58 protein-coding genes and 1 tRNA gene are annotated in these 57,671 nt (G+C 35.6%); 3 read left to right on the plus strand and 56 right to left on the minus strand.

What is annotated here, in order from left to right; translation table 11 throughout:
• Nucleotides 1-554: 554 nt before the first annotated feature.
• The 18 genes from lysS to spoIIE form a co-directional block, all read right to left on the minus strand.
• Entirely contained in the window at nt 555-2,045 is a 1,491-nt protein-coding gene (gene lysS / locus ACTQ5K_RS16950; protein WP_031537161.1) for a lysine--tRNA ligase, read from the minus strand.
• A 190-nt stretch (nt 2,046-2,235) separates the two neighbouring features.
• On the minus strand, nt 2,236-3,237 hold the full coding sequence (gene dusB / locus ACTQ5K_RS16955) for a tRNA dihydrouridine synthase DusB (RefSeq protein ID WP_031537160.1): 1,002 nt from the start codon (nt 3,235-3,237) through the stop codon (nt 2,236-2,238).
• A gap of 26 nt (nt 3,238-3,263) precedes the next feature.
• Complete coding sequence (locus ACTQ5K_RS16960; protein ID WP_031537159.1) at nt 3,264-3,479, minus strand: helix-turn-helix domain-containing protein; 216 nt, start codon at nt 3,477-3,479, stop codon at nt 3,264-3,266.
• A complete protein-coding gene (gene folK / locus ACTQ5K_RS16965) occupies nt 3,428-3,955 on the minus strand; it encodes a 2-amino-4-hydroxy-6-hydroxymethyldihydropteridine diphosphokinase (RefSeq protein ID WP_031537158.1) in 528 nt (175 codons plus the stop codon). Before folK ends, ACTQ5K_RS16960 begins: the two co-directional genes overlap by 52 nt.
• Complete coding sequence (folB, locus tag ACTQ5K_RS16970; protein ID WP_031537157.1) at nt 3,952-4,317, minus strand: dihydroneopterin aldolase; 366 nt, start codon at nt 4,315-4,317, stop codon at nt 3,952-3,954. The genes folK and folB overlap by 4 nt, the downstream gene beginning before the upstream one ends.
• Nucleotides 4,310-5,143: a dihydropteroate synthase gene (gene folP / locus ACTQ5K_RS16975; RefSeq protein WP_031537155.1), complete on the minus strand. Its 834-nt coding sequence runs from the start codon at nt 5,141-5,143 to the stop codon at nt 4,310-4,312. The genes folB and folP overlap by 8 nt, the downstream gene beginning before the upstream one ends.
• Nucleotides 5,140-6,012 carry an aminodeoxychorismate lyase gene (gene pabC, locus ACTQ5K_RS16980; protein WP_031537154.1) on the minus strand — a complete coding sequence of 291 codons (873 nt, stop codon included), beginning with the start codon at nt 6,010-6,012 and terminating at the stop codon, nt 5,140-5,142. Before pabC ends, folP begins: the two co-directional genes overlap by 4 nt.
• A 1-nt stretch (nt 6,013) precedes the next feature.
• Nucleotides 6,014-6,598: an aminodeoxychorismate/anthranilate synthase component II gene (pabA, locus tag ACTQ5K_RS16985; RefSeq protein ID WP_031537153.1), complete on the minus strand. Its 585-nt coding sequence runs from the start codon at nt 6,596-6,598 to the stop codon at nt 6,014-6,016.
• Entirely contained in the window at nt 6,595-8,007 is a 1,413-nt protein-coding gene (locus ACTQ5K_RS16990) for an anthranilate synthase component I family protein (RefSeq protein WP_035416381.1), read from the minus strand. The genes pabA and ACTQ5K_RS16990 overlap by 4 nt, the downstream gene beginning before the upstream one ends.
• A 167-nt stretch (nt 8,008-8,174) precedes the next feature.
• Nucleotides 8,175-9,110 carry a cysteine synthase A gene (gene cysK, locus ACTQ5K_RS16995; RefSeq protein ID WP_031537151.1) on the minus strand — a complete coding sequence of 312 codons (936 nt, stop codon included), beginning with the start codon at nt 9,108-9,110 and terminating at the stop codon, nt 8,175-8,177.
• A 327-nt stretch (nt 9,111-9,437) separates the two neighbouring features.
• The gene (hslO, locus tag ACTQ5K_RS17000; protein WP_048718397.1) at nt 9,438-10,316 is read right to left on the minus strand and encodes an Hsp33 family molecular chaperone HslO; all 879 of its coding nucleotides are present in this window, start codon (nt 10,314-10,316) and stop codon (nt 9,438-9,440) included.
• A 78-nt stretch (nt 10,317-10,394) separates the two neighbouring features.
• Nucleotides 10,395-11,171, minus strand: a complete 777-nt coding sequence (locus ACTQ5K_RS17005) for a type III pantothenate kinase (RefSeq protein WP_031537148.1) — start codon at nt 11,169-11,171, stop codon at nt 10,395-10,397.
• A 300-nt stretch (nt 11,172-11,471) separates the two neighbouring features.
• The gene (ftsH, locus tag ACTQ5K_RS17010; RefSeq protein WP_048719108.1) at nt 11,472-13,382 is read right to left on the minus strand and encodes an ATP-dependent zinc metalloprotease FtsH; all 1,911 of its coding nucleotides are present in this window, start codon (nt 13,380-13,382) and stop codon (nt 11,472-11,474) included.
• Between the two features lie 106 nt (nt 13,383-13,488).
• Complete coding sequence (gene hpt / locus ACTQ5K_RS17015; RefSeq protein WP_048719106.1) at nt 13,489-14,037, minus strand: hypoxanthine phosphoribosyltransferase; 549 nt, start codon at nt 14,035-14,037, stop codon at nt 13,489-13,491.
• Nucleotides 14,038-14,059: 22 nt separating this feature from the next.
• Nucleotides 14,060-15,442 carry a tRNA lysidine(34) synthetase TilS gene (gene tilS / locus ACTQ5K_RS17020; RefSeq protein ID WP_048719103.1) on the minus strand — a complete coding sequence of 461 codons (1,383 nt, stop codon included), beginning with the start codon at nt 15,440-15,442 and terminating at the stop codon, nt 14,060-14,062.
• 148 nt (nt 15,443-15,590) lie between these two features.
• Nucleotides 15,591-16,592, minus strand: coding sequence for a protein kinase domain-containing protein (locus ACTQ5K_RS17025; RefSeq protein WP_031537144.1), 1,002 nt, complete (start codon nt 16,590-16,592; stop codon nt 15,591-15,593).
• The gene (locus ACTQ5K_RS17030) at nt 16,561-17,295 is read right to left on the minus strand and encodes a vWA domain-containing protein (RefSeq protein ID WP_031537143.1); all 735 of its coding nucleotides are present in this window, start codon (nt 17,293-17,295) and stop codon (nt 16,561-16,563) included. The genes ACTQ5K_RS17025 and ACTQ5K_RS17030 overlap by 32 nt, the downstream gene beginning before the upstream one ends.
• A gap of 130 nt (nt 17,296-17,425) precedes the next feature.
• Nucleotides 17,426-19,903 carry a stage II sporulation protein E gene (gene spoIIE, locus ACTQ5K_RS17035; RefSeq protein ID WP_031537142.1) on the minus strand — a complete coding sequence of 826 codons (2,478 nt, stop codon included), beginning with the start codon at nt 19,901-19,903 and terminating at the stop codon, nt 17,426-17,428.
• Nucleotides 19,904-20,384: 481 nt separating this feature from the next.
• Between spoIIE and ACTQ5K_RS17040 the strand changes: the two genes are divergently transcribed.
• Nucleotides 20,385-20,458 (plus strand) — tRNA-Met (locus ACTQ5K_RS17040).
• Between the two features lie 239 nt (nt 20,459-20,697).
• Here the strand turns inward: ACTQ5K_RS17040 and ACTQ5K_RS17045 are convergent.
• From ACTQ5K_RS17045 to metG, 28 genes are all read right to left on the minus strand, one after another.
• The gene (locus tag ACTQ5K_RS17045) at nt 20,698-21,171 is read right to left on the minus strand and encodes a S1 domain-containing RNA-binding protein (protein WP_031537141.1); all 474 of its coding nucleotides are present in this window, start codon (nt 21,169-21,171) and stop codon (nt 20,698-20,700) included.
• A gap of 94 nt (nt 21,172-21,265) precedes the next feature.
• Nucleotides 21,266-21,661: an FtsB family cell division protein gene (locus tag ACTQ5K_RS17050; RefSeq protein ID WP_031537140.1), complete on the minus strand. Its 396-nt coding sequence runs from the start codon at nt 21,659-21,661 to the stop codon at nt 21,266-21,268.
• A 17-nt stretch (nt 21,662-21,678) separates the two neighbouring features.
• On the minus strand, nt 21,679-22,302 hold the full coding sequence (yabQ, locus tag ACTQ5K_RS17055; protein ID WP_031537139.1) for a spore cortex biosynthesis protein YabQ: 624 nt from the start codon (nt 22,300-22,302) through the stop codon (nt 21,679-21,681).
• Complete coding sequence (gene yabP, locus ACTQ5K_RS17060; protein ID WP_031537138.1) at nt 22,299-22,601, minus strand: sporulation protein YabP; 303 nt, start codon at nt 22,599-22,601, stop codon at nt 22,299-22,301. The genes yabQ and yabP overlap by 4 nt, the downstream gene beginning before the upstream one ends.
• Nucleotides 22,602-22,743: 142 nt before the next feature.
• Nucleotides 22,744-23,001 (minus strand): RNA-binding S4 domain-containing protein, encoded by a 258-nt coding sequence (locus ACTQ5K_RS17065; protein ID WP_031537137.1) that lies wholly within the window; start codon nt 22,999-23,001, stop codon nt 22,744-22,746.
• 15 nt (nt 23,002-23,016) lie between these two features.
• Complete coding sequence (gene mazG, locus ACTQ5K_RS17070) at nt 23,017-24,480, minus strand: nucleoside triphosphate pyrophosphohydrolase (protein WP_031537136.1); 1,464 nt, start codon at nt 24,478-24,480, stop codon at nt 23,017-23,019.
• Nucleotides 24,477-26,087, minus strand: coding sequence for a putative polysaccharide biosynthesis protein (locus tag ACTQ5K_RS17075; RefSeq protein ID WP_081836616.1), 1,611 nt, complete (start codon nt 26,085-26,087; stop codon nt 24,477-24,479). The genes mazG and ACTQ5K_RS17075 overlap by 4 nt, the downstream gene beginning before the upstream one ends.
• A 177-nt stretch (nt 26,088-26,264) precedes the next feature.
• A complete protein-coding gene (locus ACTQ5K_RS17080; RefSeq protein ID WP_031537134.1) occupies nt 26,265-27,362 on the minus strand; it encodes a DUF1648 domain-containing protein in 1,098 nt (365 codons plus the stop codon).
• Nucleotides 27,363-27,364: 2 nt separating this feature from the next.
• Complete coding sequence (locus tag ACTQ5K_RS17085; protein ID WP_031537133.1) at nt 27,365-27,745, minus strand: GntR family transcriptional regulator; 381 nt, start codon at nt 27,743-27,745, stop codon at nt 27,365-27,367.
• Between the two features lie 200 nt (nt 27,746-27,945).
• On the minus strand, nt 27,946-28,482 hold the full coding sequence (spoVT, locus tag ACTQ5K_RS17090) for a stage V sporulation protein T (RefSeq protein ID WP_031537132.1): 537 nt from the start codon (nt 28,480-28,482) through the stop codon (nt 27,946-27,948).
• A gap of 476 nt (nt 28,483-28,958) precedes the next feature.
• Entirely contained in the window at nt 28,959-32,498 is a 3,540-nt protein-coding gene (gene mfd / locus ACTQ5K_RS17095; protein WP_048719099.1) for a transcription-repair coupling factor, read from the minus strand.
• A gap of 519 nt (nt 32,499-33,017) precedes the next feature.
• Nucleotides 33,018-33,248, minus strand: coding sequence for an anti-sigma-F factor Fin family protein (locus ACTQ5K_RS17100; protein WP_031537130.1), 231 nt, complete (start codon nt 33,246-33,248; stop codon nt 33,018-33,020).
• Between the two features lie 92 nt (nt 33,249-33,340).
• Nucleotides 33,341-33,904 (minus strand): aminoacyl-tRNA hydrolase, encoded by a 564-nt coding sequence (pth, locus tag ACTQ5K_RS17105; protein WP_031537129.1) that lies wholly within the window; start codon nt 33,902-33,904, stop codon nt 33,341-33,343.
• Nucleotides 33,905-34,056: 152 nt separating this feature from the next.
• The gene (locus tag ACTQ5K_RS17110) at nt 34,057-34,698 is read right to left on the minus strand and encodes a 50S ribosomal protein L25/general stress protein Ctc (protein WP_031537128.1); all 642 of its coding nucleotides are present in this window, start codon (nt 34,696-34,698) and stop codon (nt 34,057-34,059) included.
• 171 nt (nt 34,699-34,869) lie between these two features.
• Complete coding sequence (locus ACTQ5K_RS17115) at nt 34,870-35,826, minus strand: ribose-phosphate diphosphokinase (RefSeq protein ID WP_031537127.1); 957 nt, start codon at nt 35,824-35,826, stop codon at nt 34,870-34,872.
• Between the two features lie 85 nt (nt 35,827-35,911).
• Nucleotides 35,912-37,270, minus strand: coding sequence for a bifunctional UDP-N-acetylglucosamine diphosphorylase/glucosamine-1-phosphate N-acetyltransferase GlmU (glmU, locus tag ACTQ5K_RS17120; RefSeq protein WP_031537126.1), 1,359 nt, complete (start codon nt 37,268-37,270; stop codon nt 35,912-35,914).
• 533 nt (nt 37,271-37,803) lie between these two features.
• Nucleotides 37,804-38,094, minus strand: a complete 291-nt coding sequence (gene spoVG, locus ACTQ5K_RS17125) for a septation regulator SpoVG (RefSeq protein WP_026574035.1) — start codon at nt 38,092-38,094, stop codon at nt 37,804-37,806.
• A 182-nt stretch (nt 38,095-38,276) separates the two neighbouring features.
• Nucleotides 38,277-38,651 carry a RidA family protein gene (locus ACTQ5K_RS17130; RefSeq protein WP_031537125.1) on the minus strand — a complete coding sequence of 125 codons (375 nt, stop codon included), beginning with the start codon at nt 38,649-38,651 and terminating at the stop codon, nt 38,277-38,279.
• Between the two features lie 20 nt (nt 38,652-38,671).
• The gene (gene purR, locus ACTQ5K_RS17135) at nt 38,672-39,493 is read right to left on the minus strand and encodes a pur operon repressor (RefSeq protein WP_031537124.1); all 822 of its coding nucleotides are present in this window, start codon (nt 39,491-39,493) and stop codon (nt 38,672-38,674) included.
• A gap of 55 nt (nt 39,494-39,548) precedes the next feature.
• On the minus strand, nt 39,549-40,418 hold the full coding sequence (ispE, locus tag ACTQ5K_RS17140) for a 4-(cytidine 5'-diphospho)-2-C-methyl-D-erythritol kinase (RefSeq protein ID WP_048719110.1): 870 nt from the start codon (nt 40,416-40,418) through the stop codon (nt 39,549-39,551).
• Nucleotides 40,419-40,821: 403 nt separating this feature from the next.
• Complete coding sequence (locus ACTQ5K_RS17145) at nt 40,822-41,004, minus strand: small, acid-soluble spore protein, alpha/beta type (RefSeq protein WP_031537122.1); 183 nt, start codon at nt 41,002-41,004, stop codon at nt 40,822-40,824.
• Nucleotides 41,005-41,212: 208 nt separating this feature from the next.
• Nucleotides 41,213-41,476: a biofilm formation stimulator Veg gene (gene veg / locus ACTQ5K_RS17150; RefSeq protein ID WP_031537121.1), complete on the minus strand. Its 264-nt coding sequence runs from the start codon at nt 41,474-41,476 to the stop codon at nt 41,213-41,215.
• Nucleotides 41,477-41,781: 305 nt separating this feature from the next.
• Nucleotides 41,782-42,666 carry a sporulation peptidase YabG gene (yabG, locus tag ACTQ5K_RS17155; RefSeq protein ID WP_109768914.1) on the minus strand — a complete coding sequence of 295 codons (885 nt, stop codon included), beginning with the start codon at nt 42,664-42,666 and terminating at the stop codon, nt 41,782-41,784.
• A gap of 228 nt (nt 42,667-42,894) precedes the next feature.
• Nucleotides 42,895-43,776 carry a 16S rRNA (adenine(1518)-N(6)/adenine(1519)-N(6))-dimethyltransferase RsmA gene (gene rsmA, locus ACTQ5K_RS17160; protein ID WP_251629300.1) on the minus strand — a complete coding sequence of 294 codons (882 nt, stop codon included), beginning with the start codon at nt 43,774-43,776 and terminating at the stop codon, nt 42,895-42,897.
• Complete coding sequence (rnmV, locus tag ACTQ5K_RS17165) at nt 43,769-44,329, minus strand: ribonuclease M5 (RefSeq protein ID WP_235251654.1); 561 nt, start codon at nt 44,327-44,329, stop codon at nt 43,769-43,771. Before rnmV ends, rsmA begins: the two co-directional genes overlap by 8 nt.
• Nucleotides 44,330-44,603: 274 nt before the next feature.
• The gene (locus ACTQ5K_RS17170; RefSeq protein ID WP_031537117.1) at nt 44,604-45,785 is read right to left on the minus strand and encodes a G5 and 3D domain-containing protein; all 1,182 of its coding nucleotides are present in this window, start codon (nt 45,783-45,785) and stop codon (nt 44,604-44,606) included.
• Nucleotides 45,786-46,022: 237 nt separating this feature from the next.
• A complete protein-coding gene (locus ACTQ5K_RS17175; protein ID WP_031537116.1) occupies nt 46,023-46,790 on the minus strand; it encodes a TatD family hydrolase in 768 nt (255 codons plus the stop codon).
• A gap of 184 nt (nt 46,791-46,974) precedes the next feature.
• Nucleotides 46,975-48,963, minus strand: coding sequence for a methionine--tRNA ligase (gene metG / locus ACTQ5K_RS17180; RefSeq protein ID WP_031537115.1), 1,989 nt, complete (start codon nt 48,961-48,963; stop codon nt 46,975-46,977).
• Between the two features lie 475 nt (nt 48,964-49,438).
• Here metG and ACTQ5K_RS17185 point away from each other — a divergent pair, with 475 nt between their 5' ends.
• Complete coding sequence (locus tag ACTQ5K_RS17185; RefSeq protein WP_031537114.1) at nt 49,439-49,723, plus strand: AbrB/MazE/SpoVT family DNA-binding domain-containing protein; 285 nt, start codon at nt 49,439-49,441, stop codon at nt 49,721-49,723.
• Nucleotides 49,724-49,906: 183 nt separating this feature from the next.
• On the opposite strand, the gene rsmI is transcribed toward ACTQ5K_RS17185, so the two are convergent.
• The 10 genes from rsmI to ACTQ5K_RS17235 form a co-directional block, all read right to left on the minus strand.
• Nucleotides 49,907-50,773: a 16S rRNA (cytidine(1402)-2'-O)-methyltransferase gene (rsmI, locus tag ACTQ5K_RS17190; RefSeq protein WP_031537112.1), complete on the minus strand. Its 867-nt coding sequence runs from the start codon at nt 50,771-50,773 to the stop codon at nt 49,907-49,909.
• Entirely contained in the window at nt 50,751-51,038 is a 288-nt protein-coding gene (locus ACTQ5K_RS17195) for a GIY-YIG nuclease family protein (RefSeq protein WP_031537111.1), read from the minus strand. The genes rsmI and ACTQ5K_RS17195 overlap by 23 nt, the downstream gene beginning before the upstream one ends.
• A complete protein-coding gene (locus ACTQ5K_RS17200) occupies nt 51,028-51,771 on the minus strand; it encodes a tRNA1(Val) (adenine(37)-N6)-methyltransferase (RefSeq protein WP_031537110.1) in 744 nt (247 codons plus the stop codon). Before ACTQ5K_RS17200 ends, ACTQ5K_RS17195 begins: the two co-directional genes overlap by 11 nt.
• Nucleotides 51,772-51,899: 128 nt before the next feature.
• On the minus strand, nt 51,900-52,277 hold the full coding sequence (gene yabA, locus ACTQ5K_RS17205; RefSeq protein WP_031537109.1) for a DNA replication initiation control protein YabA: 378 nt from the start codon (nt 52,275-52,277) through the stop codon (nt 51,900-51,902).
• Between the two features lie 12 nt (nt 52,278-52,289).
• Nucleotides 52,290-53,117: a PSP1 domain-containing protein gene (locus tag ACTQ5K_RS17210; RefSeq protein WP_031537108.1), complete on the minus strand. Its 828-nt coding sequence runs from the start codon at nt 53,115-53,117 to the stop codon at nt 52,290-52,292.
• On the minus strand, nt 53,110-54,117 hold the full coding sequence (holB, locus tag ACTQ5K_RS17215) for a DNA polymerase III subunit delta' (protein ID WP_441994100.1): 1,008 nt from the start codon (nt 54,115-54,117) through the stop codon (nt 53,110-53,112). The genes ACTQ5K_RS17210 and holB overlap by 8 nt, the downstream gene beginning before the upstream one ends.
• A gap of 13 nt (nt 54,118-54,130) precedes the next feature.
• Nucleotides 54,131-54,568, minus strand: coding sequence for a YaaR family protein (locus ACTQ5K_RS17220; protein WP_048719094.1), 438 nt, complete (start codon nt 54,566-54,568; stop codon nt 54,131-54,133).
• 106 nt (nt 54,569-54,674) lie between these two features.
• Nucleotides 54,675-55,004 (minus strand): cyclic-di-AMP receptor, encoded by a 330-nt coding sequence (locus tag ACTQ5K_RS17225; RefSeq protein ID WP_031537105.1) that lies wholly within the window; start codon nt 55,002-55,004, stop codon nt 54,675-54,677.
• A gap of 173 nt (nt 55,005-55,177) precedes the next feature.
• The gene (gene tmk / locus ACTQ5K_RS17230; RefSeq protein WP_031540304.1) at nt 55,178-55,807 is read right to left on the minus strand and encodes a dTMP kinase; all 630 of its coding nucleotides are present in this window, start codon (nt 55,805-55,807) and stop codon (nt 55,178-55,180) included.
• Nucleotides 55,808-55,828: 21 nt separating this feature from the next.
• Nucleotides 55,829-57,268, minus strand: coding sequence for an aminotransferase class I/II-fold pyridoxal phosphate-dependent enzyme (locus ACTQ5K_RS17235; RefSeq protein WP_031540303.1), 1,440 nt, complete (start codon nt 57,266-57,268; stop codon nt 55,829-55,831).
• Nucleotides 57,269-57,445: 177 nt separating this feature from the next.
• Between ACTQ5K_RS17235 and ACTQ5K_RS17240 the strand changes: the two genes are divergently transcribed.
• Nucleotides 57,446-57,655, plus strand: coding sequence for a sigma factor G inhibitor Gin (locus ACTQ5K_RS17240; RefSeq protein ID WP_031540302.1), 210 nt, complete (start codon nt 57,446-57,448; stop codon nt 57,653-57,655).
• Nucleotides 57,656-57,671: the final 16 nt, after the last annotated feature.

Genomic DNA, 57,671 nt, shown 5'->3' on the forward strand with positions numbered 1-57,671 from the left:
TTGATTAGCTCATTGCTAAACTCTAGCTTTTTATTACTTGTTGTCATTCTATAACATTCGTTATAAAACGATTATTGTTGACGTTTGTTTGTTCAGTTTTCAAAGAGCAATTTGTTTCACGTCGTCATCGGCGACTTTTTAATATTATCAGAAGTCATTCTCGAAGTCAACATTTTTTTAAATTTCTTTTTTCTTTCATCATTGCTTGTTTCAGCAACGAATATTAATATACCACCGTTTCATACTCTATGCAACTACTTTTTAAAAGAAAAAATATTCTTATTATTTGATTACACGTTAATTCTTATAAATCTTTTAAAATAACAGTAAATACTCTACAAATACCGCTCTTAACCCCCCCCTTCGCTTTTACTATCTTCTATAGTGTATTGTCTACTTTAATTTGACTCCTTACCTCTTCCCTAACCCGCACTACCCCTACCACTTCTATTACATGACATTGTGCGAATCAATAGATATTAGAAGTCGAACATAACAACTATTTAAAGAAAATAAAAAACGTGGTACCTTTCTGCAGGTACCACGTCTCTGTATTAACGATGTCTCATTAACGGGAATAATAACACGTCTCTTATAGAAGGAGAATTAGTTAACAGCATAACAAGACGGTCAATGCCGATTCCTAACCCACCTGTAGGAGGCATTCCATATTCTAAAGCCTCTACAAAATCCTCATCCATTAAGTGTGCTTCATCATTTCCTTGCTCACGCTCTTTTAATTGTGCTTCAAATCTTTCTCTTTGATCAATTGGATCATTTAATTCAGTGAAGGCATTCGCATGCTCTCTTCCTACGATGAATAATTCAAATCGATCTGTAAAACGAGGGTCTTCCTCATTCTTCTTCGCTAATGGCGAAATTTCTAACGGATGTCCGTAAATGAATGTAGGCTGAATTAATTTTTCTTCTACTCTTTGCTCGAAGAACTCATTAACAATATGGCCATATGTCATATTATCATTAATCTCTATATTATTCTCTTTAGCTAATTTTCTTGCCTCTTCTACACTCATCTCCGGCCAGAAATCTACACCTGTGTATTGCTTAATTGCATCTACCATATGAAGTCTTGTCCATTCTGGCTTCAAATCGACTTGATAATCTCCATATGCTACTGTAGTAGAACCATGGATTTCTTGTGCAATATGAGCTACTAAATTTTCTGTAAGACTCATAATATCACGATAATCAGCATATGCTTCATAAAGCTCAATCATTGTAAATTCTGGATTATGTCTTGTTGATACACCTTCATTACGGAATACACGACCAATTTCATATACTTTTTCTAACCCACCAACTATTAATCTTTTAAGGTGAAGTTCAATAGCTATACGCATATATAAAGGCATATCTAACGCATTATGATGTGTTATAAAAGGACGTGCAGATGCTCCTCCTGCAATGGAATGCATCATCGGTGTTTCTACTTCTAAATAACCGTGGCTGTCTAAATAACGGCGCATAGATTGAATAATTTTACTGCGAAGAATAAATGTATGCTTACTTTCTTCACTTGAAATTAAATCTAAATAACGTTGACGATAACGTTGTTCAATATCTTTTAAACCATGGAATTTATCCGGTAACGGGCGCAACGCTTTTGTAAGTAGCGTGAAATCTTTTACTTTAACGGAAAGCTCCCCTACATTTGTTTTAAATAAAACACCCTCAACACCAACGATATCTCCTAAGTCTACAGCGTTGAAAATAGCATATTGCTCTTCTCCTACATTGTCTTTACGAACATATAGTTGAATTTGTCCTTCAAGATCTTGAATATGAGCAAACCCTGCTTTTCCTTTTCCTCTTTTCGTCATTACTCTACCAGCAATTGTTACAGTAATATTTTTTTCCTCTAGCTCTTCTTTCTCTAGAGATTCATATTGTTTTTTTAACCCTTCAGATAAATGAGTTCTATCAAAACGTTTACCAAACGGATCTATTCCTTGTTCGCGTAACTCATTCATTTTGTTACGTCTCACTAGTAATTGGTCATTTAAGTTTAATTCATCATGACTCATGCTTAATCATCTCCACTATCTTTTTATGTATGATCACCTAAAAAAGGAATCGTTCAATTTTATACATACTTTATTATTCTACACAATGTCACGTTTACAGACACTAAAAAAGAAAAAAAACTGTCAGATTTTTATCCAACAGCTTTATTTTTGCACATATTACAGGAAATTTAAACAGTTACCTTAAAAATTAACCTACTTGGATTTCGGTTTGTTCTTTCGCTTCCACTTCTAATACTAGTGCATTTAATAATGTTACTAACTGCTCTCTTGTTTCACATTGATTAACCGCAGTCCTTGCTTTTGCATTTCCTTTTATACCTTTTAAGTACCACGCAGCATGTTTTCGCATTTCTCTAACTGCTACATACTCACCTTTTAGGCTAATTAAACGATCCAGATGAAGAATACACACATCTATCTTCTCGCGAACAGATGGATCACCCACTAATTTTCCAGTTTCTAAATACTTAACTGTACTATAAATCATCCACGGATTCCCTAGTGCTGCTCTCCCAATCATTACCCCATCACAGCCCGTCTCATCTAACATTTTTTTCGCATCTAGGGGTGTTTTCACATCGCCATTTCCCAATAAAGGAATATTAATCGATTGTTTTACTTCACGGATAATATCCCAATTTGCTGTTCCTTCATATAATTGAACACGCGTGCGACCATGCAATGCAACGGCTGCTCCGCCTGCCTTTTCAACCGCCTGAGCATTTCTAACCGCATATATATGGTCTTCATCCCATCCCATACGCATTTTGACCGTTACTGGTTTATCTACATTTTCTACAACCGCAGAAACCATATCATAGATTTTATCTGGATCCAACAACCATCTAGCACCCGCATCACATTTTGTAATCTTCGGCACAGGACAGCCCATATTAATATCGATAATATCCGCATTGGTATTTTTATCAACAAATTGTGCCGCTTCCACTAGCGTTTCTTTTTCTCCACCAAAAATTTGTAAGCTTAATGGGTTTTCCCGCTCGTCTATATAAAGCATATCCATCGTTTTCTTATTCTTTAAAACAATCCCTTTATCACTTATCATCTCCGCACAAACAAGACCAGCTCCAAATTCTTTCACTGTTAAACGAAATGCAGAATTTGAAATTCCTGCCATTGGTGCAAGTACAACACGGTTGCTTATTTCAACATTTCCTATTTTAAACAAACTTTTACCTCCTTGATGGGCAGTGCTTATTTACTTTGATGTGGATCTAATTCTTCTCTTGTTATCTTTAGCACACCTACAATAGAATCAATCATCTCTTCCGAAGGCATACGATTACCTCGTTCAATCTCCCCTAAAATAGAAACAGAAACAAGTAGCTCTTTTGCTAGACTTTCCTGTGTATATCCTTTTAGCTTTCGAAAAGCTCGAATACGTCTTCCCCATTTTTCTGTTGTTTCCATACCCTTACTCCTTCTCTATCTGGCAAAAGCTTCAAACTTTCTTTTAAACGCATTGATTTATTCGGTAACTTTATGTCTGGAGCAATTTCTATTAGCGGAACTAAAACAAATGCTCGCTCTTCTATTCTCGGATGTGGAATTATTAGCTTATCTGATACTATATTTTCGTGATTATACAATAAAATGTCAAGGTCTATTGTTCTAGGACCCCATCGAATTATCCTTTTTCTCCCAAGTTCGTTTTCGATACTTTGGCATTTCTCTAATACCGAAGAAGGATTTAATGATGTTTCAATCTGTACAACAATATTCAAAAATAGTGCTTGTTCCTCATATCCTACTGGGTCGGTCTCATAAACAGAGGAAATGTTTACCACTTTAATTTGCTTATGATTATGAAGCATTTGTACAGCCTCGCGTAAGTATTCCAATCGATTGCCTATATTTGAGCCTAATGATAAGTAAACATTATTCATCCTTTTCTGCTCCTCGTAATTTCAACAGCAACCGATTTATAATGACCTGGAATTGGAGGATCTGGTTTAATAATACGAACGGTAATACTTTCAATAAGGGAATAAGATACCAAAAGCTTCTTTGCTATATTTTCTGCAACTGCTTCTATTAATTGATATGGCTTACCTTCAACAATTTCCTTCACGTCAAAGAAAAGCTGGCCATAATTAACCGAATATTGTAAGTCATCTGTTTCTCCAGCCTTCGCTAAATCCACTTCTACTTGTAAATCTACGATAAAACGCTGACCTAACTTATTCTCTTCTTTAAATACTCCATGATATCCATAGAACTCCATTTGGTTTAATATTATCTTATCCACCGTATTCTCCCTTTCCCATTAAAGCATCCATCATACGAGCCATGCGTGTCATTTCTTTCACATCATGGACACGAATAATATGGCATCCTTTTTGAATACCATAGCAAATAGTAGCCCCTGTTCCTTCTACTCTTTCCGTTACAGGTAAATTTAACACATTCCCAATCAATGATTTTCTTGAAGTTGCAAGCAGCACAGGATACCCCATATCAACAAGCTTATCTAACCCGCGCATCATTTCTATGTTTCTGTTTAAATCCTTCGCGAAGCCAATACCTGGATCAAGAATAATATTATCAAAAGGGACCCCCGCTGCCTTTGCAATCTCAATACTATCCTGCAAGTCAGCTACTACCTCTTCTAAAAAAGACGAGTAGTTAAGATTATCCCTATTATGCATTAAAATAATTGGAGCTTGAAATTCAGCTGCAACGGACGCCATTTTTGGGTCTCTTTTTGCTCCCCATATATCATTGATAATATGCGCTCCTGCTTGCAAAGCCTGTCTCGCTACTTCTCCTTTATATGTATCAATTGATAAAGGAACATCTACCTCTCCCGTTAATCGCTCAATAATAGGAATTACTCGCTCTAATTCTTCTTCGATTGAAATTTCTGTATAGCCAGGTCTTGTAGATTCTCCGCCGATATCGATAATATCCGCCCCATCCTCTACCATCTGACGAGCGTGGTTTAATGCTGTTTCAACTTTGTTAAATTTACCGCCATCAGAAAAGGAATCAGGATTTACATTTAAAATACCCATTACCATTGTTTTTTGTTCAAAATCCAATGTGTACGGACCACATGCTATTTTATTTATCATTCCTTTATTCCTCCTAGCTCTTCTTTCGACCATAATTGAGTGGAATGCTTTCTATATTCCTTATAAAGCTTAGCAACAACCTTGCCTTCTACTCCTTTATAGTCATATCCATCTATTTTTTTTATTGGGATGATTTCCTGAATAGAATTCGTTGCAAATACTTCTTCTGCACCTGCAAGCATAACCAACGGAAACATCCCCTCTTTTACTACTAAACCCATGCTCTTTGCAAGGCTTAAAACAAACTGTCTCGTAATTCCATTTAATATACCAGCTTGCAGGCTAGGAGTATAAAGCACTTCATTGATAACCCAAAAAAGATTGGAAGTTATTCCTTCAGCAACATAGCCTTCTTTTGTTAAAAAAAATCCTTCGATTGTCATATCTGCACCAATCTCTCGCTTCGCCAAGATATTATTAAAAAAATGATGAGATTTTAAGCGAAAAACCCCTTCTGGTGTATTTCTTGGAATCGTCACTACCTGTCCTATTTTTTCCGGCATCCCATTTGCTGGTGGAAGGGGTTTTATATACACGATTGTATTTGGTTCTAAATATGGATCTGTTTGAAGTCCTATCATTCCATTTCCAGCTGAAACATTCCAGCGAATATAAGCATTATTAATATTGTTTTTTTTCAATAGACTTTGAATAATAGCGACCACTTCTTCTCTTTCAAAAGATAATTGGATGTTCATCTCTTTTAAACCTTCATTTAACCTGCAAAGATGGTCATCTAATAGAAAAGGATGCCCCTCATATACACGAAATGTTTCAAATAAGCCTAGTCCATATATAAAGCCATGGTCAAAAACAGAGATAGCCGCTTCTTCCTCGCTAACAACCTGCCCATTTATGTACATAAACATTTTATTTCTTACTTCCTTCTTTATAATATTGAATAAAATTTTCCAATAACTCCATACCAATCTCTGTCATAATTGATTCTGGATGAAACTGCACCCCTTCAACTGGAAGTTCTTTATGTCTAATCCCCATGATTTCTCCTTCCTTTGTCCAAGCAGAGATTTCTAAACAAGAAGGCAATGTTTCCTTTTTCACAATCAAGGAATGATAACGTGTAGCGGAAAAAGGGTTAGGTAAGCCTTGAAAAATCGTTTTATTATCATGATAAATGAGAGAGGTTTTTCCATGCATTAAATTTGCTGCTTGTACAACCTCCCCTCCAAAAACCTGTCCAATTGCTTGATGACCCAAACATACTCCAAAGATTGGCATATCACCAGCAAAGGATTGAATTGCCTCTAAACTTATCCCTGCTTCATTAGGACTACACGGTCCTGGAGAAATCATCAAATATGCCGGATTTTCTTTTTTTATTTCCTCTAAAGAGGTTTCATCATTTCTTTTCACTTTTAATTCTTGCCCTAATGATCCTAGGTATTGCACAAGGTTATAAGTGAAAGAATCATAGTTATCAATCATATATATCATTTGCTGCCACCCAATTTCTCTTCAGCTAATTCTTTCGCATTCCAGAGTGCCCTAGCCTTTTTCATCGATTCTTTGTATTCATTTGCAGGGATGGAATCGATCACAATTCCTGCACCGGCTTGAACATATGCTCGGTTTTCCTTCACCAGCATCGTCCGTATCATAATATTTAGCTCTACATCATGATTATAACCAATCCACCCTAAAGAACCAGTATACGGTCCACGTCGAACTGGCTCTAGTTCTTCAATAATTTCCATCGTTCGTATCTTCGGTGCACCTGTAATCGTTCCACCTGGAAACATGCTATCAATGAGATCGTACTCATCTTTTTCTTCTGAAAGCTTTCCTTTTACATTAGATACAATATGCATCACATGGGAATACTTTTCGATTACCATAAATTCGTCTACTTGAACACTCCCATATGCACATACTCTTCCTAAATCATTTCTTTCTAGGTCGACTAGCATCACATGCTCTGCTCTTTCTTTTTCACTCTCCATCAATTCATTAGCAAGAGCTATATCCTCAGCATCGTTTTCCCCCCGTGATCGCGTTCCAGCTATCGGTCGTGTACTCACTTCCTGTCCCTTCTTTTTAACTAGAAGCTCTGGTGAACCACTTACTAACTGAAACTCTGGTGTATGGAAATAGCCCATGTATGGAGAAGGATTCAAAACCCTCAGTTGTCTGTAGACCTCGAGCGCAGATACATGCAAAGGCTTGGCTTGCCGAACGGATAAGTTAACTTGGAATGCGTCTCCCGCGGAAATATATTGCTGAATCTTGCGAACGGATTGTTGGAATTCATTATCTTCAATCGATACCTTCAGACCCTCAGATTTCCCAATATTCCCATGCGGATATTCGGTTTTATTCTCTTCTGCCCATCCCTTTGCATAGGTTTTTATTTTATCCTGAATGAAAGCTAGCTGATCTTCTACATATAAACCAGAAATCCATAGCTTATTTTCTTCATGATCATAAGTAAACCACTCTTCAAATAATAAAAAGAATACATCAGGAATATTTAAGTCATCCTTTGTCTGGTTAGGAATTTTTTCGATATACCGAATATAATCGTAACTAATAAACCCAAGCGCACCCCCTTGAAAATCAGGTAGCTCCGATTTAGACTCAACAACATATTGATTCATTACTTCTTTTATTGCATGAAGTGGATTCCCTTTGATGAATCTAGTTCCCTGCTCATCTATCACTTCTAAACGATGATATCTACCGATCATTTTTACAACTGGTGAAAAAGCACCAATGCTATACCTTCCACCGCGACCGCTTTCTAATAAAACATAATGTGATTCACCTTCCGCAAGGGATAAAAATTGCTTAAAGAACTGCTCATATGTCAGAGAAATCGTCTTACTATATATCTTGTAATTCTTCAATCAGGTTTCTCTCCTTCAACATTTATCTGTTCTCATCATACAGGATACATAAAGTAAAATACAAAAAAATCACGTATCTATTTACGCAATTTTTTAATACTACTTTTTATATAAAAAAGCAAAAAAGCCCCCTTGAAGGGAGGCATTTTACTTTTTAACTTTTATGCTTATTCTTCATCAAACTGATAAAGAGGTGTGCTTAGGTAGCGTTCTCCGTTACTTGGGATAATTGCTAATACTTTTTTCCCTTTTCCTAACTCTTTCGCTACTTGTAAAGCGGCATAAATAGCCGCACCAGAAGAAATACCACCTAACACGCCTTCTTCCTTCCCTGCACGACGAGCATACTCAAATGCTTGTTCTGTCGAAACTTGAATAATCCCTTCATACACTTCACTATTTAGAATATCTGGAACAAACCCAGCACCGATACCTTGAATTTTATGAGGACCTGGCTTACCGCCTGATAAAACGGGAGAATCAGCAGGCTCTACTGCATAAATTTTGATATCTTTATATTTTTCCTTTAATACTTCCCCAGCACCAGTGATTGTTCCGCCTGTACCAATACCAGCAATAAACGCATCTAAACCTTCGTCACCGAAAGCATCAATTATTTCTGGTCCTGTTGTTAATCTATGTACTTCAGGATTAGAAATATTTTTAAATTGTTGCGGGATAAAATAGCCGTTTTCTTTTGCTAATTCCTCTGCTTTACGAATAGCTCCACCCATACCTTCTGGTCCCGGTGTTAATACTAATTCAGCTCCGTAAGCTTTCAATAATCTCCGGCGTTCCATACTCATTGTTTCTGGCATAACTAAAATCGCACGATAACCTTTTGCTGCAGCGACCATAGCAAGACCAATTCCTGTATTTCCGCTAGTAGGCTCAATAATTGTGCTGCCAGCCTTTAAGTCCCCACTTTTTTCAGCTGCTTCAATCATTGCAAGCGCAATACGGTCTTTTACACTGCTGCCTGGGTTCATGTATTCTAATTTTAAATAAACGTCTGCACTGGACTCATCTTCTACTAAACGGTTTAATTTAACAATAGGTGTTCCACCGATAAGATCGACTACAGAATTTGCGATTTTTGACATTTTCTATCTCCCCTTATTATTCCGAGTATTTTAATTGGTTTTATAATATTAATTTATCAAATAACACCATCATTTGTCAATCAATATGTTTGTATTTTCCGAAAATTAATCATTCAAACATACGCAACGTTATTGTAGAAATTTTCGCAATACCTCATCTATTAAAGGCATCTTTGTCGCTCTCTCCTCCAGCAATATATGTTTTTATCCTACTTTACTATTTATAAAACGACACCGTTCACCATACTACCTTTATAAACATAAAAAAACAGCCTCCAGATATGATTTTTAGCAAACCATTCTTTGAGACTGCCTAATCTTAGTTTCTTACTTTGCTTCTTCTAGCATTTTTTCTAATTCTTCTTTAGCGAATATATATTTCTCATTACAGAAATGACATTCTACTTCTGCTTGACCATCTGTTTTAATTATATCTTCAATTTCCGCTTGGCCTAAACTGATTATTGCATGAGAAAATCTCTCTTTTGAGCATGTACATGTAAACGAAATGGGCATTTTTTCGATTACTTTTACATTGTCCTGCCCACAAATTTCTTCAAGAAGTTCCTCTGGAGTTAAGCCTTTTTCAATTAATTTAGATATTGGCGGAATTTCACTCAATCGTTTTTCAATCTTCGTAATCGTTTCATCTTGCGCACCAGGCATTAATTGAATAATAAAACCTCCAGCAGCCAAGATACTATTATCTGGATTCACTAATACTCCTACTCCAACAGAAGATGGTACCTGTTCAGAATTAAATAGATAATAAGTAAAATCTTCTCCAAGCTCTCCAGAAACGATTGGAACTTGCCCTGTAAAGTAATCACGCATCCCGATATCTTTTACAACTGACAATGTCCCTTCTGTTCCAACAGCTCTTCTTACATCTAATTTTCCATGCTCATTTAAGTCAAAATGCACTTGAGGGTTGCTAACATATCCACGCACCTCTCCTTTTGCATTACCATCTACCAGAATAAGACCAATTGGTCCACCACCATTGATTTTTACCGTTAATTTTTGATCTCCTTTAAGCATAGCTCCTAGCATCGCTGTTGCTGTTAAAGATCTACCTAAAGCAGCGGAAGCAGTTGGCCAAGTATGGTGTCTTCTTTGACCTTCTCCTACTGTTTCTGTACTTCTTACTGCATACGCACGAACTTCCCCATCAAACGCTAACGCTTTTACTAAATAATCACTCATAATTTACTCCTTTGTCTTCTAGCAATTAATCAACGGATTCATTATTCCGTTAAATAGCTCAAGTATGAACTTCTCTGTTTATTTTAGTGTATCCTTATTTTTTTTATAAATAAGCTGTAATCCCTTTAATGTAAGAAACGGATCAATTTCATCAATAATGTTTGATTCTTTTGCTATAAGATTTGCTAATCCTCCTGTAGCAATGACTTTAGGCTGAACTGCACTTTCTTCTTTCATTCTCTTAACAATCCCTTCAACCTGCCCTACATAGCCGAAAAGAATCCCTGATTGCATGGCAGAAACGGTATTTTTACCAATAACCCCCTCAGGACGTGCGATTTCAATCCTCGGCAGTTTAGCCGCTTTAGAATACAGAGCCTCTGTAGCAATATTAATTCCTGGTGCTATCGCTCCACCCATATATTGCTTTTGCTCATTTATATAGCAGAAAGTTGTAGCTGTACCGAAATCTACCACAATCAACGGACTTCCATATTCATGTATCGCCGCGACTGCGTTGACAATGCGGTCCGCTCCTACTTCCTTAGGATTATCATACTTTATGTTTAAACCTGTTTTCGTTCCTGGACCAACCACTAACGGTTTCAACTGAAAATACTTTTGGCACATTCTTTCCAAAGAAAACATGATAGGAGGAACAACAGATGAAATAACGATCCCAGTAATATCGGAAAAGGTTAAACCAACATGGTCGAATAAAGATTTAATAATCATACCATATTCATCTTCCGTTTTATAACGATTCGTTTCAATTCTCCAATGATGCTTTAATTCTTCCTTATCATATACACCTAATACTATATTTGTATTTCCAATATCAAAGACAAAAATCATTATGGTCACCACTTTTTTATTAATTTCATTCGGTAAAATCCCATTTCATATAGCTCTGCTTACTATATCATCTAAATTCTATAGCCCTGAGAAAGTGCTTTTCTAGAAAAGCACCATACAAAGAACTCACTTTCCTAAAGCCATAAATAAACGGTCTTTTCCAATACTGGACATATCATAACACACAACAGGAAAGAGACAAAGTGTAAAGCAACGGTTGCTTATAAAAGCTATTTTTATATTTTACGATACAGACAAAAAAAGGGTACGCTTTACGCGTACCCTTTCCTAGATGAACAATTACTCGTTTCGGTCATCTTTTTTGTTAATATTTACCTTCACATCATCTGAACCTAAAGTCGTATCAGCTTTAATCGTACGATCAGGTAAGACACCATCTTTGTAAAGGCTATTGATTTGTTCAGCATCCAATGTCTCTATTTCCAGAAGTGTTTCGGCGATTAGGTTCAACTTCTCACGATTTTCTGTAAGAATTTGTTTCGCTCTTTCATAACACTCTTTTATGATTCGTTGAATTTCTAAATCAATATCATATGCAATTGCATCAGAATAATTTTGTTCATTATTTAAATCTCTACCTAGGAACACTTGGCTTTGTGCTTGACCGAATTGTAATGGTCCAAGCTTATCACTCATTCCATACTCTGTTACCATCTTACGAGCAATACCTGTAGCTCTTTGGAAATCATTATGTGCTCCAGTACTTACTTCACCAAATACGATATCCTCTGCCACACGACCACCAAGTAATCCAGTAATCTTATCAAGAAGCTCTTGCTTGGTCATTAAGAAACGATCTTCCTTAGGAAGCATAACTGCATACCCACCAGCTTGACCTCTAGGTACGATTGTTACTTTATGAACCATATCAGCCTCATCTAACACAACACCGATAATTGTATGACCTGCTTCATGGTAAGAAACAATATTTCTTTCTTTTTTAGAAACAACTCGGCTTTTCTTGGAAGGTCCAGCAATAACACGGTCTGTTGCCTCATCCATGTCTTCCATATCAATTTTCTTCTTATCAGCTCTCGCTGCAACAAGCGCTGCTTCATTTAGAAGATTTTCTAAATCAGCTCCAGAAAATCCTGGTGTACGCTGAGCAATGCTTTTTAGATTGACAGACTCATCTAAAGGCTTATTACGAGCATGTACACGTAAAACTGCCTCACGACCATTAACATCTGGTCTGTCAACTGTAATTTGTCGGTCAAAACGACCTGGACGTAATAATGCAGGGTCTAAAATATCAGGACGGTTTGTAGCAGCGATAATAATGATACCTTCGTTTGCACCGAATCCATCCATTTCAACTAATAATTGGTTTAAGGTTTGTTCACGTTCATCGTGTCCTCCACCTAAACCAGCTCCACGCTGACGACCAACTGCATCTATTTCATCAATAAAGATAATACAAGGAGCATTTTTCTTCGCATTTTCGAATAAATCACGAACACGTGAAGCCCCTACCCCTACAAACATTTCTACGAAGTCAGAACCACTGATGGAGAAAAAAGGTACGCCAGCTTCTCCTGCAACCGCTCTAGCAAGTAGTGTTTTACCTGTTCCTGGAGGTCCATTAAGAAGGACTCCTTTTGGTATTCTAGCACCTAGCTCAGCAAATTTACGTGGATCTTTTAAGAATTCCACAACTTCTACTAGTTCTTGCTTTTCTTCGTCGGCTCCTGCTACATCATTAAAGCGAACTTTTTTCTTTTCTTCATTGTAAAGCTTTGCCTTACTTTTACCAAAGTTCATTACTCGGCCGCCGCCGCCACCTTGGGCTTGATTGAGCAAGAAGAAAAATAAGATGAAAATAATCACAAACGGGATAATTGAAGTAAAGAATGTGATCCATCCGCTTGTTTCTTGCGCTGGCTGCACATCAATATTGGAACCTTCTGTAGCAGCTTTCAAGATCACTTGAGCATTTGTTTCATTGTTTGTTACATAAGAAACAAATGTTTCATTTTCTTTGTAGCCCTTTAATTTCCCTCGTACTTCAAGTACACCTCTTTCAGGCTGCTGCGTTATTTCTGCAACATCACCAGCTTCAAGGTGATTTATTAATTCAGTATATGTTAATTGCTTGGTAGGCTGATTATTTCCATTGAAAAAACTAACCACACCGATAATTACTAAAAAGATTAATAAATAAAAAATGGTATTACGAAAAATACGGTTCATCCCTTACCTCCTCCCACGGTAAACAAACTATAGAGTATAGTAACATAGAAAATTAAGTAAATTCAAGGAATTACCCTTTCTGGATCTGAATTCCTTTCTTTTATCCTTATTTACTATCACTTGCATAAACTTCCGGTTTTAAAACACCAATATAAGGTAGATTACGATATTTTTCTGCGTAGTCTAATCCATACCCCACAACAAAAGCGTCTGGCACGTTAAATCCTACATAATCTGCTTCAAGATCCGTTTTTCTACCAGAAGGTTTATCAAGAAGAGTCACAATTTTGATTGATTTTGCTTTACGATAACGGAACAACTCTACAAGATAACTTAATGTTAATCCACTATCAATAATATCCTCAATAATTAGTATGTCTCTTCCTTCAACAGAAGTATCCAAATCTTTTAAAATTTTTACTTCTCCAGAAGAAACAGTAGAGTTACCATAACTTGACACATCCATAAAATCCATCTCTAGGTATGTATCCACTCGCTTTAAAAGATCGGCCATAAAGGGCATAGCACCTTTTAACACTCCAATTGCCAAAGGAAATTTATCTTGATATTCCTCTGTAAGTTGAAAAGCCAAATCCTTGATTTTACCTTGTATTTCTTCTTCAGATATCAATATTTTTTCAATATCGTGTTTCATTTCTTGTGTGCCCCCTAGAAGATCATTGCTTTTTATATGTTATTAATAGATTACTACCACTATTCGTATTACTATGAGAATATATCGATTTTTTTAGTCCAGGTATCCAAAGAATTTCACCATTACTATCCGTAATAATTGGCCAATTCTCTCTTTCATGGATTGGAATCTTCTCATCGATAAAAATGCGGTTCACTTTTTTCTTACCATCCATCCCTTTTAAATGGATTCTATCGCCAGCGCTTCTTGTACGGATAATAAGAGGGAAGGAAATAGAAGAATCCAAAAGAATACAATGATTATCAGTATGATGTTCACCGTCTATATATTCTACCTTAATATTATACCCATTTGGTAATAATAACTCTCCCATTTTTGATAATTCATAATAAAAGGATTTTGTTGGAGAAAAATTAAGCTGAAAATGAAGATAATGGTACGACTTTTTCACTTTCAGACCATTCGGGAGATCAATATTTCCAGAAGAATGAGGACTCTTAAGTAATATCATCATTTGCTCAGTATGTAATGCGGATAATGAAATAGGCATCTCGTCATAGAGATAATTTAATATTAGTTGAATACATCTTCTTTGTAAAGGAATAGCTATTGAAAGAAATCGATTAATATCAACTACTGCTTCCTGTTCTCGTTTTTCGACTAATATAAATGAAAGCCTTTCTTCTGCCTGCTCCATTAAATAAGCTTCATCGTCTGCTAATTCTTCACTAAACCGCTGGAAATGCTTTGCCGCGTGTATGTTTTCTTTTTTCAAAAAGGGCACAACATACTTTCTATATCGATTGCGGCTGTATGTGTCTTTTTCATTGCTTGGATCTCTTCTTGGATTTAAATTATGTACTTTACAATATTCCTCAATGTCGTCCCTTTCTAAACATAAAAAGGGACGAATAATATTTCCTGCTCCGAAAGGACGGATAAAAGGAATTCCAGCTCTCGCCTTACCTGAACTCCCTCTCGTTAATCGCATCAGAATTGTTTCTATTTGATCATCACCATGATGACCTAGTGCTAAATAATCTACGTTATTTTCCCTCATCACTTTTTCATAGAAAGAATACCTACATTCTCTTGCAGCTTTTTGTGAATTCATCCCTGTTTTATTTATAAACTCAGGCAAATTTATTCTTTCCCAAGAAAAAGGGATATTTCTCTCTTCACAGAATAATTTCACAAATTCAGCCTCTTTAAGCGACTCCTCCCCTCGAAACATATGATCGACATGCCCGGCATACACAGTGATTTTCCATACTTCTTCCTTTGTCCATAAAAAATGAAGAAGCGCTAAAGAATCAGGTCCACCCGATACTCCAACTAAGATTTTTTTTCCTTCTAGGGTCACATTTTTTCTTTGCAGATAATTCGAAACTTGATCCTCAAACATTCTAATTACTTCCTTATCACTATCACTATTCTAGCAACACTCAGGTTATTACTTTTTCATCCGAGGTTGTAGTTACTATAGTCAAGGATATCACTTTTTTAAAAGTGATACCAAAGACTATTCTCTAAAATTGTTAAAATTCCTCTTTTCAAGTTAATTGACCATATATATACAAAATGTAACAAATGGAAATAAGAATAATGATAAGCATAGATTCAATCCAACCGGCTTTTTTCTTCTTTTTAACCATTTTGCTTCTTGTATTGGAAGTTTGGAGGTTTTGTCCTTTTACTTGTCGAGAAATATTTGCTTGAGATCCAGCTACTACTTTCCTTCTACTTGTGTTACCACCATTCGTTAATTTCAATAAATCAAATCGCATTTCCTTTGCACTTTGGTATTTTCCCGTTAATGCTTTTATAAGAATTCCTTCATAGCGAAGAAGTCCTTTTTTTTGCCGAATCATCGTTTGTAGCTGTTTTATTCCGCCTTCTGTTTTATTAAAGCGCTTTGGATGATATATATTTAGCATAATCATAGCAACTGCAAATAAATCATAGCTCGGCTCTGCCTTTCTGGTTCCCAATCCCCAGTAGCCTCTATCAAAGAACTCTGTAAATTCTTTAATTGCCCTTCCAATAATCGTTGTTCCGCCTACATCAATACATCTAATTTTCGTAGGTGGTCCTGTAATAATCAGATTCTCTGGCTTCAAATCTCCAAAAACCCAGTTGTTTTCATGGAGAACTTGTAAATCTTTTAATAATTGGATCATTAGTACATCAATCCATGAACCTTCCTTATTATGAATAAAGGCGAGTAAATCAGGTCCATTAATGTATTCCATTACATAAAAAGAGATATTCCCCTTATTTGTTACCCAATCATCCACATCTATTAAAGAAGGTCCAAGGCTATAACCTTGGACCTTTGCAAAGGACTTCAATACATTTACTTCGGAAGTTATAGATACGCTATTGTTGCTTAATTTTAAAGCAACTTTTCCTATTCGGGAATCTGCTAAAAAAACAGTGCCATTTGCTCCATAGCCAAGCTCCTTCAAGATGGTATATTGCTTGTTATGCCACTTTCCTTTTACTACCGTACCGCCGTTTATTTTAAATGGACTCTTCGAAGTATTCATCATCACTTGAAATCAAGCTCCTTAATGAGCGCTTATGCTTAAAGTAATAGACTGCTTCTTTTAAAGCTGGACCAGTTGGCGTAATTCCTCCTGTAGATAATTTCGGAAATATACTGGTTAGTGATTCTAAACGAGGAGTCCAATCCATTAATTTTTCGACATCTTTCTTTTTCCCGGGAAATACAAACACTGAATAACGATTCTCGCCAGAACGTGCATTCAAGCTTAGAGATAAATCAAGCAAAGCCTCTTTTACAGTTGGCAGTTTATGCTTCATGCTAGCGCTTGTATCTAGCAATACCAATACTTCAAGTTCAACTGTCTCTCCTAGTTCGTCAACAACCTCCATTACTTCTCCTCGCTTTTCCGGCGGAAGATCCTCCATTGTTTTCGAGGAACCTAATATTTGCTGAAGCTCTTTATTGACTACACCTTGGAGTGTTTGAGTCATTGCTTTTTTCGTAACCATTTGGACAGTCTGACTTAATTGCTGCGCATATACTATTTGGCTGACACCACCTCCAGAAAGTGCGATGCCTTCGATTTCCTTCATCCCCTGCTCGTCAATTGTATCTTGTTCCATTACTCCAATGACATTAACCGTAATTCCTTGTTCATTCGCTAACGCTGCCATCGCAATTGGATCTTCTCCTTTATTAGAACATCCATCTGTAATAAGCAGAACCTGCTTTAACGTACCTGTTTTCATAAATATCTCCCCTCCATCTTCGTGAGTTAGTTCCATTCTCGACGAAAAAGGAAGAATTTATACCCTTTTTAAGAAGTGAAACCGAGGAGAGGTTTCATTTGTTAAAAAGGAGGGAAATAAGTTATCAAATTCAATTTGCTGCTTGCTTAAAACCTTTTACCGGAATAGATGCCCACTTCGGAATATTATGATCAATCTTTGCCACTAAAACAGTCATATCATCTTCAATTAACCCTAAACGAGATCGTATAACCTCCTCCATAATTAAGTCTGCTACCTCTTGGGGATTCTCTGTTTTCAGCTCCTTGATTTTTCGCTTCATCCATATTTCAAAGTTTTCTACATGTTTTGGTCCTTCAAAAACACCATCACTCATCATAATTAGCAAATCGCCAGCCTTTAATTGTTCACTAACAACATCTACATCAAATTCTTGGAGAATGCCCATAGGTAAATTGCTTGCCTGAACTTTCATTACTTTTGATCCTCTTTTAATAAAACTTGGGGTAGATCCTATCTTCAAAAATTTAACAGCTGCATTTTGAAGATCAATCATTGCTAAATCTAACGTGGAAAAAATTTCATCTGTTGTTCGTAAAGAAAGGATTGAATTAATCGATTTAATCGCCACTTGTTCTTCAATCCCTGATTGAAGAATTTTTTGCAATAATTGTAGTGTCTCTTCACTTTCTACATGGGCACGCTTTCCATTTCCCATTCCATCGCTTATTGCCATGGCATATTTCCCCAAACCTAGTTCAATCGTTGAATAGCTATCACCTGATATAAATCCCCCATCCTTTGCTGCATGTGCAACGCCAGTTTCTACCGTATAAGCTTTGGCTGATCGGAATGTTGCATGACTATAATCATTGGAATACTCAGCAACCTCCTCCTTATTTACAATAATTGTTTCCCCAAGAATATCAGATAACATCGGTGCAATCAGTTTCTCACATTCACCATAACCAGTGCTGTAAGGGATGGTTATATCGATATCTACGTTCCCCTGTTCTAGACTATATATCTCTACATTTTCAATATGAATGCCAAATTCTTGAATAGCTTCTAATATTAGTTCTTCCTGCTTATAATGATTTTCCCTTTCCCTTTGAATTTCTTTGGCAAAATCACCCATAACCTCTGATACACCAAGTAATTGATCTGCAACTAGTTTTCTGCTTTCCTGTACCTGTTTTTTTAATTTTTGGTTGGCCTGGTACAGTGCCAGTTCCTGATGAATAGCATCCTTAACCTTTTTCGATCTCGTACAATGTTTATCCCAATCCCTCGAAAGATTGGGGGAAATATTTCCGCCTGAATCTGCCATTTCTGTCATAATGTCTTTCATATAATCATAGGTTGTATTAAAGTTGCGAGCCCAGCAATATTCCTTTCGAAAACATGTCTGACATGTTTTTTCCGTCACATTACTTAAAAAGTAGTCTAACTCATTATCTTCCTCCTCCACCATCTCACTAATGTTGGGAGACGAAAAACTATTGGAGAGAGCCTGAAAAACATTAGAAAATTGAGAAACTCTTTGGGCAGTTACATCTCTCATTTTTCTCATATATTGCTGTTGTTCTTGGGAATATTCTGTTGTTCCTGGTATGTGTTTTGCAATTCGAGAGGTTAAACTTCTTGGTGTGAGAAGGAATAGAAAAACAGCTATTGTTGTTTCCATTAATGAAACAGATAATACGCCTCCATCTTCTCCGTACATTCCAATAAGAAGAGTAGCAATAAATAATCCCAATGCCACGCCAATTTTCTTCCCTTCTTTCAGTAATCCACCTAGAAGACCAGAAAATGCGAGCAAACTCATATGATAGAAACTTGAAATACTTGCTAGGCTAAAAATTAACCCTGTTACCACACCAACTGTAGAGCCAATCGTTGCCCCTGCAATAAAGGAAAATACTAATACTAAGTAACGTGACATAATATGTTCAATGGATATGCCATAGACCGCCCATCCTATTGTTCCAGTCATAATAGAAGCTAGCATGATAATCAAACAAACAATTTCCTCTGTTTTAAGTGCTTGTCTCCTTTTATTTACGGTGAGTAATGGTAAGCTTTGTAAGAAGATTAATGTAAGAATATAACCAAGACTTCCTTCTACTAACGATAACATTCCTCCATACCATGTAAAACCGTTTGTTAATAGATATGCTTTTACTAAGCTACCAAGAAAGACAAGACCAAAAACAAATACTGGTACGAGTTGTTGTTCTTTATTTTTCCAGTTCAAAATAATCTTATAGCTTATCAAGAATAAGAAAGACAAGACAAAATTAGTAGCCGCCTCCGTTATTCCTAAAGTAGCCGCACCAGCAATTAAACCAATGAGGGCAAGTGGGGCTTTATCTTTCCTTGATAAATACACCGCTGCAAAAAATGGAAGAGCAAAAGGAGTAAGCTGTCCTAATATTAAGGCTCGTCCAAGCAAGAAACCAATGATTAAAAGCAAATAGCCTTTTACTAAAAAAAAATTCTCCAATTTTGAATTAAATTTATGAAGAATTGAGCTGAAGCTTTCCCGTGACTTCCCAAAATCAACCTCACCAATCGGATCGATTATATCCCTTTCTACTTTTTCCATACACTCCACTCCCTATCAAGTATCGTTGCTCCACATTATAGAAGGTAGCTATTTAAAAGTTTGTCAAAATAACGAAGCAGTTCCAGCTTTTCGCTCGACTTCTTTCCTTCATTTTTTTAAGGAGCTACAAAATTCGATACATTCCTTTTTGCCCGTTATTTGGAAAACTTTTATAGAAAAGAGGCTATTCTATCATTAAAAAAGTGGTTTTAACTGAAGTACGTTTGGAGAAAGAAAACATTTTCTTCTGCCTGCTTTTTTGTATTTATTGCTTATTTTTGTCAATTCATGCAATATGTTTTTTTAGTTATCCATCGATAATAGTGGTTCCTACAGCTTTACACTTTATATACGTATGTAAAAAGATTTAAATACAGCCATACAATAAAATATAAATTTGCCAACAAATAATGAAATGAATAAAACCTATTGACATTACATTTATTTATTTGTATTATATTAATTGTCTTGTTAATATTATGGCGGTGTAGCTCAGCTGGCTAGAGCGTACGGTTCATACCCGTGAGGTCGGGGGTTCGATCCCCTCCGCCGCTATCTAAAAAACCACGTAAATTTTTACGTGGTTTTTTTTATGTCTTTTTCTATTACAGCTGATCTCCAACCTATTTTCTTCCTCTTCTTCCAAACAAGAAATGAAAGTCTTACTGAAGTTTATCAGTGGAAATAAACCATTTTTATCAAAAACACAAAAAAGCAAGCCTTAATAGGCTTGCTTAAGCTATGGGAATATATAAACGATAAACCCTGCTATCTATTGGTTATTCAGCAGCAAGTTACCCGCGTCTCGCGCCTCTTCCCCCGCGTTTCGACTCAGTATTTCTTTTCAGAGAAGCTAATCGATCTTCACTGTCTTTTAAGAAACGAGCCATTTTCGATTCGAAATTCTCTTTAGGAGCACGATTTTCATTTGATTTTGCATTACGTGACCTTTGAGAATTCCCACCGGAATAGCCGCCTCTTGATTCTCTTCTTTCTCCGCGTTCGTATTGTGGTCTCTCTGGTCTTTCTGGTCTATCCTTCGCCTTTTTAATGGATAGTCCAATTTTGCCATCTTTCTCGACATTAATAACTTTAACTTCTACTTCATCGCCTACTTTTAGGTGTTCATTAATGTCCTTAACATAATTGTCTGCGACCTCACTAATATGAACAAGACCTGTTGCGCCTTCTGGGAGCTCAACAAACGCACCAAAATTAGTAATTCCTGTTACCTTTCCTTGTAACTTGCTGCCTACTTCGATTGACATAAAAAAGTTTTGCCTCCTTAAGGATATAAAAAATCGTACTTATTTATATTATACAGAATGGAAAAAAAGGGTGTCAATATTACAGCCGACCTTATTATTTTCCAGTAGCGTTTTTTGCATCTTTTTCTGGGATATTAAAAATAATTTCCCCTTCTTGTGATAGTAATAAATCTTTTCTAGCTAATTTAGCTAAATACTCTTCGTCATTTAATTTAGCAATTTGATCTTTTAATTCCGCTTCCTGCTTTTCTAGCGCTACAAGTTGTCCATCTAAGTCCTCTTTCTCTGCTCTTTTCTCGTTTAAAGTGGAGCTTTGTGATATGAGTGTGGAAATCATGATAAAGCCAATAACAGCAGCACATACGAAGAATGTTGTCAGCCTGCGCATCAATAACTTTTTCTTTCTGGCTCCACTGAGACTATCCGCTTGATGCTTTAAATTATATTCTGTTGGGAATGTTGTAATATCTGGTTTTCTTATGGCACTCATAGAGGCTCCTCCTTTCATTATTTTTTTCTATTAGCTACCCATTCTTTCAAATATTTCTTTATTTTAAAGTAATATCCTGCCAATTTACTAGAAATTCTCTCGACGAATAATTTAACCTTTTTCGGCACAATTAGCCATAATAGGGATAAAAGCCATTCAATTGGTTTAAATAGTATCTTTATGATAAATCTTAATACCCTAATTATACCACTGACAAGTGCCATAAGTCCCTTACCTAAAGTAATTATTATCGACAAGAGCAATTGCAAGATAGATTTAATTGGCTTATATACAATATTCATAAACAATTTAATAAAAAAACGATAAGAATGGATGCAAAAAGAAATAATTGCTTTTAATAATCGAAGATATAGAGCTTGAAATAAACTTTTGTACATGGCGAATCCTAGCAGCAAAGCTAAAACCAAATAAATGCGGACCTCTCCTTTGTTTACTAGGAAAAGCACATAAAACATAAGAAGGGCTTGCAAAATCCAAAAAAGGATATCATGGATAAAAACAATACTTCGTTTCCTTATCGGCCTTTTCAAAAAGTACTGATATGTATCTAAGCTTATGCCAAAGAATAGACCCATGCTAACCATAGCTAGCATGGTCATAAATTGTGTAGATAACGTCATCGGAATATCTTGCTAAAGAATCCCTTAGCCTTATCTCCACTTTGTTCGTCTACATATACTAAATCAAACACTTTTCCTTTAATGGAGACGATACCCTTTTCCACATCGAGATTTTTCATTTGAAGATTTTGACCACGAATGGATAAAAAGCCCATTACTGTTTCTAAAATGAACTCTTCGTTGTCAAAGCTCTCCACCTGCTTTACTCCTGTAATATCTAATAACTTTCTCCCTCTCATAATTACATCATGTTCTACTACATTACTTTTAGTCGTGTTAGAATCATAATATTGGCTCATCTTTATCCCTCACAATCACTTAGTACAATCTCTACTTGTACAAATATATGTGAAGAAAAATTATTTTAGAACAAGCCTTCAAAAGGAAGATAGTCGAAACAACTCTACCTTGTTTTATTACCAATAATACAGCTAATTAAACTTATGAAATGGTCTCTTCTTTCATTATTTTATACATATTTGCTGCATCTTCTTTTTTCGTAGATTCCTGTAGCATTTCCACTTTTGCTGTTACTAGCTTTTGCCCAAAACGCACCTGAAGCTCATCTCCTACCTTCACATTAGTGCTCGCTTTTGCCTGCAGCCCGTTTACTAAAATTCGTCCCTGATCCGCTACCTCTTTCGCTAACGTTCTTCGTTTAATTAAGCGTGAAATTTTCAAGAATTTATCTAGTCGCATCTTAACCGCTCCTTCTTATCGTTGTTTTTTCTTTGCTTCCTTCCAATACCCATCTAATTCCTCTAAGCTCATTTGACTCCATTCCATTCCAGACGCCTTCACCCTCTCTTCTATATAAGAAAAACGCTGAATAAATTTCTTGTTTGTCTGCAAGATAGCAAGCTCAGGATTAACCTTATAAAATCTAGCGATATTTACTAGCGAGAACAAAACATCGCCAAATTCACTTTCTATCCTTTCTTCATTACTTGCCTCTTTTATTTCCTTATCAAACTCTAGAATCTCTTCTTTTACCTTTTCCCAAGCTCCATCTGCATCCGGCCAATCAAAGCCAACCTTTGCCGCTTTTTTCTGTAATTCGTGGGCTTGCATTAAATGTGGTAATGCCTGATTAATTCCATCTAACACAGAATCCTTTTCTTTCTTTGCTTCCTTTTTCTTTGCATTTTGCCAATGCTTCATCACATCATCGACAGATTCCGCCTGTTCCTCTCCAAATACATGAGGATGCCTGCGAATCATCTTATCGGATATTCCCTCGATTACATCATCAATAGAAAAGTAGCCCTCATCTTCTCCTATTTGACCGTGAAGCATCACTTGCAATAACACGTCACCAAGCTCTTCGATAATATGATCAATATCTCCTTCATTAATGGCCTCAATTAATTCATAGCTTTCTTCTAGTAGATACTTACGCAAGCTTTCATGTGTTTGTTTTTTATCCCACGGACAGCCGTTCGGTCCACGAAGCTCCGCTATAATACGTCGTAGCTGAGAAAACTCTTTACGTAATAGCTTTTCCTCCCGAACAGGCGGCACATAGACACTCGTTAGGTTATTTAAGTCCATCTCTCTATCTAACTCATGTAGCTCCATTTCTTTTATGCATTCCAAACTGCTTCCTGCTGCAGTTACAATTTTAATAGGATAGTCATATGGCAGTATATCCATTAGCGTCAGCTTCACTTCAGATGCAGAAAAGACATCATATACTTGGCCAATTATTAAATGATTTCTAAGCTGAATGCTTGAGCGATCAAGGTCTGTTCCATCCAATAATTGAAAGCCCTCAATTGGATCGATTCGCAATGCCTGAAAAATGCTGTCTAAAAAGCTTTGGCCACCGGCTATTTCAATAGAGACCACTCCTTCTCTATCTTTTTCTATTAATAATTGAACCGTTTTTTCCGCAACAAGTGGATGACCTGGAACTGCATATACAACGTCTGTCTCTTTAGCTTTTTCTATTAGAAATGCAACGATTTCTTTATATACTGCTTCAAATTGATCATGTTTCTCATAAATAGAATCAAATGAATAAAACATGACACCTTCCTGTTCAAGGGTTGATATTACCGGGTGATCCTTCGTCCGTACATATACCGCTTTATTCTCATCCATTAAGCTTCGGTAGACACCCAATGGCAGTTGATTTATATCCCCTGCACCCAATCCAATAATCTTTATTTGCTTCATTTAGTTCCCTTCCTTCTTTTCGGTAAAAACCAAATTAGTTTACTTCCTAACGGCAATAGAAGTAATTCCTTCTCTTTAAAAACATTTCCTCGCAAAACAAGAAACACATACACGATGCCGCCTATCATAACACCAGATAATGCTTGTATAGCACTTTTTATGCGATTATTCTCTATAAATTCAAGCAACAACGAGGAAAGAGGTATATATCCTTTTAGAACAAGTAACATTACGAAACTCGCCCCAATAATGATTGCTATCTGCTTTAGATCAATAATTGGCTCCTTGACTATTCTTCTCAATTTTACCACCATTAAAAGTAAAATAATAAATAATATAATGAGCGATGCATAAGCTGCACCTGCAATCCCATAAGAAGAAACAAGGCAGATATTAAGAACATACTTCCCTATAAAACCAAATATAATCAAAATGGCCGGATAGAAAGAATGACCTAACCCTTGAAGAATGGACATTACCGTAACAATAATGGCATTAAAGAAGATAATAAAAAACAAAATGGCAAGGACATGAGACCCAGCATCATTTTCAAAAAGCATCCTGTTTGTCTCATTAATAATCCCGATCAAACCTACAGTAGCACCGAGGCCGATAAAATAACTGACTAAAAGAGAGAAATGAATATTCTCCATTAGATCTTTTTTACTTTCCTTTTGCCGATTCTTTGTAATAAGCGGGACAATACTTAAAGCCATGGATGTGGATATAATACTTCCAATTTGTATGAGCGGCTGCCCTCTATCATAAATACCTTTCATGACTTTAGCCGTTTCATCCGCGACTCCATTTTCGATTAATAAGGCATATAAGTTCAAAGAATCTGCAAGCTGCAATAATATTAATAGCATACTACTAATCGAAATCGTGATTCCCTCAAATATTACTCTTTTAGATAGAAGACGATTTTCCTTGTGAAAAAGGGCGGAAACTCGGAATAGAGAAAAAGATTTTTTTCGATAAAAATAGATTAGTACTAGCAGGGAAAGTAAGCCTCCTATGACAGAACCAAACATAGCCCCAGAACCAATCGCATACAAGGAATATCTTTTATAGGAAAAAAAGACAGCAACAAATAAGATAATCCCAACTCTAAGCAGTTGTTCACTCACCTGTGATACTGCTGTCGGAATCATATTGCCCTCCCCTTGAAAGATTCCTCGCAAAATAGCTGTCAATGGAGAAAAAAGAAATGCAAAAGAAATCACCTTCAACAAAGATGCTAAATAGGGATCTCCCATCCAAGTAGCCAGTCTTCCGGCATTGAAAAACAAAATAAGAAAAGCAGCAATCCCTATGGGAAAAAACAAGTAAAAAGAGGAACTCACAAGTCTATTTATACCCGATTGGTTCCCCTCTACTTTCATTTCCATATACAATTTTGATAGGACTACTGGAAAACCATATGTAGATAAAGCAATAATTACCCCGTAAAAAGGATAAACCTGCTGATAAATATAAAATCCTTTATCACCGACAATATTTTGAAACGGTATTCGATATACAGCGCTTAGTACTTTAGTTATTAAGGCAGCTAACATCAGAATAAAAGCGCCTTTAAACCAGACATTTGATTGCGAAGTCTTCACATGTCTAGCTCCTTCCATAATTACTTCGCCTTGTATTATAGCATAGTTGGAAGGAAGATGCCTGCTTACATCCATATCCTTCCTTTCTACCTACTAATAATTAAGAAACACTGTCAACAAGCCGTTTTCCAATTATTTGTTTATACAGACCTGGAAAGAAGCGCTCTTAATGTCCCTCTATATAAAGCTTAAAAGGAGGATAAGCAGCAAAGGAATAAATAGTAATAAATATCCAATTGGATTTGCAAAGTTTATTGTCCAACCAATTCCAAATCTCTTTTCAACAAAAATAGAAGGATCATTTTTATTAAAGTAAAACAAGCCACCCTTCCAATGGTTATCAGCATCAAAAGTGGAAATTTCCTGCGTTTCTTGCTCTTTTCCATCTAATTCCCGATTTAACCGCTCTACCTTAAACGTAAATACAATGGTACAAATTAATAGGACTACTGTAAGGAGGAGAGGAATAATAACTATCATGTAATCACTGAAAATATTATTGTATAACGTTGTTAATTGTAAAAGAATGAACAGAACAGTTATGGTAATGGATATAAGAAGATTAAGCCAGCTTGAATATTTACGATACTTTAGCTGTCTTCGCTTGGATGCTTGTTTATTATTAGCAATTATTTTGATCCCTGATCTCTTTGTCGCTATATTAATACCTAAAAACATGAATTGCATTGTTAGCAAAACGAGAAGCAATGACACAGAAGAGATAGGTGTCTTTGTCGTAAATCGATCAGCTTTACCATCAGCTCCCCAGTGCACAGGTATCTCTGTCGGCAACACATCATATTGAGTTGCAGTAAAAAGAAGGAATCCTACCGTAATAATCATCGGAATTAGAAACACATACCACGGAAGCATTTCATCCTTTTGTCTAATCCCAAGCTCTGTTACACTTACTACTTTTAACTGTTCTTCCCATTTATTTTCACCTTTCAATTCAAGCATTTTCCCATGAAAATAGAAATAAAGGCTAAAGCTCCAAAATAAAGTTCCAAACAAAAGAAACGTTCCAACAATCGCTACTTGATTGGCTTGGGGACTATTGGTTGCTTGCCAAATGCAATAAGCAAGAAGAAGAAGAAGAGCAGGTACCACAATTAAAAGAGAATATCTTTTTTTATATACAGAAATTTGTGGATGCTTTATTTGTGTACTTGGAATGGAAACCCCAAATACGATTGTTTTTCTTATTAGAAAAGGGATAGCTGCCTCAAGCATGACTGTTAACAACATCATCATAATAAATATAAGTGCTTCCATTACTATTCCTCCTTCAAGTTTTGAATAATTGATTTTGCTATGCTTAATATGTCTTCCTCATTCATCCCTAGCACTAATGCTTCCACTATAGTCGGCTTTAAATTATCTGATGTTCTGTTTTTCTCTTCTTCAGATAGCTTTCGATTAGCGGTTCGGATAACTGCACCAGATTTAGGAATAATTTGAATTAGTCCCTTTTTCTCTAATTCGTGATAGCTTTTATTTACAGTATGCATATTTACGCCTAAATCAGCTGCCAATGAACGAACAGAAGGCAATACATCTCCATCCTGTATATCTTTTCTTATTACCCCTATCATAATTTGCATCGAAAGCTGTTCGTAAATCGGCATTTCTAAATCAGGATTAATTTGAATATACATAATCATCCACCTTAAACTGTTATATACTTATTATAACAATGTTGTTCTAGTTTGAATAGAACAATATTCATTTTCCAAATAAAAAATGAAGTTCCTATTATTTATGTAAGTACAAAAAAAGTCGACAACTCCAATTCCTGAGTTTGTCGACGGTTTAAACAATATATGGATTAGTAAAAGAAAACGTTATGCAAGCATGATTATGATTCCATTTGGCGAGCTAAAAATCCTGCCGCAGTCTCTACAGCCTTTTTCTCTACATCACCAAGGGAGTCTTCTTTTGAAAAGATGACAACCGCTCCAATTGGATCTCCATTTGCAATGATTGGACCAATTGTATAAGCAGAAATAGTTTCGGTAGTACCATCCACTAAGGAAACTTGATCTTGTTGATTCATAAGAATAGTTCCTCTATCTTCCATTGCCTTTTCCACTATATTACTAATATTTTTATTTAAATAGTCCTTCTTCGATCCACCCGAAACGGCAATGTAAGAGTCTCTGTCACAAATCAATACAGCACTTCCTAAACTGTCATAAAGAGCTTCTGCATACTCTTTAGCAAAATCACTTAACTCACTAATCGGTGAATATTTCTTTAAAATTACTTCTCCATCTCGATCAACAAAAATCTCTAATGGATCACCTTCACGAATTCGTAATGTTCTTCTGATTTCTTTTGGGATAACGACACGACCCAAATCATCGATTCGACGCACAATTCCAGTTGCTTTCATTCCGTGTTGCCTCACTTTCATCAGATGATTTTTAAAATTGGTGAGTGCATTCTCACTATACATGAAATGTTCACCATATTTAAACATAGTATCTTTCATATGGTAAGTTCTATACATTAATCATGCAAAATTTTCTCTAGGTAGCTTTATTTTCCTTGGTGAATATTTCACCTAACAAAAACATTTACCATATTTTTAACAAGCGGGAATATTATATCCCAAATTTTGGTATAACCATTTATTTATTCCGGTACTTAACTTAGATGTCATTTAATGAGAACTTTTTATCCTTTATCTATATTTGTGTATACCCTTGTCCCCCCTTATTAAACATTCGTTTTCCACAATTTTCTTCATAACTTTGGGTATTAAAGAGGTTTGGACATAAGTATTCCAGCCAAACAAAAAAGCCAAACAATCCACACGTAAATATGGGTTGTTTGGCTTTTATTCACATTTTTATTCGTCATCTACATTTACTTAGTAACTTCCTCTGGTTCTTTTTTAAAGGTACTCAATGCTTCTATCATTTCTTGACACACCTTAAGCCATTTGTCCTTCTCTACACCCTTTACATGGAAGATCATCTTTAGTTTTCTTCCTTCCATGCCAAGACCAATCATTTTGCCATATTTAGAACTTTTCTCAAATATTTTTTGACCATCCATGCGGTCACTACCTTGTTCTGATAAGAGAATCAGCACTTCTTCCTTTGTTTGTTTAATTAATTCTACTCCAGCTTGCTTCCCATAAATCTTCATTTCTGTAATCCTGAAAAGATTAGAAACTTCCTCTGGATAGTCTCCAAAACGGTCTGTTAATTCTTCTCTTAGTTCTTCCATATCATCTAAAGTTGCAACGCCTCTAAATCTTTTATACATTTCAATCTTTTGCTGTCCGTCGCTTATATAGAACTCAGGAATATAGGCATCAATATCTAAATCAATTTCGATTGTTCGTTTTTGTTCTTCATCTATGGTGCCTCTTCTCTCTTCAATCGCCTCTTTCAGCATCTGAGAGTATAAATCAAATCCGACAGAATCAATAAATCCATGCTGCTGAGCACCTAGGAGATTTCCAGCCCCACGAATCGTTAAATCCCGCATGGCAATTTTAAAACCAGACCCTAACTCTGTAAACTCTTTAATTGCCTGCAGCCTTTTTTCCGCTACCTCTGTTAAGACCTTATCCTTCTTATACGTAAAGTAAGCATAGGCTACTCGATTAGAACGACCTACTCTTCCCCGTAATTGATAGAGCTGCGATAGCCCCATGCGATCTGCGTCTTGGACAATCAATGTATTTACATTCGGAATATCTACCCCTGTTTCAATAATGGTTGTACTTACTAAAACATCGTATTCTCCTTCTAAAAATCCAAGCATTACTGATTCTAATTCATTTTCCGTCATTTTACCGTGTGCATATGTTACTCTTGCATCAGGGACTAACATGGATATCTCTTCCGCTTTTCTTTCAATATCTTCTACACGATTGTATAGAAAATATATTTGCCCATTTCTTGCTAGCTCTCTTTCAATCGCTTCTCTTACAAGTCCACCATTATACTCCATTACATAGGTCTGAATAGGAAATCTATTTTCAGGAGGTGTTTCGATGACAGATAAATCTCGTACACCTAACATCGACATATGGAGTGTTCTTGGAATTGGGGTTGCTGTTAATGTCAACACATCAACATTTGTTTTTAACTGTTTAATTTTCTCCTTATGCGTTACCCCAAATCGCTGTTCTTCATCAATAATTAACAAACCTAAATCTCGATAGGAAATATCCTTAGAAAGAATCCGATGTGTTCCTACAACAATATCAATAGTTCCCGCTTTTAGCCCTTTTATTGTATCGTTTTGCTGTTTTCTCGTCCGGAATCTACTTAATAAACCTATTTCAATCGGATAATCTTGAAAACGCTCTCTCAACGTTTCATAATGCTGTTGAGCTAAGATTGTCGTTGGCACTAAGAAAGCAACTTGTTTTCCATCAGCTATCGCTTTAAAAGCTGCACGAATAGCAACCTCTGTTTTCCCATAACCAACATCTCCGCAAAGAAGGCGATCCATCGGTCTTTCTCTTTCCATATCCTTTTTAATTTCATGAATGGAGCGCAACTGATCCTCTGTTTCCTGATAAGCAAATGCTGCTTCAAATTCCCGCTGCATTTCTCCATCTGGAGAGAACCCATAGCCAACAGATGCCTCTCTTTCTGCATATAGCTTTATAAGATCATCGGCTATATCTTGAACAGAAGACTCTACCTTTTTCTTCACACGCTTCCAATCATTGCCGCCTAATTTATATATTTTCGGTTCTTTACTCTCTGACCCTACGTATTTTTGAACTAAGTCAATTTGTTCAACAGGAACATATAGCTTATCATTTCCTTGATATCGTAAATGTAAATAATCCTTGTGAACACCATTTATTTGAAGTGTTTCAATTCCAAGATATTTACCAATTCCATGGTTAACATGAACAACATAATCTCCAACATTTAATTCCGAATAGCTTTTTATTCTTTCCGCGTTTGATAGCTTTTGTCTTCTTTTAGAGATTTTTTTTGTTTTTGTTTTAAATAATTCCTCTTCTGTTATTACAGCTAGCTTTAAAATAGGAAGTTCAAATCCTGATTGCAGATGCCCTTCTACTAGTTGGATTTTCCCTTCAGCAATCTTCTTGGCATTCTTTTGAATCATTACTTCCATATCATAATCCCGTAGAACTTGATCTAGCTTTTCTATACGTTCCCCACTATTACCAAGCAATAAAACGGTGTAATGATTCTTTTTCCATCTTTCTATTTCTGTTTTTAACACATTCATTTGACCATGAAAATTTTGCATTTGTTTACAAGAAACATTGATTATATTCTGCGGATTAGTATTTGGCACATGGCGTAAGAACAAAGATAGATAGACAATTGGCTGTTTTGCTTGATGTAAAAGATGGCTTATACTTTGGGATAAGGTTAATCCATGAATGATTGCTCCCTCGCCTAATAAGCTCGTATACCAATCAGCCTCTTCCTTCTCTAGCGTGTCGTTCATTTCTTGCACTCTACTAATTTCATCAATAATTAAAAAGCCGTTTGTCGGTAAATAGTCTATTAAACTTACATGTTCCCCATAAAGAATGGATAAGTATTTATATAATTGTTCTGGCTTTTGTCCATTTCTTAACTGTTCTATTTCTCTGCCTATGTTTTGCGCAAGTAACGTTTTCGTCGCTTCATCTTTTATCTTTTTTAAACTTTGAGCTAGGCCCTTTTCCAGCTTGCTTAATAGTTCATCGACTGCTTTTTCATCATAAAGAATTTCTGTAGCCGGCCCAATGCTAACCACTTCTTTCTTTTCTTTCGAGCGTTGATCCTCAAGTGAGAAAGCCCTGATGGAATCAATTTCCGTATCAAATAATTCAATGCGAAGAGGATCTTCTTCTGTCAATGGATAGATATCTAATATTCCACCACGCACACTAAATTCTCCAGGTGAAGAAACCATTTCTGCTCGCACATATCCCATATGAACAAGCCTTAATAAAAATGCCTCTAAATCCAAATCCTGCCCTATCTCAAGCTTTAATTGCGCTTCCTTCCATAGCTTTTTTGGAGGCAGCAACTTTCTTAGCCCGGCTACTGGAACAATCATGATTCCTGATTTTTTCTTAGCCCAATAGTTCAATACTTCAATACGCTGTGCCTTAAGCTCTGGACTCGCAATACTAATCTCAGCAGCAATTAATTCATTCGCTGGATAAAGGAAGACTTCCTTTTCATCCACAATATTTGTAATATCATCATATAGCTTTTGTGCTTGCAATAAATTATGTGTCACTATTAATAAAGGTTTCTTCGTTTTTTCGTAAATAGAAGTCATATATAAAGTACGTGCTGAATTGGAAAGACCTGAAACTAATTGCTCATGCAATCCAGCCTCTAATCCAGAAATGACATTTTGTATATCTTCTTGCTGTTTAAATAACTCTTTTAGCCCTAACAAAAAATTTTCCCTCCCATTTAAAAGCAAAGGCACCATAATAAGTGGTGCAGAGCTAGTTTGTTTATACATTTTAGTAAAGTGACATAGCACTAGCTATCTAGCCCTTTTCTAAGATAAGCACTTAACCTATAATCTGTTCCTATCTTATATAAATATTTATAATTGCCATCTATTTAGTTCTTATAAAGACATCATCTATATGTTTCTTTTGAAAAAGCTGTTTTCTAAAAGATTGTTACTTTCTCAATATGATAAATAAACAATTAGAGATACTGAGCAGCCTGAGAAGCTGCGTGAAAGTCCAAGCTCCCACACGCAGTAGCCTGAGAAGACTTGACCCTCTCCTAAAAGCGGCTTTGTTAAAATGTGGAGAAAATACTCCTTTATGTTGTTATATACGAGATATCTTGCCTATATTCCTGCTACTAAAGAAAACATGTATATAGACAACGGAAAAATGCTTTGGATTAGTCCAAAGCTTTTTTCCTAATTAAAAACAGTATCTTTTTAAACAGTCTATTAATGAATCAAATAATCATTTTCATAGTAACCAGGATTTTTAGACAATGATTCTTGACAATCCTCACAAATTGATTTTACCTCAATATCTCCTGTTTGATGATATTGAATCATTTCTGAACGATCTTCATCTGTTAAATGATCGAATCCTAAGCGGTTTGCTTCTACTGCTCCTGCATCAAGTGAACCTATATGCACACCACAATGTCTGCAATGATAATGTATAGCCATTCCAAGGCCTCCTTACTAGCACATTATAATAATGCTAGTATTAACCGATTCGTAGCTAAATATAACCGAATAAACAGGAATGGAACAATATCTTACTGGATATTATATTTATTCATTACTTGCAAAAAAGGTTCCTCAGCCCATTGCGCACATGCGTCCGCGCATTTTCTGATCGTTCCCTCTAATATGTCCATTTCTTCTTTTGTAAATTTTCCAAGGACATAATCAACAACCTTCATACCATTTTTAGGACGATCAATTCCAACTCTTATACGATTAAATTTTTCTGTCCCAACATGAAGAATCGTAGACTTGATCCCATTATGTCCACCAGAGCTTCCCTTTTGACGAAGTCTAATTTTCCCAACAGGTAAGTCTAAATCATCATAAATGACTACTAAATCCTCTGGCTCAAGATTATAGTAATCCATAATCGGACGAATTGATTCTCCTGAGAGATTCATATATGTAAGCGGCTTTAGTAAAATTATTTTTTCGCCCCCAATATTCCCTATTCCAAAATTCCCTTTGAATTTCGCTTTATCTAATGGAATATTGTAATGGTTGGATAAAAAATCTATTACTTCAAAACCTATATTATGTCTTGTTCTATCATATTGCTTCCCTGGATTCCCAAGGCCCACGATTAATTTCATGACAATCCCCCTGATTTATTAATCACTATGTAAGCTATATATGAAAAAGGTTTGGCCAATAGAAACACTTACCGGTCAAACCTTTTTTTGCTAGCCTTCTTTAGAAATGTACTTTCTAAACGTACAGGGAGAATTCATTTGTAGGAATTGCATTACTCTTCTTTTGTATCCGGCTCCGTTTCTCTGCCTTCTACATTATCAGGCATTCCTTCTTCTTGTTGTTCTCCTGTACTAATCTCTTCTTCCTGTCTTGGAGCAAGAATTGATGCGATTACTTCTTCTTGTTCATGGTCTATTTCTATTTTATCATAACCCTTAACATCTCCCACAGTAATCGTATCTCCAACTTGGAGTTCTGTTACATCAATATCAATACTAGTCGGTATGTCATTAGGTCTTGCTGTTACTGTTACTTCATGTAATGCCTGCTGCATAACGCCGCCATCTTTCACTCCAGCTGCTTCTCCCACTAAGGAAACTCTCACTGGTGCACTGATAGCTTTTGATAAATCAACTGCCAAGAAGTCCACATGCAGTACTGCTCGCTTTATTGGATCGGAATCATATTCATTTAAAACGACATTATAGGTTTCCCCGTCGATATCCAGCGAAATAACACCATTTCTTCCAACCTCACGAATCGTTTTTAAGAAATTTGCCTCACTTAAGGAAATCGACGTATTTTCTACTTTTGATCCATACACAATTCCTGGGATTTCTCCCTCATTTCTTAATTTCGTTAAGCTTGAATGCTTGTCTGTCATACGTTTTTTTGCTTGTAAAGTTGTCGTCATTATTTCACCTTCCATTATTTATTCAATGAACACTCTTATATAAAAAATGCCCTAAATGGAAGAAATTTAAACATAGAGAATTTTGCTTCTCTATTAAATAGAGTACGACAATACTAATAGTCGCCTGCCAAAAGGCAAGCGACTAATCAGAAAGTTTTGCTTTTAAATCTATCAATCAAATAAGAAACTTACAGACTGATCTTGATGTACACGTAAAATAGCCTCACCTAGTAAATCAGCAACTGATAATTGGATGACATTCGCAGAAAGTTTCTTGTCTCCAAGTTCAATAGAGTTTGTTACAACCAGCTCTTTAATTTTGGAATTATTGATTCTATCCATTGCAGGTCCTGATAATACGGGATGTGTACAGCATGCATAGACTTCTTTAGCGCCATTTTCAGCAAGAGCATTAGCACCGAGTGTGATGGTACCAGCTGTATCAATAATATCATCGATAAGAATGGCAATTTTCCCTTCTATATTACCAACAATATTCATTACTTCCGCAACATTTGGTTTTGGTCTTCTTTTATCAATAATAGCAATTGGTGCTTTTAATCGTTCTGCAAGCTTTCTTGCTCTCGTAACACCACCGTGATCTGGTGATACAATAACAAGTTCTCCATCAAATTCACGCTGACTGAAATAGTTGCCTAGGATTGGTACACCCATTAAGTGATCAATCGGAATATCGAAGAATCCTTGAATTTGCGGGGCATGCAAGTCTAATGTAATAACACGGGTTGCTCCAGCAGTTTCTAGTAAATTTGCTACTAATTTTGCTGTAATTGGTTCACGTGCTCGTGCTTTTCTATCTTGTCTAGCATAACCATAATAAGGAATAACTAGGTTAATCGTTTTAGCTGATGCACGCTTTAATGCATCAATCATAATTAACAATTCCATAATATGTTCGTTAACAGGTGCACTAGTTGACTGAATGACATATACATCACAACCACGAATACTCTCTTCAATATTAATTTGAATTTCTCCATCGCTAAAACGCGTCACAGAACATTTCCCTAATTCTACTCCAATTGACTCTGCAATTTCTTGCGCTAATGCTGGATTAGAGTTTAAACTGAATACCTTCAAATTTGGATCTAAATTCTTAACTGGCATGCTGAACCTCCACTGGTCTTTTTCCACTAATGATACGAAGAATGTATGAATAAAAGCTACTTATTCTTCTCTTTTTTAAATCTGATTATTTACGTTTGTAATTCTCTTTATTAACTTGACGGGAACGGGCAATGGATAGTGCCTCAGAAGGAACATCATCTGTTATGGTGGAACCTGCTGCAACATAAGCACCTTTACCAATTGTGACAGGAGCAATTAAATTGGAATTGCAACCAATAAATGCGCCATCTTCTATTGTAGTCATAAACTTATTCTTGCCGTCATAATTAACCGTGATTGTACCACAGCCAATATTTACATCATTGCCAACACTTGCATCTCCAATATAACTCAAATGGGATGCTTTACTTCCTTTTCCAAATGTCGCTTTCTTAATTTCAACAAAATTCCCGATCTTCACTTCATCATTGATTGTAGACGCTGGTCGAATATGAGCAAATGGTCCTATATTCACATCTGAACCTATGCTACTATCATGTGCAACAGATTGTTTGATAGCTGTATTATTTCCAACAATACAATTATTTATTTCTGTATTGGGTCCTATGATACATTCTGAACCTATTACAGTCGTACCTTTAAGAATACTCCCTGGGTATATAACAGTATCTTCCTTAATCGTTACATCTGCTTCGATATACGTATTTAATGGATCAATAAGCGTTACTCCATTTCGCATATGCAGTTCATTAATACGTTTTCTCATAATTGCTTCTGCTTCCGATAAAGCCACACGATCATTCACACCAATGGTTTCATCAAAATCATTTGTTTGGAATGCACTAACTGTTTCTCCCTGCTGCTTTAAAATCTCAATAACATCTGGCAAATAATATTCACCTTGAACATTTTCGTTCGAAACGTTATTTAATGCCTGGAATAACAATGCATTATCAAATACATAGGTACCTGTATTAATTTCTGTTATTTTTCTTTCCGCTTCCGTAGCATCTTTATGTTCGACTATTTTTTCTACTACTCCCATTTCGTTACGAACAATTCTACCGTAACCATCTGGTTTACTTGCTTCTGCAGTTAAAATGGTTGCCTTTGCTCCCATTTTCTCATGTTGTAAAAAGAGCGCTTCTATAGTCTCACTCGTCATAAGTGGTGTATCCCCACAAATAACTAATGTCACTCCATCTTTGTCTCCAAGAATATCTTTTGCTTGTATTACCGCATGTGCTGTTCCAAGCTGTTCTTGTTGATACACATAATTAACACTATTGCCAAGCTGTGCTTTTACTTTTTCTGAACCGTGGCCAATTACTGTTACGATTGAATCCACTTGTAGCTTCTCTACTTGATCTACAACATGCTGTACCATCGGTTTTCCACAAACAGGATGAAGTACTTTATAAAGCTTTGACTTCATTCTAGTTCCCTGTCCTGCGGCTAAAATCACTGCGTAACGAGTTGTCATTCACAGGCCTCCAATAACCTTTTTATCCACTAAAAAATATATCTTAAATACCTCTTGATTTCAAGGAAGGATTCACATTTTATGTATGGTTATTTAGAAAAGTTTCTTTTTTATACTAATTATTTGCTTATTCCGTACCAAAAATAAATTTATCTAAATAGGAAAAACACTAATAATTGCTTAAGAGAGAGGATCTTACTTTCATTTCACTTTTTAAGAGACCACCATAGTAGGACTTCCTTGCTTTAAGCAATAGGGGATTCTTCTCTTACTCTACATGAAACGGATTAAATATACCGAAAAAGTCAGGGATATAAATTATTTCTTAACTATTTTATGATACTAAAAGTAAAAGAGGTTTTCATTGGAAAATAAAGGGGTATATAGAAGTGTAATACATTTATTATGACCTATATGTATAATTCTCTTTGTGCTATATAGTGCTTATTTTACTGCTTTGTATCTCAACCGCTTTTTAATAGGTAAAAAAAAGAGCCTTACTCTTAGGAAGTAGGCTCTAGCTGCAGATTATTTTAGGAAGCTCCAGCTTCTTCAAATTCAATTTCTAATTCACCCAGGCGGTGGTATTCTGCCAAAACTGCTTCCTGGATTTTTCCTCTTGTACCAGAGTTAATTGGATGAGCGATATCTCTAAATTCACCATCCGGTGTTCGCTTACTTGGCATCGCTACAAATAATCCATTATTTCCATCAATTACCCTAATATCGTGAACAACAAATTCATTATCTAGTGTAATAGAGGCAATAGCTCTCATTCGTCCATCCGTATTAACTCGGCGTAGCCTTACATCAGTTACTTCCATCCTGTTCACCACCTTTACTAGAAGATAAAATCTAGTTAATAAATTCAACAGAACTTTCATAACTCCTTCTTAAAAGGCGAAATTTTTTAGAATATTTCGGATAAAATAAAGAAAAATTGCCGAAAAGTGATAAAATCCTCGCTTTTTCACTAAAACTTCGACTATTCTTCATATGAATTACCTTACTTACAAAGAGCAATTACCTCGATTTCAACCAATACATCTTTCGGTAACCTTGCTACCTCTACACAAGATCGAGCAGGTTTATGCGTTGAGAAATATTCCCCATATACCTCATTAATTGCTTGAAAGTCTTCCATATTTTTAATAAATACAGTCGCTTTAACAACCGTTTCAAACGATGCCCCCGCTTCTTTTAAAACGGCAGCTAAATTTTTAAATACTTGATGTGTCTGTGTCTGAACGTCTCCCTCGATTAAGGTCCCTTCAGCAGTTAAAGGAATTTGACCTGAACTGAAAAACAGATTATTAACAATAATACCTTGAGAATATGGCCCGATAGCTGCTGGTGCATTACTTGTTTGAACAACTTTCATGTGTCTTTTCCCCCTAAGATCTATTTTTTGTCAAAATAATTGCCATTTTTCACTGAAATTTTCTTTTCTTTCACATCAACGCCTGATAATTTCACTAGTGATAAATAATCATCTACTAATCTTTCTTCCGCTTCTTCTGCCTCAACTAATACTGCTATTCCTGCAACACTTGCATTGAATTCCTCTAACAAGCTAATCATACCATTGATGGTACCACCAGCTTTCATAAAGTCATCCACAATCAAAACTTTTGAACCATCTTCCAAGCTTCTTTTTGACAATAGCATCGTTTGAATTCTTTTAGTAGAACCAGAAACATAGTTGATACTTACAGTAGAACCTTCTGTTACTTTACTATCTCTTCTAACCATAACTACAGGAACATTTAAATAATTCCCTACTGCATACGCCAAAGGAATTCCCTTTGTTGCTACTGTCATGACTACATCTATATCCGTATCAGCAAAAGCTGATGCAAAAAGCCTACCTACTTTTTGAACGATAGCCGTGTTGCCTAATATATCGTTCATATATAGGTATCCACCTGGCAATAGTCTTTCCGGGCTTTTAATTAAATCGCAAAGCTCCTCAACAAATGGTTTTGCTTCCTCTTCACTGACTCTTACTTGATACTTTACTCCACCAGCAGCTCCTGGCAATGTATGTAACGTCCCTATTCCTCTTTGCTCAAAAGTTTCCTTAATAATAGCCAAATCTTCACTTATAGAAGACTTGGCCGAACTGTATTTTTCTGCAAAATAAGAAAGAGACACTAATTGCCTAGGATGCTCCAGCAAGTAATTCGTCATGTCTATTAAACGTTCACTACGACGAAACTTCATAACAGAACCCCCAAAATCCGAATATTTAAGGACAATATTACATTATTATACGGATTTAATCAAGAGTATGTCGCTGTCCAATCATTCTAACTGCAAATACTTGGTCACAAAATCCTCTTAATCCGTTGTAAACACGGTTCATTCTTGAATCATGTTGAATTAATCCGAAAACCGTAGGGCCACTTCCGCTCATAAGTACTGTATCTGCCCCAAACTTACAAATTTGCTCTTTTATTTGGGCAACCTCAGGATATAAGGATAAAGTGACATTTTCTAGTACATTCCCTACACACTCACACATTAAATCATAATCCTTGGATGAAATTGACTCAATCATTTTTTCCGTATTTGGATGCTCAATTGTCTCTACATCTAGTCTTTTATAAATATCAGCTGTTGATACACCAATAAATGGTTTCGCTAAAATAACCCAACAAACTGGAGGTGCAGGTAATTCCTTAATGATTTCTCCTCTTCCAGTTGCAAGTGCGGTTCCTCCGTAGACACAGAAAGACACATCAGATCCTATTTCAGCCCCAATTATCGCTAACTCATCTAATGTTAGCCCTAAACCCCATAACTTATTTAGACCGCGTAATACTGCCGCCGCATCACTGCTTCCTCCAGCTAAGCCAGCTGCCACAGGGATGTTCTTTTCTATTTTTATTTCTACCCCCTTCTTTACACGGAACTTTTCTTTTAATATATTTGCTGCTTGATAAGCAAGATTACGTTGGTCATCAGGAACAAATCTATTAAGAGAAGTTATTTTTATTACATCGCTATCTAGCAGTGCTAGCTCAATTCTATCTGCTAAATCAATTGTTGTCATAATCATTTCTACTTCATGATACCCATCAGGTCTCTTACGAAGCACATCCAATGACAAATTGATTTTAGCTGGCGCTTTAACCAAAAGCTTCAATATTTCCACCCACTTAACAAATTTCATCATTTACTTTTTTCCTCTCACTAAAGAAAACAGCTTTCCTTGGAAGGAGGTAATAATAGTAGGCTAGACGAACTCTATCTTTTCCTTATTCCGTACCTATCTAAGCATTATGCTCATCTAATCTTCTATTTCGATATAGTGATTTTACCACAAATTAGTCTATTACATGTAATAGAGATTATGATTTCCTGAATTATTATCATGATTTTATAGGTAATATTAACTCATTCATCTTCGAATAAAAAAGGATCTATCATTATCCTTTCTATCTATATTTTGGAATATAGATAGTAGCTAATGATAGATCCTATTGTTACCGTGAGTAAATCCATTGTGATTATAATATAAAAAAGATGGACGTTAAGTGATGTTGAAGTTACTCTTTATTTTGAGTAAGAAGACTTTGTTCTGCAATTTCTATTGCTCTTTTGACCATATTCCCTGCGTCTCTTGCACGAATACCGCCCCAGCCCTCTTGTTGGACCACATCATAGAAACCAAGTTCTTTTGCTAATTCTTCTTTTAATCCTTCAGACATAATTCCTCTTCGTCTACCCATAGTGAATCTCTCCTTTCATCACCCACGGTAGATTTAGTATGTAACTATCATTAGTTTTTCATGTTATCTATTTGTTGCCAAAAGCGATACTTATTTATACATTCACAGCTGACTTTATTAAAAAATGGCCATGCTTCCATTTTTATTGCATGAAAAAAGCAGCAAACAAATCGTTTACTGCCGCTTAATGCTTTCAAGCAATATATAGTTAGCTTAAAGCAACTTGTCCTGATGTATCCTCAAAGAAGGTAATTTGAACCGTTTCTGTTAAAACATCTGCATAGCTGTATGATACACGTTCAAATGCATTTTCATCCTGATCTAACTCCACTACAAACACAGATGGATAAGTCTCTGCCAACACGCCAGAACGCTCAATTGTCTTACGACGACCGCCATTTGCCTTCAGCATAAGCCTTTTTCCTAAATTTGAATCAAGAGCCTTTTTTATATCTGATAATGTTTTTGCCATTCGGTCCACCTCACTGTGTAAAGTATATCACACTGACATAACAGAGTCAAATAAAAACATGAATTATAACAGTCTTTTTTGGAAGTTGTCAATATTTTTTATTCTTATTTTTCTCCAATTTTTCAACAAAGATTAGTATGCACGACGTAAAGATAAATATGTAGAAAAATTTGATTTTTTTAAACTGCTGGAAAAAGGATGCATGATAATCTTAACTGAATCAACAAAGAAACACACAGGATGGATAGCTTAAGCAGTCCTGCTATGCTTGCTTAAGCTATTATCATCCTGTGTGTTCCATTTATTTACCCTTCTTCTGATTGATTCGTATGATATGGCATACCTGTTCGAAGAACTCCTTTGGTTTCTATTCCACCTAACCCTTTTTCGCCAGTTAAGGTATTCCTTAATACATCCCAAACATTTACTCGTTCCATAAATGGCGTAAAACTAATCTTTGCAACAATATAAACCGGATCAAGTGCATGAATATTTACCCTCGAAGGAGAGCTTGCGAAATTAGCACCTGCATAGATAAGGGACTCAAAGTGAGATTGACAAGCACCAGCAAAAATAACTAATTGATCTAAATTAGGAAGTTTCTTTCTCGCTTCTCTGACGGTCTGTACAAAGTATTTTGAATGTCGGTATGCATTAATATCGTTTTTCTCCCCTAACGCCTTAGAATAGGCATCATGCCCTGTTATAACAAGGATATCTGGACGATAATAATCCAAAAGACTGCTTATTTTACTGGGCATCTCTTTTTCATGGCAATGAACTCCATTTACAGGGATTCCAATTTTTTCATATAAAGTTAAACATTTCTTTAAATAATTAGGATCGCCATCAATATGCAGCACTTTGCCTGGTAGTTGAAAATAGTTGGAAGGTTTGCTGTATGCCTCTGTTACTTGATACTCCTGTTTTCTTCTTAAGAGATTCACATCTTGTCGAAATAATTGGAGAGATTGCTCCTCCATCAACTGGACCTTTTGTGAAATTTTCCGTTGCATCGGTTGATTAATTAACACTAAATCCTCATATGGAGCATCTGCAATAAGACGAAAATCCTCCCCATAAAGAATAGCGATTTTTTGACCATTTACCTCTTTCATATCAATTATTCGAAATAACATATCGCATTGATATGATTCTCTTCCGACGATATCCATGATGTTTACAGCCACTGTCGTCACTCCAATTAACCCAAACACGTTTCTGAGTGGTTATTAGTATTCAAAATCTATCTCTGATAAATTATGCATATGTCTAGAAAGTTGTGAGCAATTCAAAAGAGAAGAACGAAAACATAAAAGGCTATTTTCATCAACAACAAAAAAAGATGAACAGAAAGCTTCTCTCCCCAGTCATTCTTTTAGGGAAAAGAAAATCATCTGTACATCTATTTCTACTCATTATTTAGTAAATATTTCATAAAGAAAATCACTTAACTTTGCAAACTCTTCGATAGACAATGATTCTCCGCGTCTAGAAGGCTCAATCCCCGCTTGTTCAAGCGCAGCGATTATTTCACCCTTCTTTTCTTTTCCGCCCTCTAGCTGGCTAGAGAGATTGTTTAAAATCGTTTTTCTCCTTTGAGCAAAGCTTGCTCTTGTTATTTGAAAGAAAAAGTCTTCATTTTTTACCGAAACAGATGGTGTTTTTCGAATAGTTAAACGAATTACAGCAGAATCTACATTTGGTTGAGGAACAAAGACTGTCTTCGGAACAATCATCACTACTTCTGGTTTAGTATAGTACTGAATAGCAATTGAAAGAGATCCATATTCCTTCGTTCCTGGTTTAGCAGATATTCGCTCTGCTACCTCTTTTTGCAGCATGACAACAATGCCTCTTAAAGGAAGTTTCTCTTCCAAAATCTTCATAATGATTGGTGTTGTTACATAATAAGGCAAATTAGCAACGAGCATAATATCCCGAATATCATTAAACTCTGTTTCTAACATTTCCTTTACGTTTACTTTTAAAATGTCCTGGTGAATAATCTTCGCATGTGGATAAGGCTCAAGCGTTTCGTTTAAAATTGGCAGCAAGCGTTGATCGATTTCATATGCAACAACCTTTTTACTTCGCTTAGCAAGCTGTTCTGTTAATGCCCCAATTCCCGGACCAACCTCTATTGCACCCGATTCTTCTGTTAACTCTGCATGATTTACAATATTTCTCAAAATGTTTGTGTCAATTAAAAAATTTTGCCCTAAGCTTTTCTTAAAAGAAAAACCATACTTATCTAGAATTGCTCTCGTTCTTGCTGGTGTTGCGATATCTTTATACATCCTTACCCTCCTGACGCATTTCCTTCATGGCTTGTGCGAACTCTTCCTTAGTAATATGAAACATCAGTAATCTCTTATAAAGCTGTTTCCCATTTGTATACCCAATTTTAAGCAGCTTTCCCAACTGCTCTCTACGCTCCTTAGAATCTGCACCACCAATCAATCCTGCATCTATTAAGTCTTCTTTTGTAATTTCCTCCGTTATCGATTCCTGCATAGGATGAGCATCTTTTAAAGCTTCTCTAATTGCCTCTATTGATGCATGTTCCACCCCAACACCTTTACCATGCTTATGGATTGCAAGCTCCTTTGGTATAAAAGCATGTTTACAATCAGGAATATGTTTTTCAATCGTATGACGAATCTTTTGACCAGGATAGTCTGGGTCGGTTAACACAATAACCCCTCTTGTTTTTTGTGCTAGCTTTATTTTAACCAATGTTTCTTGATTAATTGCTGAACCGTTTGTTTCAATAGTATCTGCATCAACTGCTCGTTTAATAGCAGTTGTGTCATCGCGTCCTTCCACTACTATTATTTCTTTAATCTTCATGGAACCTCCAAAAAAATAATTTATAAAATTTGAAAAAAAAATGAAACATAATTGTAACATGAAACGTCTATATATACAGAGAGAGAAATATTTATAATCACTATCATTATAGCTAATATTTATGTTTTAACAAACGGCGATTTGTTGTGACTAGTTATTATGTGAGAAAATGTGAACAAAAGCAAAGAAAAAGACAGAGGAATTGATTCCTCTGCCAGATTAGCTATCATTTTATCCTTTAAATAGGTAATAAAGTGTCTAGATTTATTGATTGCTAATTAATTATTTTTATCATAACTTGCCTGTTACCCCAACGGTAAGCTTCTGCTTTTGAAGAAAAGAAAACATCGATTTTCTGTCCTTTCACGCTTCCACCTGTATCACCTGCAACAGCATAGCCATAGCCTTCAACATAAACCTTTGTTCCTAATGGGATAAAACTTGGGTCGACAGCAATTACTTTTGCATTTGGATTAGCTTTCAGATCAATTCCAGTAGCCGTTCGGCCAGAACATCCATTACAACTAGCAGTATATGCTGTTGAATTGACGTACACTTCTTTCCCGCTTTCTTCTCCTCGGGATGCTAGTTGTATGACATCGCCTTTTGTTCCAACAGATACAATTTTGTCCTGCTTTTCTTTCACTGTTGTTTCACTGAGTAATTTCCGGGAAATCTCTTTGCCATTTTCCTTGGTAACTTCATACTTTTTAGAGACTAATCCTTCTGTGCCCTTTTTCAGTATCTTCTCAGTACCTGCCGGAAGATTATCGTCCTTTTGGGTAATAACGGCAAAGTTAATCGGTTGTTCCACTACATCGGTGACCTTTTCTATTCTTTTTATATTTACAACAGTTTCCTCTTTCACTTTTTCTTTTAGATCTGGTTCAACTCGGTCTAATTTTGCAAGTGATATCTCATGTTGTGTTAAAAAGTCAGCGACCGTAGTCGAAGTGGACCATACTTGTTTTTTCTTTCCTGCGTCTACTAGTGTGACTGGAAATGCTGTATGTACGACAACTTCCATATTATGTTCTATAGCGTTAGTTTCTTTCTGATTGATCTGATCATGCTCGTTCAAAGAAATTTTTTGTTCTTCTAAAAACTCCTTAACAGTATCTACTGTTGTCCAAACCGTTTTCTTCTCGTCGTCTTTTTGCAATTCAACCTGTTTAGCTTTCTTCCAGACAACTTCAAGGTTATCTGTAACCTTTGTGTTTAACGAGGGAAACACATAATCTTTTGAGCCAATAGCAATGTCCAAGTCATCAAATATTTGTTTTATAGTAGATGAGTGCGTCTCGATGATTTGTTCTTTACCATTTAGCGTCAGCGCCACAGTATTTTTAGTAGTTTCATAAATTATAAAGCCTAAGCTACTTGCAAAAACGATGAAACTAGCTAAAAAGATGGACACCTTTTTCCTGCTCAAAGATTTCGAAAACAGGTTTTTCATGTTTTGGATTACGATGAAAAACGCCTCCTTTTCTCTCGGAGTGATTATATAGAGTATCATGTCTGCTGTCAACCCTTAAGAATCTTTGAACGTATTTCTTATTATGCAAAAAAAACAAGCGAAAGGAAAGAAAGAAATCTCGACATAATTAGTCTATGAGAAAAGAAAGCGATGTAGAATGATTAAAAATAAGGTGAATTTCAGACAAACTTTTTCGTTATTCGACAAAAATCTTTATCAGTTTATGCCGAATAATTTTTTTGCATTTTCTGTTGTTTTTCTAGCCACCTCTTCATAAGAAATCCCTTTAATCGCAGCAATTTCCTCTGCCACTAATTTTACATAACTCGGTTCATTTCTTTTACCCCTAAACGGTGTCGGCGCTAAATATGGACAGTCTGTTTCAATTAATAAATGATCTAGTGAAACTGCTTCTGCAACCTCTTTTGGTTTCCGGGCATTTTTGAAAGTCACCGTTCCACCTAGTGAGATATAGAAATTCATATTTATGCATTCTAGTGCAGTTTCTACACTCCCACCATAACAGTGCATAATCCCTCCAACTTCTTTCGCATCTTCCTCTTTTAAAATTTCTACAATATCAGCTGTTGCTTCACGATTATGAATAATTATTGGAAGTTTTACTTTTTTTGCTAGTTGAATTTGTTTTCTGAATACCTCTTTTTGAATTTCCTTTGGCGATTTATCCCAATGATAATCTAATCCCATTTCTCCAATTGCAATTACTTTTGGATGCTTAGCTAACTCTTCAATCCAAACTAAGTCTTCTTCTTTCATATCAATTGCATCTACTGGGTGCCATCCTATACTTGCATAAACAAATTCATATTGCTCAATAAGCTCCATCGCTCTTGTGATGGTAGGTCTATCAAATCCAACAACTACCATCTTTTCCATCCCAGCATCCATTGCCCGTTCTATAACTTCTTCTAAATCCTCTTGAAACTCATCTGCGTTAATATGTGTATGGGTATCAAATAACATGAAAATCTTCCCTCCATCTTTTGTTAGATATACTTACAATCGCTTATTGCTTATGTTGATTCCTCTTTTTTTCATACTGTAAGAAGAAAAAACATAGAGATGTTTAACCCATTGTTTTCCTCACCTTTTTAAGAAAGGCGATTCCTCTTTAGGAACATCTCCATGTTTTTTCATTGATTTGTTTTTATTTTACTTTTGAACCCAATGGTAAAGCTTCTGCAATTGTCGCAAGAGACAGTTCACCATCATGACTTCCAGCTAAAATCATACCTTGTGAAAGCTCTCCTCTTAATTTAACCGGTTTTAAATTTGTTACACAAATAACTTTTCGTCCAACTAAGTCTTCTGGAGAATAATATTTAGCAATACCAGAAACTACTTGTCGTTTCTCATAACCTAAATCTAATTGTAGCTTCAATAACTTGTCTGCTTTTTTCACTGGTTCTGCTTCAAGAACTTGTGCAACACGTAAGTCCACTTTCATAAAGTCATCTATCGTGATTTCATCTACTTCTGGAACTTCTTGGACTTCTGGTTTCTTCTCTTCTTCCTTTTGAGGTCCCTTCATCTCTTCCTTGATAAATTCCACCTCTTCTTGGATATCTAACCTAGGGAAAATAGGATCTCCCTTCTCAACTATAGTACCTGCAGGTATGACCCCAAAACGTTCTAGGCTATCCCAAGTGTGCAAAGAAACGTCCTGTATATTTAATTGTTTAAAAATCTTGTCAGGAGTTCTTGTTAAGAAAGGTTTTAGTAAAATAGCGATTCTTCTTAAAGATTCCGCTAAATGGTTCATAACAATTGCTAATTCTTCTGTTCTTTCTTCTTTTGCCAACACCCATGGTTGTGTTTCATCAATATATTTATTATTTCTGCTAATTAATTGCCATAATGTTGTTAATACAACAGAGAACTCCATATTATCCATATGCTCTGCATATTTTTCCACTGTTTCTCTATGTGCCGCAACAAGAGATTGTTCAAACGGTCCTTCCGAATTTTTATAAGTAGGTATTTCTCCATTAAAGTACTTATTAATCATCGCCACTGTACGATTTAATAAATTACCTAAATCATTGGCTAAGTCAAAATTCACTCTTTCTACAAATGCTTCAGGAGTAAATACACCATCAGAACCAAACGGAACTTCTCTTAGTAAATAATAACGAAGGGCATCTAAACCATAACGATCAATTAATGTAACAGGATTAACCACATTGCCCTTTGATTTAGACATTTTGCCATCCTTCATAAGGATCCAACCATGTGCAAAAACCTTCTTCGGCAATGGAAGGTCTAATGCCATTAACATAATTGGCCAATAAATTGTATGGAAACGTACAATTTCTTTCCCTACTAAATGGACATTTGCTGGCCAGAACTTCTTATATAATGTCTCATCATCAGAACCATATCCTAGTGCGGTAATATAATTGGAAAGTGCATCAATCCACACATAAACAACATGCTTCGGATCTCCTGGAACTTTAATTCCCCAATCAAATGTAGTTCTTGAAACAGCCAAGTCTTCTAATCCAGGTTTAATAAAGTTATTAATCATCTCATTCTTACGAGATTCTGGTTGAATAAATGCTGGATTTTCCTCATAAAACGCTAATAAACGATCAGCATATTTTCCCATTCTAAAGAAATAAGATTCTTCTTTCACTAATTCAACAGCATGACCACTATCAGGGCTTTTACCTCCAATTACTTTTCCATTTTCATCATGGATAGGATCAACTAGTTGAAGCTCTGTATAATATGTTTCATCAGAAACAGAATACCAGCCTTGATACTCGTCTAAATAAATATCTCCTTGATCCACTAGCTTCTTAAACATTTTTTCCACAATATCTGTATGTCTTTTTTCTGTAGTACGAATAAAATCATCGTAAGAAATATCCAGTTTACCCCATAGTTCTTTAATTCCTGCAACAATTTCATCTACATATTGAATAGGCGTAATTCCTGCTTCTTCTGCTTTTCGTTGGATTTTTTGTCCATGTTCATCCGTTCCGGTTAAATAACGAACTTCATAGCCTCGCATTCTTTTATAACGAGCCATTGCATCTCCAGCAACTGTTGTGTAAGCATGTCCAATATGTAAATTACCACTTGGATAATAAATTGGCGTAGTAATATAAAAAGATTTTTCTTGATCCTTCACTTAGTTCCCTCCTATATATATGTATACATATGTACCTTTAGTAAAATAAAAATAACCGATATTACTATTGTAACCATTCTTCTTTTTTAGCGAAACAAAAAAGTATAAGAACATTCGTATAAACCGCATAATCATTGCCATTTTTTCCTTTTATCCCATCAAAATATACCTAAAATTACTAGTTTATGCAACAGACATTTTAAAGCCTGTTGGAAAAGAAATAAAAATGTTGGTTTTTGTCGAAAAAAGAACATAAATAATACTATTAAAATATACTAATTTATCCCACTAACTAGGTAAGTATCTGACTACTTCTCGCAAAAGCCTAATATAACAAGGCTTTTTAAAATACAATAATTTGAAAATAAATAATTGACGTTTATGGGAATGGCTGGTATTATAATGACATACAAAGAAATTTGTCGAAAATTAGCGAAAAAAATATAAATATTCACTTTTTGGGAGGAGAAAATAAATGAAATCTACAGGTATTGTTCGTAAAGTTGATGAATTAGGTCGTGTAGTTATTCCAATCGAATTAAGACGTACATTAGGTATTGCTGAAAAAGATGCTCTAGAAATTTATGTAGATGATGAAAAAATCATCTTAAAAAAATATAAGCCAAACATGACTTGCCAAGTTACTGGAGAAGTTTCAGATGACAACCTTTCTTTAGCTGGCGGTAAATTAATCCTTAGCCGTGAAGGTGCAGAGCAATTAATCCAAGAAATTAAAAGTAACTTTGAAGTTTCTAAATAAGAATAAAATAAGAAATGTGTAGGTACTTTTTCAACTAGTATTTATCCATCCATCTTTTTATTGGATTAGAAGCTCCTTGAAGTAACTAGAACCTATTCATTCTTTTTTATAAACAAAGGGCTGCCTTATTAAAGGTGAACACCATGTTATTTTATGTTCACTTTTATGACGGCAGCTCTTTTCTTATTCAATATGATATTCTTGGTAGACGTCTCTTTTTTGCATTCCTCTATCTAATGCTGTCTTTTTAATTGCTTCTTTTACTGTAATTCCTTCTTTTTGAACATAATGATTCACTTGTTGTACAACGGTCAATTCGTCCCACCAATTATTTTCTTCTTCTTTTTGGAATTCACCCTGCTCAATTACTAAACAAAATTCTCCTCTAATTTCTTCTGATTGCGACCATGCAATTGCTTCCTCTACTGTACCACGAATAAATTCTTCATATAGCTTGGTCAATTCTCTGCATAAAGTGATCTTTCTATTACCAAGTATATCCATTATTAAAGTTAATGTTTCTTTTAAACGGTGTGGAGATTCATATAAAAGAATCGTACCTGGAATAGTCTTAAGGAAAAGTAATTCTTTTTTCTTCTCCTTTTTTTGTCGATTAAGAAATCCATAAAAATAAAAGGGATGTGTCGGAAGACCTGAAGCAATAAGTGCTGTTAATGCCGCATTGGCTCCTGGAAGTGGAATAACTGGAATTTCTTGAGCAATCGCATCTATAACTAGTTCATATCCTGGATCTGCAATAGTTGGCATCCCTGCATCACTTACTAAGGCAATAACTTTTTCTTCTTTTAAAGCTTGTATTAGCTTCTGGCCACTCGTCTCTTTATTATGCTCATGATAACTAACCACAGGTGTAGTGATTTCAAAATAGTTACAAAGCTTTTTTGTATTACGTGTATCTTCGGCAGCAATAACATCTGCCTCTTTCAGAATCCTGATTGCACGAAAACTCATATCTTCTAAATTCCCAATAGGAGTAGGGACTAGATACAGAGATCCTCTTTTTTCTTTATAGCTTTTTTGTTGCTTCATTTCCTTCACCAAGCTCCTTCTTTAGAAACTGCTCTTTTTTCTTTCTCCCTAATTGTTTAAAGGCATACTCTTGTTGCATGGCTTCCTGTTTTGTTTGGAATTCCTCCTGATAAATAATCGCTACTGGCAAACGCCCTCTAGTATATTTTGCCCCTTTTCCGGCATTATGTGTATTCAAACGCTTTTGAAGATCATTTGTATAGCCTGCATAATAGCTTCCATCATTACAAATTAGTACATAAAAATAATGCTTCTTACTTTCCATATAAAATTTTACTCATTTCCTCTGTATAATTGTTGCCATCTTTATAAACAAATAACGGAGGTAAAACTTTTAAGTCCGGTTTGCCATCTTTTATCGCTTCGACTAGCAAAATATTCGCTTCCTTCCCTGCTTTTGGATAAACGAATCGTATACGCTTTGGCTCCAATCGATTTGCTCGCATTAATGTAATGATATCTAATAATCTTCCTGGTCTATGGACAAAAGCCACTTTTCCACCTTGTTTAACTAATTGGCTAGCTACACTAATGGAGTCCTCCAACGTACAGAGGAGTTCATGCCTCGCAATAGCAAGATGCTCATTTATATTAATCTCTTCTATAGAATTAGTCTTCTTAAAGTAAGGGGGATTACACGTAACTGCATCATACTTCTCCGATCCAAGGAAGCTAGGGGCATTCTTAATATCACCATGAATCATTTTAATTTTCTCTTCTAACTGATTATACTGTATACTTCGATTCGCCATATCATATAATCGTTCCTGTATCTCGACTCCTATGATTTCTCCCTGTGTACGAAGTGATAAAAAAAGTGGAATAACCCCATTGCCACTACATAAATCGACTATCTTCCCTTTTTTTAAGGGAATACCTACAAAATCAGCTAATAATACTGCATCTAACGAGAATGAAAATACGGATGGACTTTGGATAATCCTTAAACGTTCATCCAATAAATAATCTAATCTTTCATCTCCAATTAATGGTACCACTACCTTTAACCTCCATTTATTTATTACCTACATAGAAAAAGAGATGTCTCAAGAAGAAAGAGTCATCCCATCCAATACAATTGGTTGTATTGCTTATTTTCACTGGGATTATTTTCTTTGAGACATCCTTATTTTTTATTAAGAAACGACAAACAAAATAGACAATCACCATCTTTTCGGGGACTCCCAAAATGAAGATTACAAATATGGAAACCTTCTTGATACAATCTTGCGAGGTTATCATATCCTTCCCCTATATCAATGTTTTTTTCCTCTATCATCTTACTTTGTTTTGCGTTTCTTTTTTTCTGATTATCCTGTCTTGATTCTTTCTCTCTTGGTATATCCTCTAAATGCTTCCTTAGATTCTCATTTTCTAGCTTCAACCTATTATTTTCTTCAATAAGTTCAGCTACATGCTGTTTAAGATCACCTAATTGCTTATATAAATTACCAATTTGACTTTCCATATTTATTACTGATTCAAAAACTTCTTTTTTATCCACTCTTCCACCTCATTAATCTGTGGATTGAACTGAAACAGCATCTTCTTGCAGTATTTCATCTAATGTATATTCAAGCACTCGTTCTTGTTCAGAAATTTCCACTTGGAGTACACGTTCTAAAATATTTAAACCAACAACTTTTCCCTTTCCATCCGGTGTATTAATCCAGTCACCTAAGTCAGGTAAAAGTTCTTTTGCAGCTTCATAATCATCATTTTCATATTTTAAACAACACATTAATCGTCCACATAATCCAGAAATTTTTGTTGGATTTAAGGAAAGGTTTTGATCTTTTGCCATCTTAATAGATACTGGTTCAAAATCCCCTAAGAAAGTTGAACAGCAAAGCATCCTTCCACAAGGACCAATGCCACCTAACATTTTCGCCTCATCTCTAACCCCAATCTGACGAAGCTCAATTCTAGTTCTAAAAATGGATGCTAAATCTTTTACTAATTCCCTAAAATCTACTCGACCATCTGCGGTAAAATAAAAAATGATTTTATTACGGTCAAATGTATATTCTACATCAACCAATTTCATCTCTAATTCATGTAGCGTCACTTTCTCACAGCAAACATCATATGCTTCTTTGGCTGCGAATTTATTTTCCTCTACAATCATTTGATCTTTCTGATCCGCAATTCTTAATACTTTCTTTAAAGGTAAAACAACGTCATTTTCATCTACTTTTTTCGGGCCAATTACTACTCTCCCGAATTCTACACCCCGAACAGTTTCAACGATGACAAAGTCTCCCTTTTGGATAATTAATTCATTTGGATCAAAATAATATATTTTTCCAGCTTTTTTAAAGCGGATTCCTACGACATCATACAACTGAAGATCCCTCCTGCAGCTTTAGCACCAGCTGCTCCATCAATAACTGTGGATTCATATTCCCTTGCAGCTTTCGCTTTGCTTCAAAAATAGCTGTCATTTGTTCCGTTAAGCGCCTATTAGAAGTTCTTAAGGCATATGCCTCTAGACGTTCTTTCTCGCCAACGTATACAATCTGATCGTGCTTGCCAAGCTGTATATATAATAAATCTTTATATAGTAGCAATAATAAATCGAGCCCTCTATCAAACTGATCTTTTTCTTTAAAATGTGAAAACCAGTCTCTTTGAAGAGCCACTAATGCTTCTAATGGGGTTCTATTCAGAACCTCATATAATTTTACCACTATTTTTTGTGCTTGTACAAACCATTCATCTGTACTTAGAGTCAATGCTTCTTCAAAACTATTGGTAATCTCCGCAAGCAAAGGGGCTTCATTTGGTTTAATTCCATTTCTTACTAGTTCTTTTGCCATTTCATTTGGGGATAATGGTTTAAAGGAAAGTGTTTGGCATCGAGATAAAATAGTCGGCAATATTTGCTGAATTTGTTCCGTTAATAGAATGGCAGTTGTTTCTGCATTAGGTTCTTCCAAAAATTTCAACAAACTATTAGCTGCATTGGTGGTCATTTTATCTGCGTGAACAAGAATGTAAACCTTTTGATTTGACTCCACCCCAGTTTTTGAAAATTCTTCTTGCAGGCTTTGTATCTGATGTTTTTTTATTGATAATCCATCTGGTTCAAGCAAGTGAACGTCTGGATGATTTCCATTATTTATCCTCTTGCAATTAGAACATGTTTCACATGGAACATATCCTTTTATACTATTTTCACATAAAATACTCTTTGTGAGAACAAGACTTATTTCCCTTTTCCCCGTACCTTTCATTCCCTCAAAAAGGTAAGCATGTGCTAGTCGTTCTTTTTTTAAGCTGTTTTTCAGCATCTTTAAAACAATGGGCTGTGTCTGTTCAAGCTGTTCCCATGTTCTTGTCAAGACAATCACTCCATTACGTATATATATTAATCAGCAAACCTTTGATTTCACCAATTTTATCCAAAATATTTAAACTGTTTTTCTCTTTTGCTATTACTTCTTCTGTCAGTTCAACTAATTTATCATCTATGACATGTATAATACTTAAATCTCTACCCTGACCAAACTGATCCCAAGAATTATCTTTTTTCACTTCCATCCCATATTCAACAGCTTCCTTTACAAACTGTTTTACAAGGGATTTATACTTAGTCAAATCCTTTAGATTTTGAGATCTCCCCAACCTGTTACCAATATCATCAATGTTTTTCATTAATGTCTGAAGCTGTTCGATCTTCAATTTCTCGTTTTGTTGTTGGACATATCCTTGAAATTTCGAACCACCTAGACTACCTTTTGTTTCTATTTTAGTCCCTTCAGGCTTAATTCGAATGTCTTTATTTATCTTCATATTCTTCCTCCTGAAGAACGTTCTACTTCTTACTGGATAGCATAGACTACCATTATCCATTAAGCATGAAAGTACATCGGCAACTCGAAGCTAACCGATGTATGATTTAAAATTGCTTAAATTGCTCAACAGGTAATACAAAAACAGTTGCTCCTCCCACTTCCACTTCCACTGGATAAGGAACGTAAGAGTCTGCATTCCCTCCCATGGGCGAAACAGGAGCTACTAATTGATCTCTTGATTGACAATTATCTTTAATAATTTGCAAAGCCTTTTCCACACGTATATCTTCCGTTCCTATCATAAAGGTGGTATTTCCAGATTTCAAAAATCCGCCCGTACTCGCAAGCTTTGTCGCTCTAAAATTATTTTCAACAAGTGCATTAAGCAATTTATTGCTATCTTTATCTTGAATGACTGTTAGAATTAATTTCATTTTTATCCCGCCCCTTATTATAGTTTCCGAATGATTTTATAACTTGTTCCTATTATAGCAATAAATGCAAAAACAAACAGCTGAAAGGAAAAATAATTCCTCAGGCGCATTGTCAGCACTCATTCTTTAGAAGTAATAGATTTACATGAATATTTTGTTTAAAGGTACCCATACTATTTCAGAAATTGATTAATAATCTCTACCGTATCTTGAAATACCTGCTCTAAAGGCTTAGATGCATCCACTTTAACAATTCTTTCTGGAAATTTCTCTATCACCTTATAATAGCCCTCTTGGACCAATTCATGAAATTCTATTTTTTCTAAGTCTAGACGATTGATCTCCCTATCACTAGTAGTGTTAATTCTCGCTAAACCAACTCGTGGGTCAAGATCAAAATAAATCGTTAGCTCCGGCATCACATCTCCAATAGCAAATTGATTAATCTCCCAAATTTCATCCATGTCAATTCCTCTAGCAAACCCCTGATATGCCAAAGAGCTATCAATAAAACGATCACATAGAATAATTGCTCCACTGTTTAAAGCTGGTATTACTTTCTCTACTAAATGCTGTCTTCTTGCAGCTGCATAAAGTAAAGCTTCTGTTCTAGCATCCATTTCAGTATGCTTGGGATCTAATATAATACTTCTAATTTTTTCAGAAATAGGGATTCCACCTGGTTCTCGCGTCTTAATAATCTGCTTCTCTTGCTCCTGGTAATAGTTTAACAACATATCAATAATCGTTGTTTTCCCTGCTCCCTCTGGTCCTTCTAATGTAATAAAGAGCCCTTTTGTCACCGTATTGTCCTCCTAAAGCTGTCATTTCTCGAAAATTGTAATTTTATTTTCATAAATAGATGGGCTTCCTTGGAATCTCGCTCCATCTTTTAATAAGTTCTTTATTTGATTGATATGATACATCGTTATTTCCTCACCAGGCATTAGAATAGGGATTCCTGGTGGATACGGAATAATTGTTTCTGCACAAATAGCATGATGGGCATCATTTAATGATATTTCTCTTTTATTTCGTAAAGCTTGCTCTGTTTCACCAAGTTTTAATTCTACTATATCCTGCCCTTTTTTTATAGATGCTGACACTTTTCTTTCATAGGGAATCTCAGATAGGTTCTCAGACAATGCCTTTCTTACTTTAGTAATAATCTCATTAAGAGGAAATGCTATTTCTTTTTTTAGCAATGGAAAAACAAATAGTACATTATTAGAATCAGCTAATTCTGTATAAATCCCCTCTTTTTCTAATTGTTTTTGAAGAATAAAACCAGTTTTATCTACTGTCGATTGAATAGTAATTTTTAAGGGATCCCCTATATAAGGATAACCTAACACTTTTAGCTGTGAAACCTTTGCTAGCTCACTACGAAACAGACTAATAGTATTTTGCAGGTAATCCCAATCCTCCTCACTGTATGTTGCTAAATAGTGTCTAGCCTTATCTAAGGAAGCCATGATTAAGTAAGAGGGGCTACTGGACTGCAATATCTCCAGATAATATTTTACTTCATGCTCCTCTATAAAATCAGTATTATAGTGTAAGTATGCTCCCATGGTTAAGGCAGGAAGTGTTTTATGTGCGGACTGAACAACTAGATCAGCCCCCAATTGAACAGCTGATGGTGGAAATTTATCATTTCCTATAAAATGAGCACCATGGGCTTCATCAACTAAAACACAAATTCCGTTAGCATGGGCTAATTGAATGATTTCTTCTAAATTTCCAATCATACCATAATAATTAGGAGACGTTAGGATAAGTGTTTTCACTTCAGGAAATTGAGCAATCGCTTGCTTTACGGTTCTTTCTGAAAGGACTGTTTCCACCTTCCATTCTTCCTCATAATCGGGACTTAGAAAAATCGGTTTTGCTTTAGCAAGCTTTATTCCATTCATTACTGATTTATGACTATTCCTTTGAACAAATACTTTATCTCCTTCTTTTAAAGAGGCAAGTATCATAGCTAAATTCCCAACAGTACTTCCATTTACAAGAAAATAGCTTTTTTTCACTCCATAAAGATCTGTTAATAGTTTCTCTGCATCACCAATAACGCCCATAGGAGCATGTAAATCATCTAGGTCATTAAGCTCCGTAACATCAAATTTCCATAATTGTCTTCTCCATTCCTCGTCATTATAAGAAATCAATTCTCCATTCTTATGGCCTGGCACATGAAAAGATATATTATTTTCCGACTGAAACTGTAAGAGTTTAGAATATAATGGTGTTTTTTCTTGCAATAGTACTCCTCTTTTCTTTTTTCTCTCTATTTATAGTATCACTTTTTTGACTATCTTATCATTGCCTAGCTTTAAACTTGCTAGAACGAAGTAAATAAGTGATTGATAGACTTTGAGAGTCAATGTATAAATGATTACTAAAATGGTTAAAATAGTTTCTATGGAGGTGGAGAAAAAATGGGGAAATATCATACCCAATCAATTAAAGGGGAAAAATGTCTTATATGTGAAAATAATAAATTAGAAGGAATTCATCTCTTTCAATCTTTTATATGTATGGACTGCGAGAGAGAAATCGTCAACACCAAAACAAGTGATCCAAAATATCAATTTTTTGTTTATCAAATGGGAAAAGCACGGATTTTACAAGAAAGACGCCAAGCCTAATCTTTGGATGAATAAT

It is taken from the genome of Niallia sp. Sow4_A1, assembly GCF_052116745.1.
GTDB classification, from domain to species: domain Bacteria; phylum Bacillota; class Bacilli; order Bacillales; family Cytobacillaceae; genus Niallia; species Niallia hominis.

Bases quoted from the DNA above. Each gene is read 5' to 3' on its own strand.
- lysS (WP_031537161.1), bottom strand. From the start codon at position 2,045: ATGAGTCATGATGAATTAAACTTAAATGACCAATTACTAGTGAGACGT.
- ACTQ5K_RS16960 (WP_031537159.1), bottom strand. From the start codon at position 3,479: ATGGAAACAACAGAAAAATGGGGAAGACGTATTCGAGCTTTTCGAAAG.
- folK (WP_031537158.1), bottom strand. From the start codon at position 3,955: ATGAATAATGTTTACTTATCATTAGGCTCAAATATAGGCAATCGATTG.
- folP (WP_031537155.1), bottom strand. From the start codon at position 5,143: ATGATAAATAAAATAGCATGTGGTCCGTACACATTGGATTTTGAACAA.
- pabC (WP_031537154.1), bottom strand. From the start codon at position 6,012: ATGTTTATGTACATAAATGGGCAGGTTGTTAGCGAGGAAGAAGCGGCT.
- pabA (WP_031537153.1), bottom strand. From the start codon at position 6,598: ATGATATATATGATTGATAACTATGATTCTTTCACTTATAACCTTGTG.
- cysK (WP_031537151.1), bottom strand. From the start codon at position 9,110: ATGTCAAAAATCGCAAATTCTGTAGTCGATCTTATCGGTGGAACACCT.
- hslO (WP_048718397.1), bottom strand. From the start codon at position 10,316: ATGAGTGATTATTTAGTAAAAGCGTTAGCGTTTGATGGGGAAGTTCGT.
- ACTQ5K_RS17005 (WP_031537148.1), bottom strand. From the start codon at position 11,171: ATGATTTTTGTCTTTGATATTGGAAATACAAATATAGTATTAGGTGTA.
- ftsH (WP_048719108.1), bottom strand. From the start codon at position 13,382: ATGAACCGTATTTTTCGTAATACCATTTTTTATTTATTAATCTTTTTA.
- hpt (WP_048719106.1), bottom strand. From the start codon at position 14,037: ATGAAACACGATATTGAAAAAATATTGATATCTGAAGAAGAAATACAA.
- tilS (WP_048719103.1), bottom strand. From the start codon at position 15,442: ATGTTTGAGGATCAAGTTTCGAATTATCTGCAAAGAAAAAATGTGACC.
- ACTQ5K_RS17030 (WP_031537143.1), bottom strand. From the start codon at position 17,295: ATGAAAACAGGTACGTTAAAGCAGGTTCTGCTTATTACAGATGGATGT.
- spoIIE (WP_031537142.1), bottom strand. From the start codon at position 19,903: ATGGAAAAAGTAGAAAGGGATATAATCGATCCGATTGGTGAGGTTGAT.
- ACTQ5K_RS17045 (WP_031537141.1), bottom strand. From the start codon at position 21,171: ATGTCAATCGAAGTAGGCAGCAAGTTACAAGGAAAGGTAACAGGAATT.
- ACTQ5K_RS17050 (WP_031537140.1), bottom strand. From the start codon at position 21,661: ATGAGTGCCATAAGAAAACCAGATATTACAACATTCCCAACAGAATAT.
- yabQ (WP_031537139.1), bottom strand. From the start codon at position 22,302: ATGACGTTATCTACACAATTTATGACCATGCTAGCTATGGTTAGCATG.
- yabP (WP_031537138.1), bottom strand. From the start codon at position 22,601: ATGAGCCAATATTATGATTCTAACACGACTAAAAGTAATGTAGTAGAA.
- ACTQ5K_RS17065 (WP_031537137.1), bottom strand. From the start codon at position 23,001: ATGCGACTAGATAAATTCTTGAAAATTTCACGCTTAATTAAACGAAGA.
- mazG (WP_031537136.1), bottom strand. From the start codon at position 24,480: ATGAAGCAAATAAAGATTATTGGATTGGGTGCAGGGGATATAAATCAA.
- ACTQ5K_RS17080 (WP_031537134.1), bottom strand. From the start codon at position 27,362: ATGGAAGCACTTATATTTATTATGATGATGTTGTTAACAGTCATGCTT.
- ACTQ5K_RS17085 (WP_031537133.1), bottom strand. From the start codon at position 27,745: ATGTATATTCAAATTAATCCTGATTTAGAAATGCCGATTTACGAACAG.
- spoVT (WP_031537132.1), bottom strand. From the start codon at position 28,482: ATGAAAGCAACTGGAATTGTGCGTCGAATCGATGATTTGGGTCGTGTC.
- ACTQ5K_RS17100 (WP_031537130.1), bottom strand. From the start codon at position 33,248: ATGGCTATACATTATCATTGCAGACATTGTGGTGTGCATATAGGTTCA.
- pth (WP_031537129.1), bottom strand. From the start codon at position 33,904: ATGAAATTAATCGTGGGCCTTGGGAATCCAGGGAAGCAATATGATAGA.
- ACTQ5K_RS17110 (WP_031537128.1), bottom strand. From the start codon at position 34,698: ATGACGACAACTTTACAAGCAAAAAAACGTATGACAGACAAGCATTCA.
- ACTQ5K_RS17115 (WP_031537127.1), bottom strand. From the start codon at position 35,826: ATGCCAGTTAAGAATTTAGATCCAAATTTGAAGGTATTCAGTTTAAAC.
- glmU (WP_031537126.1), bottom strand. From the start codon at position 37,270: ATGACAACTCGTTACGCAGTGATTTTAGCCGCAGGACAGGGAACTAGA.
- spoVG (WP_026574035.1), bottom strand. From the start codon at position 38,094: ATGGAAGTAACTGATGTAAGGCTACGCCGAGTTAATACGGATGGACGA.
- ACTQ5K_RS17130 (WP_031537125.1), bottom strand. From the start codon at position 38,651: ATGAAAGTTGTTCAAACAAGTAATGCACCAGCAGCTATCGGGCCATAT.
- purR (WP_031537124.1), bottom strand. From the start codon at position 39,493: ATGAAGTTTCGTCGTAGTGAACGTTTAATAGACATGACGAATTACTTG.
- ACTQ5K_RS17145 (WP_031537122.1), bottom strand. From the start codon at position 41,004: ATGGGTAGACGAAGAGGAATTATGTCTGAAGGATTAAAAGAAGAATTA.
- veg (WP_031537121.1), bottom strand. From the start codon at position 41,476: ATGGCAAAAACATTATCAGATATAAAAAAGGCTCTTGATTCAAATTTA.
- rsmA (WP_251629300.1), bottom strand. From the start codon at position 43,776: ATGTATAAAGATATCGCAACACCAGCAAGAACGAGAGCAATTCTAGAT.
- rnmV (WP_235251654.1), bottom strand. From the start codon at position 44,329: ATGAAGATTAAAGAAATAATAGTAGTGGAAGGACGCGATGACACAACT.
- ACTQ5K_RS17170 (WP_031537117.1), bottom strand. From the start codon at position 45,785: ATGAAAAACCTGTTTTCGAAATCTTTGAGCAGGAAAAAGGTGTCCATC.
- ACTQ5K_RS17175 (WP_031537116.1), bottom strand. From the start codon at position 46,790: ATGTTATTTGATACCCATACACATATTAACGCAGATGAGTTTCAAGAG.
- ACTQ5K_RS17185 (WP_031537114.1), top strand. From the start codon at position 49,439: ATGAAATCTACAGGTATTGTTCGTAAAGTTGATGAATTAGGTCGTGTA.
- rsmI (WP_031537112.1), bottom strand. From the start codon at position 50,773: ATGAAGCAACAAAAAAGCTATAAAGAAAAAAGAGGATCTCTGTATCTA.
- ACTQ5K_RS17195 (WP_031537111.1), bottom strand. From the start codon at position 51,038: ATGGAAAGTAAGAAGCATTATTTTTATGTACTAATTTGTAATGATGGA.
- ACTQ5K_RS17220 (WP_048719094.1), bottom strand. From the start codon at position 54,568: ATGAAGATAAATAAAGACATTCGAATTAAGCCTGAAGGGACTAAAATA.
- ACTQ5K_RS17225 (WP_031537105.1), bottom strand. From the start codon at position 55,004: ATGAAATTAATTCTAACAGTCATTCAAGATAAAGATAGCAATAAATTG.
- ACTQ5K_RS17240 (WP_031540302.1), top strand. From the start codon at position 57,446: ATGGGGAAATATCATACCCAATCAATTAAAGGGGAAAAATGTCTTATA.